The 57671-nt window shown below is 55.0% G+C and carries 47 protein-coding genes (2 of these 47 cut by a window edge); 20 read left to right on the forward strand and 27 right to left on the reverse strand.

Going from position 1 to position 57671, the window contains the following annotated elements:
• Together H6G13_RS17890 and H6G13_RS17895 are read left to right on the forward strand one after the other, a co-directional pair.
• Nucleotides 1-2558 carry the 3' portion of a non-ribosomal peptide synthetase gene (locus tag H6G13_RS17890; protein WP_190485264.1) on the forward strand. Its footprint begins 793 nt before the window's first position, so the window shows 2558 of its 3351 coding nt (coding positions 794-3351); its start codon lies off the left edge, out of view; its stop codon occupies nt 2556-2558.
• Nucleotides 2555-8542 carry a non-ribosomal peptide synthetase gene (locus H6G13_RS17895; RefSeq protein ID WP_190485266.1) on the forward strand — a complete coding sequence of 1996 codons (5988 nt, stop codon included), beginning with the start codon at nt 2555-2557 and terminating at the stop codon, nt 8540-8542. The genes H6G13_RS17890 and H6G13_RS17895 overlap by 4 nt, the downstream gene beginning before the upstream one ends.
• Here the strand turns inward: H6G13_RS17895 and H6G13_RS17900 are convergent.
• The 4 genes from H6G13_RS17900 to H6G13_RS17915 form a co-directional block, all read right to left on the reverse strand.
• The gene (locus H6G13_RS17900; RefSeq protein ID WP_190485268.1) at nt 8539-9483 is read right to left on the reverse strand and encodes a DUF6734 family protein; all 945 of its coding nucleotides are present in this window, start codon (nt 9481-9483) and stop codon (nt 8539-8541) included. The two genes, H6G13_RS17895 and H6G13_RS17900, sit on opposite strands and share 4 nt — an antisense overlap.
• On the reverse strand, nt 9480-10988 hold the full coding sequence (locus H6G13_RS28785; RefSeq protein ID WP_190485270.1) for an IPT/TIG domain-containing protein: 1509 nt from the start codon (nt 10986-10988) through the stop codon (nt 9480-9482). The genes H6G13_RS17900 and H6G13_RS28785 overlap by 4 nt, the downstream gene beginning before the upstream one ends.
• A 22-nt stretch (nt 10989-11010) precedes the next feature.
• Nucleotides 11011-11373 (reverse strand): hypothetical protein, encoded by a 363-nt coding sequence (locus H6G13_RS17910; protein WP_190485272.1) that lies wholly within the window; start codon nt 11371-11373, stop codon nt 11011-11013.
• 140 nt (nt 11374-11513) lie between these two features.
• A complete protein-coding gene (locus tag H6G13_RS17915; protein ID WP_190485274.1) occupies nt 11514-12770 on the reverse strand; it encodes a hypothetical protein in 1257 nt (418 codons plus the stop codon).
• A 992-nt stretch (nt 12771-13762) separates the two neighbouring features.
• Here H6G13_RS17915 and H6G13_RS17920 point away from each other — a divergent pair.
• From H6G13_RS17920 to H6G13_RS17930, 3 genes are all read left to right on the forward strand, one after another.
• Complete coding sequence (locus H6G13_RS17920; protein ID WP_190485276.1) at nt 13763-14437, forward strand: hypothetical protein; 675 nt, start codon at nt 13763-13765, stop codon at nt 14435-14437.
• Nucleotides 14434-15039, forward strand: coding sequence for a hypothetical protein (locus H6G13_RS17925; protein WP_190485278.1), 606 nt, complete (start codon nt 14434-14436; stop codon nt 15037-15039). The genes H6G13_RS17920 and H6G13_RS17925 overlap by 4 nt, the downstream gene beginning before the upstream one ends.
• Before the next feature lie 122 nt (nt 15040-15161).
• A complete protein-coding gene (locus tag H6G13_RS17930; RefSeq protein WP_190485280.1) occupies nt 15162-17072 on the forward strand; it encodes a GUN4 domain-containing protein in 1911 nt (636 codons plus the stop codon).
• A gap of 212 nt (nt 17073-17284) precedes the next feature.
• Here H6G13_RS17930 and H6G13_RS17935 read toward each other — a convergent pair whose 3' ends face one another.
• Nucleotides 17285-18244, reverse strand: coding sequence for an aldo/keto reductase family protein (locus tag H6G13_RS17935; protein WP_190485282.1), 960 nt, complete (start codon nt 18242-18244; stop codon nt 17285-17287).
• Nucleotides 18245-18385: 141 nt separating this feature from the next.
• A complete protein-coding gene (locus H6G13_RS17940) occupies nt 18386-18793 on the reverse strand; it encodes a DUF202 domain-containing protein (RefSeq protein WP_190485283.1) in 408 nt (135 codons plus the stop codon).
• 114 nt (nt 18794-18907) lie between these two features.
• On the opposite strand from H6G13_RS17940, the gene H6G13_RS17945 reads away from it, so the two are divergent.
• Nucleotides 18908-19306 (forward strand): DUF202 domain-containing protein, encoded by a 399-nt coding sequence (locus H6G13_RS17945; RefSeq protein ID WP_190485285.1) that lies wholly within the window; start codon nt 18908-18910, stop codon nt 19304-19306.
• A 33-nt stretch (nt 19307-19339) separates the two neighbouring features.
• Here the strand turns inward: H6G13_RS17945 and H6G13_RS17950 are convergent, their stop codons facing one another.
• Entirely contained in the window at nt 19340-19744 is a 405-nt protein-coding gene (locus H6G13_RS17950; protein ID WP_190485287.1) for a DUF202 domain-containing protein, read from the reverse strand.
• A 390-nt stretch (nt 19745-20134) separates the two neighbouring features.
• Here H6G13_RS17950 and H6G13_RS28350 point away from each other — a divergent pair, with 390 nt between their 5' ends.
• Nucleotides 20135-25528 (forward strand): ATP-binding protein, encoded by a 5394-nt coding sequence (locus H6G13_RS28350; protein ID WP_199305985.1) that lies wholly within the window; start codon nt 20135-20137, stop codon nt 25526-25528.
• A 37-nt stretch (nt 25529-25565) separates the two neighbouring features.
• On the opposite strand, the gene H6G13_RS17965 is transcribed toward H6G13_RS28350, so the two are convergent.
• Nucleotides 25566-25832 carry an EAL domain-containing protein gene (locus H6G13_RS17965; RefSeq protein WP_190485396.1) on the reverse strand — a complete coding sequence of 89 codons (267 nt, stop codon included), beginning with the start codon at nt 25830-25832 and terminating at the stop codon, nt 25566-25568.
• A gap of 535 nt (nt 25833-26367) precedes the next feature.
• Between H6G13_RS17965 and H6G13_RS17970 the strand changes: the two genes are divergently transcribed.
• Nucleotides 26368-27150 carry an RNA polymerase sigma factor SigF gene (locus tag H6G13_RS17970; RefSeq protein ID WP_190485289.1) on the forward strand — a complete coding sequence of 261 codons (783 nt, stop codon included), beginning with the start codon at nt 26368-26370 and terminating at the stop codon, nt 27148-27150.
• A gap of 27 nt (nt 27151-27177) precedes the next feature.
• Here the strand turns inward: H6G13_RS17970 and H6G13_RS17975 are convergent, their stop codons facing one another.
• The 3 genes from H6G13_RS17975 to H6G13_RS17985 all read right to left on the reverse strand — a co-directional run bounded on the left by H6G13_RS17975 (nt 27178) and on the right by H6G13_RS17985 (nt 31341).
• Nucleotides 27178-27456 (reverse strand): hypothetical protein, encoded by a 279-nt coding sequence (locus H6G13_RS17975; RefSeq protein WP_190485291.1) that lies wholly within the window; start codon nt 27454-27456, stop codon nt 27178-27180.
• A gap of 169 nt (nt 27457-27625) precedes the next feature.
• Nucleotides 27626-27904 carry a hypothetical protein gene (locus H6G13_RS17980; RefSeq protein WP_190485293.1) on the reverse strand — a complete coding sequence of 93 codons (279 nt, stop codon included), beginning with the start codon at nt 27902-27904 and terminating at the stop codon, nt 27626-27628.
• A 122-nt stretch (nt 27905-28026) separates the two neighbouring features.
• On the reverse strand, nt 28027-31341 hold the full coding sequence (locus H6G13_RS17985; RefSeq protein WP_190485295.1) for a hypothetical protein: 3315 nt from the start codon (nt 31339-31341) through the stop codon (nt 28027-28029).
• Nucleotides 31342-31797: 456 nt separating this feature from the next.
• Between H6G13_RS17985 and H6G13_RS17990 the strand changes: the two genes are divergently transcribed.
• The 3 genes from H6G13_RS17990 to H6G13_RS18000 all read left to right on the forward strand — a co-directional run bounded on the left by H6G13_RS17990 (nt 31798) and on the right by H6G13_RS18000 (nt 34332).
• Nucleotides 31798-32007, forward strand: a complete 210-nt coding sequence (locus H6G13_RS17990) for a hypothetical protein (protein ID WP_190485297.1) — start codon at nt 31798-31800, stop codon at nt 32005-32007.
• 170 nt (nt 32008-32177) lie between these two features.
• Nucleotides 32178-33227: a PDDEXK nuclease domain-containing protein gene (locus H6G13_RS17995; RefSeq protein WP_190485306.1), complete on the forward strand. Its 1050-nt coding sequence runs from the start codon at nt 32178-32180 to the stop codon at nt 33225-33227.
• 481 nt (nt 33228-33708) lie between these two features.
• Nucleotides 33709-34332 (forward strand): hypothetical protein, encoded by a 624-nt coding sequence (locus H6G13_RS18000; protein WP_190485308.1) that lies wholly within the window; start codon nt 33709-33711, stop codon nt 34330-34332.
• 105 nt (nt 34333-34437) lie between these two features.
• Here the strand turns inward: H6G13_RS18000 and H6G13_RS18005 are convergent, their stop codons facing one another.
• Nucleotides 34438-35340: a DUF2382 domain-containing protein gene (locus tag H6G13_RS18005; RefSeq protein WP_190485310.1), complete on the reverse strand. Its 903-nt coding sequence runs from the start codon at nt 35338-35340 to the stop codon at nt 34438-34440.
• A gap of 648 nt (nt 35341-35988) precedes the next feature.
• On the opposite strand from H6G13_RS18005, the gene H6G13_RS18010 reads away from it, so the two are divergent.
• From H6G13_RS18010 to arsC, 4 genes are all read left to right on the forward strand, one after another.
• Nucleotides 35989-36687: a rhomboid family intramembrane serine protease gene (locus H6G13_RS18010; protein ID WP_190485312.1), complete on the forward strand. Its 699-nt coding sequence runs from the start codon at nt 35989-35991 to the stop codon at nt 36685-36687.
• Nucleotides 36688-36902: 215 nt separating this feature from the next.
• Nucleotides 36903-37241: a metalloregulator ArsR/SmtB family transcription factor gene (locus H6G13_RS18015; protein ID WP_190485314.1), complete on the forward strand. Its 339-nt coding sequence runs from the start codon at nt 36903-36905 to the stop codon at nt 37239-37241.
• 92 nt (nt 37242-37333) lie between these two features.
• Nucleotides 37334-38488 carry an ACR3 family arsenite efflux transporter gene (gene arsB, locus H6G13_RS18020; protein WP_190485316.1) on the forward strand — a complete coding sequence of 385 codons (1155 nt, stop codon included), beginning with the start codon at nt 37334-37336 and terminating at the stop codon, nt 38486-38488.
• 84 nt (nt 38489-38572) lie between these two features.
• Nucleotides 38573-38983, forward strand: a complete 411-nt coding sequence (gene arsC / locus H6G13_RS18025; RefSeq protein WP_190485318.1) for an arsenate reductase, glutathione/glutaredoxin type — start codon at nt 38573-38575, stop codon at nt 38981-38983.
• Between the two features lie 79 nt (nt 38984-39062).
• Here arsC and H6G13_RS18030 read toward each other — a convergent pair whose 3' ends face one another.
• The 4 genes from H6G13_RS18030 to H6G13_RS18045 form a co-directional block, all read right to left on the reverse strand.
• On the reverse strand, nt 39063-39602 hold the full coding sequence (locus tag H6G13_RS18030) for a DUF1349 domain-containing protein (protein WP_190485397.1): 540 nt from the start codon (nt 39600-39602) through the stop codon (nt 39063-39065).
• A gap of 40 nt (nt 39603-39642) precedes the next feature.
• Nucleotides 39643-40314, reverse strand: a complete 672-nt coding sequence (locus tag H6G13_RS18035; RefSeq protein WP_190485320.1) for an ATP-binding cassette domain-containing protein — start codon at nt 40312-40314, stop codon at nt 39643-39645.
• A gap of 25 nt (nt 40315-40339) precedes the next feature.
• Entirely contained in the window at nt 40340-41542 is a 1203-nt protein-coding gene (gene devC / locus H6G13_RS18040; protein ID WP_190485322.1) for an ABC transporter permease DevC, read from the reverse strand.
• 87 nt (nt 41543-41629) lie between these two features.
• Nucleotides 41630-42808, reverse strand: coding sequence for an HlyD family efflux transporter periplasmic adaptor subunit (locus H6G13_RS18045; RefSeq protein WP_199305987.1), 1179 nt, complete (start codon nt 42806-42808; stop codon nt 41630-41632).
• Nucleotides 42809-43232: 424 nt separating this feature from the next.
• Between H6G13_RS18045 and H6G13_RS18050 the strand changes: the two genes are divergently transcribed.
• Entirely contained in the window at nt 43233-43877 is a 645-nt protein-coding gene (locus H6G13_RS18050) for a hypothetical protein (protein WP_190485324.1), read from the forward strand.
• A 226-nt stretch (nt 43878-44103) separates the two neighbouring features.
• Complete coding sequence (locus H6G13_RS18055) at nt 44104-44745, forward strand: hypothetical protein (RefSeq protein WP_190485326.1); 642 nt, start codon at nt 44104-44106, stop codon at nt 44743-44745.
• 38 nt (nt 44746-44783) lie between these two features.
• Here H6G13_RS18055 and rd read toward each other — a convergent pair whose 3' ends face one another.
• Nucleotides 44784-44948 (reverse strand): rubredoxin, encoded by a 165-nt coding sequence (gene rd / locus H6G13_RS18060; RefSeq protein ID WP_190485328.1) that lies wholly within the window; start codon nt 44946-44948, stop codon nt 44784-44786.
• 431 nt (nt 44949-45379) lie between these two features.
• On the opposite strand from rd, the gene H6G13_RS18065 reads away from it, so the two are divergent.
• Entirely contained in the window at nt 45380-45664 is a 285-nt protein-coding gene (locus tag H6G13_RS18065) for a hypothetical protein (RefSeq protein WP_190485330.1), read from the forward strand.
• Nucleotides 45665-45845: 181 nt separating this feature from the next.
• Here H6G13_RS18065 and H6G13_RS18070 read toward each other — a convergent pair whose 3' ends face one another.
• Nucleotides 45846-46505, reverse strand: a complete 660-nt coding sequence (locus H6G13_RS18070; protein WP_190485332.1) for a response regulator transcription factor — start codon at nt 46503-46505, stop codon at nt 45846-45848.
• A gap of 57 nt (nt 46506-46562) precedes the next feature.
• On the opposite strand from H6G13_RS18070, the gene H6G13_RS18075 reads away from it, so the two are divergent.
• Entirely contained in the window at nt 46563-47984 is a 1422-nt protein-coding gene (locus H6G13_RS18075) for a HAMP domain-containing sensor histidine kinase (protein ID WP_190485334.1), read from the forward strand.
• Between the two features lie 178 nt (nt 47985-48162).
• Here the strand turns inward: H6G13_RS18075 and H6G13_RS18080 are convergent, their stop codons facing one another.
• The 5 genes from H6G13_RS18080 to ssuD form a co-directional block, all read right to left on the reverse strand.
• On the reverse strand, nt 48163-49395 hold the full coding sequence (locus H6G13_RS18080; RefSeq protein WP_190485336.1) for an acyl-CoA dehydrogenase family protein: 1233 nt from the start codon (nt 49393-49395) through the stop codon (nt 48163-48165).
• An 18-nt stretch (nt 49396-49413) separates the two neighbouring features.
• Entirely contained in the window at nt 49414-50277 is an 864-nt protein-coding gene (locus H6G13_RS18085; RefSeq protein WP_242028398.1) for an ABC transporter ATP-binding protein, read from the reverse strand.
• Between the two features lie 39 nt (nt 50278-50316).
• Nucleotides 50317-51234, reverse strand: coding sequence for an ABC transporter permease (locus H6G13_RS18090; protein ID WP_190485338.1), 918 nt, complete (start codon nt 51232-51234; stop codon nt 50317-50319).
• Between the two features lie 8 nt (nt 51235-51242).
• Entirely contained in the window at nt 51243-52289 is a 1047-nt protein-coding gene (locus H6G13_RS18095) for an aliphatic sulfonate ABC transporter substrate-binding protein (protein WP_190485339.1), read from the reverse strand.
• A gap of 179 nt (nt 52290-52468) precedes the next feature.
• Nucleotides 52469-53605, reverse strand: coding sequence for an FMNH2-dependent alkanesulfonate monooxygenase (ssuD, locus tag H6G13_RS18100; protein ID WP_190485404.1), 1137 nt, complete (start codon nt 53603-53605; stop codon nt 52469-52471).
• A gap of 502 nt (nt 53606-54107) precedes the next feature.
• Between ssuD and H6G13_RS18105 the strand changes: the two genes are divergently transcribed.
• Complete coding sequence (locus H6G13_RS18105; RefSeq protein WP_190485341.1) at nt 54108-54746, forward strand: phosphatase PAP2 family protein; 639 nt, start codon at nt 54108-54110, stop codon at nt 54744-54746.
• 138 nt (nt 54747-54884) lie between these two features.
• On the opposite strand, the gene H6G13_RS18110 is transcribed toward H6G13_RS18105, so the two are convergent.
• The 4 genes from H6G13_RS18110 to H6G13_RS18125 all read right to left on the reverse strand — a co-directional run.
• On the reverse strand, nt 54885-55253 hold the full coding sequence (locus H6G13_RS18110) for a DUF202 domain-containing protein (RefSeq protein WP_347277502.1): 369 nt from the start codon (nt 55251-55253) through the stop codon (nt 54885-54887).
• 119 nt (nt 55254-55372) lie between these two features.
• The gene (locus H6G13_RS18115; RefSeq protein WP_190485345.1) at nt 55373-56536 is read right to left on the reverse strand and encodes a YeeE/YedE family protein; all 1164 of its coding nucleotides are present in this window, start codon (nt 56534-56536) and stop codon (nt 55373-55375) included.
• A gap of 15 nt (nt 56537-56551) precedes the next feature.
• A complete protein-coding gene (locus tag H6G13_RS18120; protein ID WP_190485347.1) occupies nt 56552-56791 on the reverse strand; it encodes a hypothetical protein in 240 nt (79 codons plus the stop codon).
• A gap of 98 nt (nt 56792-56889) precedes the next feature.
• On the reverse strand, nt 56890-57671 hold the 3' portion of the coding sequence (locus H6G13_RS18125; RefSeq protein ID WP_190485349.1) for a sulfurtransferase. It continues 169 nt past the right edge of the window; the window shows 782 of its 951 coding nt (coding positions 170-951); its start codon lies off the right edge, out of view; its stop codon occupies nt 56890-56892.

Raw genomic sequence — 57671 nt, forward strand, 5'->3', positions numbered from 1 at the left:
TCATGACCTTGTTAGCAGCGTTTCAAACCTTACTGCATCGCTATACGGGACAGAGCGACATTGCTATTGGTTCTCCCATTGCCAACCGTCACCGCAGCGAACTGGAGGGCTTGATTGGATTCCTGGTCAACAGCCTAGTGTTGCGAACCAGTTTGGCAGGAGATCCCACCTTTCGCGAACTGCTAGACCGAGTGCGCGACGTCACGCTAACGGCCTATGCTAATCAAGACTTGCCCTTTGAAAAGCTGGTAGAGGAGCTGCAGCCAGTTCGTAACCTGGGTCAAAATCCGCTATTTCAGGTGGTCTTTGCGCTGCAAAATACGCCCATAGAGCAGCTAGTATTGCCGGGATTGGTCCTCAGCCCGATGGATCTAGAGACTAAAACTGCCCGCTTTGACCTGGAACTATATGTTTGGAAATCCACCGATAACTTTAGAAATCTATGGGGTAAAGGCTGGCAGCAATCTGATGGATTGCGTGGGATAGTCGTTTACAACACTGATTTGTTTGATGCAGCCACTATTGCATCTCTGCGACATCATTTTCAAACTTTGCTAGAGGCTATTGTTGCTAATCCAGAAGCGCCCCTCTCTGCCCTGCCCTTATTGACTTCAGGTGAGCAAAAAGAGCTGCTGCGGCATTGGCATAGCACCCAATCTAGCTATCCTGAAGACTGTATTCATCACCTTTTTGAAGCGCAGGTTAGGCAAAGACCAGATGCGATCGCACTCAAATTTGGCGATCAGCAGTTCACCTATGAGGCGCTAAATCAGGGCAGCAATCAGCTAGCGCGGTATCTGCAAAGGCTAGGAATTGGCGCTGAAGCGCGGGTCGGCATTTGCCTGGAGCGAGGCATTGAAGCGATCGCAGCGATGCTAGCGATTCTTAAAGCGGGGGGAGCTTATGTGCCGCTCGATCCCAGCTATCCCCCCGAACGGCTGCACTTCATGCTGCAGGATGCCGAGATTGCAGTGGTCTTAACCCAGACGGGCTGGGCAGATTCGCTCCAGAACGAGGGCACGACCGTCATTTGTCTGGATCAGGAATGGGATGCGATCGCACAAGAACCAGACACGGATCTAGCGACTCCTGGCACAGCCGATCAGCTAGCCTACGTCATCTATACTTCTGGTTCCACCGGCACACCTAAAGGCGTCAGAGTGCCACACCGAGCAGTGAATCGCTTGGTCTGTGAGACTGACTATGTGCAGATAGAGGCTTGCGATCGCATTGCCCAAGTCGCCAACTTGGCCTTTGATGCTGCCACCTTTGAGGTGTGGGGCGCTTTGCTTAAGGGTGCCCAGCTGATTGGCATTGAGCGAGAAACCACGCTTTCGCCCGCTGATTTTGTAGCCGAACTGCAGCAGCAGCAGATTAGCATTCTGTTTCTAACCACGGCGTTATTCAACCAAACGGCCAGTCAAATTCCGGCTGCTTTTCGTTCGCTCAAATATCTCTTGTTCGGAGGCGAAGCAGTCAATGTCGATCGCGTGAGAACTGTACTGCAGCAGGGCAAACCCCAGCATCTACTCCACGTCTATGGCCCCACCGAAAACACGACCTTTTCCACCTGGTATGAGGTGCAGACCGTTCCAGAAAACGCGGCAACGATTCCCATTGGTCAGGCCATTGCTAATACCCAGGTGTATTTGCTGGATGCCAAGCTCAACCCAGTTCCAGCAGGCGTTATCGGCGAAATTTATTTAGGCGGAGCTGGCCTGGCCCAGGGGTATTTGAACCGCCCGGAGCTGACTGCAGAGCGGTTTATCGACAGTCCCTTTCAGGAAAATGGGACGTGGAGCGAAGAAGAATCTTTTCCTCCCCTACTCTACAAAACTGGCGATCGCGCCCTTTACCGCCCCAACGGCAACCTTGAATTTTTAGGACGCGCAGACCACCAAATCAAGATCCGGGGATTTCGAGTAGAGCTAGGCGAAATTGAGGCAGTTTTAACCCAGCATCCGACGGTGCAAACAGCAGTGGTAGTGGTGCGTGAGGTAGACAGCGATTCGCAGGAGCCGTCTGCTGCAATGGACCGCCAGCTAATTGCCTATGTGGTACCTAAAGCAGCGGCAATGCCAACAGAGCGGGAGTTGCGATCGTTTCTTAAGCAGACCTTACCGGCCTACATGCTGCCAGCTGCCTTTGTCGTGCTGGATGCGCTCCCCCTAACTGCAAACGGCAAGGTCAATCAGAAAGCGCTGCCGCCTCCCGATCTGGTCGCTCTCCAGGGAAGCAGCTCCACCGTTGCTCCTACCACTTCTCTAGAGCAGTCCCTGGTCGAGCTTTGGTCTCAACTTTTGGGACGAAAACAGGTGGGCATTTACGACAACTTTTTTGAGCTGGGCGGGCATTCCCTGCTGGCGACCCAACTAGTCTCGCGCATTCGAGATCGGCTGCAGGTGGAGCTGCCGCTCCGCAGCGTGTTTGAAACTCCCACGATCGCAGAACTGGCACCCGAGATTGAAGCGCTGAAACGGGCAACGCAAGCAGGTGGCCGCTCAACAAATCCGTGGCAAGCAGCGGGTTCGCAACGACGTGAGGAAGTAGAACTATGACGACTCAAAAAATCGCAGAACTGGTTTCCCAACTCCATAGCCTGGATGTGAAGCTATGGGTTGAGGGCGAACCAGAGGCTTCCTTAGACAAAATTCGTTTGCGCTGCACTGCCCCCGAAGGAACGCTAACAGCTGAATTGCGCCAGGAATTAGCCGAGCGTAAAGCTGAGCTGATCACCTATCTGCACCTGCAATCTGATAAGCCGGATCGCTCACTCGAATCGCAGCCTATTCAACCCGCTTCGGCAATGCAGAGGGCGACGTCAGGAAAGGTGTTCCCGCTGTCGTTTGCTCAGCAGCGACTGTGGTTTTTGTATCAGCTCGCGCCAAACAGCCCTTTTTACAACGTGCCTACGGCCATTCGCTTAACGGGGATATTGGATCAAACGGCACTGGAGCGATCATTTCAGGCCATTGTGCATCGCCATGAGGCCCTTCGCACCACGTTTGCTATTGTGGATGGGCAGCCAGTTCAGGTCATCGAACCCGAGGTCAAAGTCGAGCTATCGGTGGTGGATTTGCAAACGGTGGCTGCGAACCAGCGCGATGCTTCTATGGAGACGCCGCGCGATTCATCTACGGCGACGCTACGCGATTCACCCACGGTGACGCTCCGCGAACGCATCAGCCAACAGCTAGCAATTGCCGAAGCTCAGCGGCCCTTTAACCTGACCACAGATCCGCTGATGCGGGTGACGCTGCTGCAGTTTGAACCCACCGAGGCCGTGCTGCTGCTAACGCTGCATCATATCGTGGCCGATGGTTGGTCGTTGGGAGTCTTGATTCGGGAGCTGGCGAGCTGCTATAGCGCCTTCGTGACCGGACAAACGCCCGACCTGCCGCCCCTACCCATTCAATACACAGACTTTGCCTGCTGGCAGCGCCGCTGGCTTCAGGGAGAAGTTTTGGAAAAACAGCTAGCCTACTGGCGCAAGCAGCTAAAGGATTTGCCAGGGCTAGAGCTGCCTTGCGATCGCACCCGTCCCGCCGTGCAAACTTATCAGGGCGCAACCTACCCGCTGCACATTCCCCCTGCCCTCACCCAGGCACTAGAAGCCTTGAGCCAGCAGGCAGGCGTATCGCTATTTATGACGCTGCTGACTGCATTTCAAACGTTGCTTTATCGCTACACAGGACAGGAAGATATTGCGATCGGCTCTCCTATTGCCAACCGCCATCGCAGCGAACTAGAAGGGCTGATTGGCTTTTTCGTGAATAGCCTAGTGATGCGATCGGATCTTTCAGGTAATCCGACATTTCGCGCCCTGCTAGAGCGGGTTCAGAACGTTGCCCTAGAAGCCTACGAGCATCAGGACTTGCCCTTTGAGAAGCTGGTGGAGGAACTAGACCCAGAGCGGGATCTCAGCCGCAATCCGCTGTTTCAGGTGGCCTTTGCTCTGCAAAATGCCCCCATGCAGCCCTTAGAACTGCCGGGGTTAATGCTGGAACCGGCCCCTTTAGAATCGGGCAGTACCCGCTTTGATCTGGAGGTTCACCTGTGGGAGCCAGCCCACGGCCTGCGGAGCATCTGGCAGTCTGAGGAAGGCTTGAGCGGCTTTATCTCCTACAGCACAGACTTATTCGACCGCGACCGGATCAGTCGTTTGGTCGGCCATTTCCAGACCTTACTGGAAGGGATTGTCGCTAATCCCAATGCGCGGCTGTCAGACCTGCCTCTGCTTACAGCCTCAGAGCATCAGCAGATCGTCTTTGAATGGAGCCGATCCCCCCTAGCCCCTCTTGAAAAAGAGGGAAATTGGGCCGGAGTTTCTCTAGAGGAAGGGAGTTTAGAGGAGCCCTGCTTTCATCAGCTCTTTGAGGCGCAGGTGGAGGCTAGCCCGGATGCGATCGCACTCATCTCACACCCAGAATCACTCACCTACGCAGACCTCAATCAACGCGCTGATCAGCTAGCCCAAACTTTGAAGCAGAGAGGGGTCCAGCCAGATACTTTGGTAGGGCTCTGTGTCGATCGCTCTGCCGCTATGGTGATTGGCATTTTAGGCATTCTCAAAGCCGGAGGAGCCTACGTCCCCCTCGATCCCAACTACCCCAGCGATCGGCTCCACTTCATGCTCAGCGATACGCAGGTTTCCATTCTGCTGACGCAGTCGTGGCTAGTCGAGTCCCTGCCAAGCTCCCCAGCACAGATCATCTGCTTGGATCAGCTAGATTCCCTCACCCAGGAGAGCACAGAGGATCTCAGCAACACCCCTCTCGTCAAGGAGAACAAGGGGGATCAAACCCCCACACCCGACAACCTCGCCTACGTCATCTACACCTCCGGCTCCACTGGCACCCCCAAGGGAGTTCTCCTCACCCATCGTGGCCTGTGCAACACCGTCAAGGCCCAGCAGCACCTCTTTCAACCCTGCCGCCCCCGAGTTCTCCAATTCAGCTCCCTAAGCTTTGATGCCTCCGTTTTTGAGATTGCCCTGGCTCTTGGCTCTGGCGGCACGCTATACATTCCACCTCAGCCTGCCCAGCTGCCGGGGATGGCCCTGGTGCAGTTCCTAGAAGAGAATGCGATTACCCACGCCCTACTCACCCCGGCAGTATTGGCAGTTTTACCCGCTGCGGATCTGCCCGCCTTACAGGTTCTAGTCACAGGCGGAGAAGCCTGCCCCAGCCAAGTCGTCGATCGCTGGGCCGCAAATCGTCGCTTCTTCAACGCCTATGGCCCTACCGAAGCCACTATCTGGGCCACTGCCGCCGAACTCCACCCCGGCGACAACCCTCTGACAATCGGGCGACCCATTCTCAATGCTCAGATCTATATTCTGGATGCCAGCTTCAATCCTGTTCCTGTGGGCGTTCCCGGTGAACTATACATCGGTGGTGCAGGATTGGCCCAAGGCTATCTCAATCGGCCTGAGCTAACGGCGGCACGATTCATTACCAGTCCCTTCAAGGGAACAGAGCAGAGAGACTCATCCCCGGCCTTGCTCTACAGGACGGGCGATCGCACTTGTTACCGCACCGATGGCACGATCGAGTTTCTGGGTCGAGCCGATAACCAAATCAAAATCCGAGGGTTTCGAGTAGAGCTAGGCGAAATTGAAGCGACCCTACAGCGACACGCAGCCATCCAAGAAGCGGCTGTGATTGCGTCCGGCGAGTCCTCCAACGAAACGCGACTAATAGCCTACTTCAGCCTCGACCCACAGCATTTTCAGCAAACCGCCTTGCGATCGCTACAAAGCCAGCAGATTGACCACTGGCAAAACCTCTACGACCAGACCTACCAAAGCAAAGAGCAAAAGCCACAAACCAAGAGCCAAAATCCAGCATCCCCCCTACCCCCCTCATCTCCCTCATCCCCCTCATCTCCCTCATCCCCCCCTCTCCCCTCCCCAGACTTCAACATCACCGGCTGGAACAGTAGCTACACCGGAGACCCCATCCCGCCGGAGCAGATGCAGGAGTGGGTGTGCGATCGCACCCAACAAATCCTTGCCCTGAAGCCCGAGCGGGTGCTGGAAATTGGTTGTGGCACCGGGCTGCTGCTGTTTCAAATTGCGCCGCACTGCCAGCAGTATGTAGGGACAGACTTTTCGGCAGTAGCGCTGGCCGGTATTCGGCAGCGGTTAGAGGCAATCAACTTATCCCAGGTCCAGCTCCTGCACCGCATGGCGACCGATCTCGACGGCATCGACAAGGCCTCGTTTGATGTGGTGATTTTGAATTCGATTATGCAGTATTTTCCCAGCGTGGATTATTTGCTGGAGGTGCTGGAGGCAGCCCTGCAAGCTGTCGCGCCTGGGGGTGCTCTATTTTTGGGCGACGTGCGCAGCCTGCCGCTGCTGACGGCTTTTCACACCTGGATGCAGTTTTGTCAGGCTGAGGATGCGGTGGAGCGAACTCAGCTCAACCAGCGGGTGGTGCGATCGCAATTTGAGGAGCCTGAACTGGCGATTGATCCAACGTTCTTTCATGCCTTGCGTGATCGATTCCCTCAAATCCAGCGGGCGCAGATTCGCCTCTCGCGGGGTCGTAGCCACAATGAAATGACGCAGTTTCGCTATAACGTTTGGCTACAGGTAGAGCCGTGTTCGTCTGATAAAAACGCCCTCCCTGAAAGTTCTTCCGTCGACAGCACCCTGATTAAGGAAGGCAGGGAGAATCGCCATGACTGGCAACTTAAACCCATCACAGTCAAAGAGATTCAAAAGCACCTGATTGAAGCTGAACCTGATGTATTCATGCTCACAAATGTTGCCAATAGCCGGGTGATTGCGGCGGTCAAAACCGTAGACTGGCTCCATCATCAGGAAGCCCCCAAAACCGTTGGGCGCATGCGAGAGAATTTGCAGAACGCCACCGCAACAGCCATCGATCCTCAGGACTGGTGGGATTTGGAAGCGGTGCTGCCCTACCGCATAGAGATTACCTGGTCAGCTCAAGCCAACACAGGCAACTACGATGTGCTGCTGCTTCGCGACGGCATTGATGCCCCGATAGATTGGCCCAGACCTCAGCCCCCTAGCCAAGCCTGGCACCACTACACCAACGATCCTCTACAGGCTCAGTTTGCTCGCCAGCTCATGCCTGAACTGCGTCAGTACTTGGGGCACACCCTACCCGACTACATGGTGCCTAGCGCCTTTATCCCGCTAGCAACGCTGCCGCTCACGACTAGCGGCAAGCTAGACCGCCGCGCCCTCCCTGCTTTTAGTGAAGAGGTGATTCACGCATCGGGCACCCAGACGGCCCCCGCTACGCCAACAGAAGCAACCCTAGCAGAAATTTGGAAAGAGCTGCTGCGGCTCAAGCACGTCAATGCGGGCGACAACTTTTTTGAGTTAGGAGGCCATTCCCTGTTAGCAACCCAAATGACCTCGCGTATACGGGATGCGCTAGGAGTAGAGCTGCCCTTAAAGAGTGTCTTTGAGGCACCCACAATTGCTAAACTGGCCCCTATTCTAGACGCTTTGCATAACCAAGCCTTAACCCCCGAAATCCCTCCCTTAGTTCGGTTAGATCGCTCTGCCTACCGCCGCAAGCGATCGCATTTAGCACCGCAACCCGCGCAGTCGATCTTACCTAGCAGTTCCCCAACCCGGCAGACTCCACCCGCTGAGGAAGCCGCGCCCAACAGTCCGGCTATTTCTGAACCCGCGATCGCAGCGTCCCAATCGCCGCTGGTGCCCCTAACCCTGGCCAGCGCAGGAGCCAGCAAGCCGCCCTTTTTCTGCGTGCATCCTATGTTTGGGGTTGTTTTTCCTTACCTAGAGCTGGCGCATCATCTGGGCCGCGCTGCGCAGCAGTGCCCCCACTGGGGTAATCGCAGCTTCTACGGGCTGCAGCCGTTGGGGCTCGATGGCAAGGCCCCTCCGTTAACCCGCATAGAAGCGATCGCAACCTACTACGTTCAGGCAATTCGGGCAGTCCAGCCCCAGGGGCCGTATTTTCTAGGCGGGTGGTCTTTTGGCGGGCTGGTGGCCTTTGAGATGGCGCAGCAGCTCACCCAGGCCGGTCAGCAAATCGGACTGTTGGCCATTCTAGATACGCCAGCCCCCGGCAGCAAACCCTCCCTCTCCCAAATCCTCAAGTTTCTTCTGGGAACAGCTCTGTGGTCTACGCTGCCGTTTCTCATGGACTACGGTGTTTTGGCGACAAAGCGGCTGCCGTTCCAGCTCCCCTGGCTGTCTCGCTGGCAGTGGTTTGCGATCGCCCGCCTGATTCCTGAAGAGTCTCGTCTGCGCTTAGTAGATGAATCTACCATTCAATCCATGCTGCCCATTGTCTATGCCAACAGTCAGGCCACTTACCGATATGTGCCCCAGCCCTATGCCAACCAAATCACGCTATTCAAAGCGGCTGAACAGTCCGAGGCTATTGGTCAAGATGCAACCCTAGGCTGGAGCGCATTAGCAAGCGACATTCAGCTGCATCAGGTACCAGGCAATCACTTATCTCTGCTAAAGCAGCCCCATGTGCAAACTTTGGCGCAACAGCTAGGGCAATGTTTATCTAATTATTAAGGCATCAGATACCGCAAGCATTGTTCGTACTGGTCTGGATAATCTCGGGCTACTCTTTGCTCTAGGCGTCGTGCGATCGCAACATCGTGCTTGGCATTGCCGATTAAATGGGTGTAGCCCAATAGGTTTGGCTGCTCCGAGGCAAAGGCAGCTTCTGGCGAGTCAAACAAGCACTGTATGTTGACTTTTTCAAAGCTAGAGCCAGTCGCCTGCTGATGGTATGCCAGACAAGCTGCCAGAAAATACTGCTCCACTAGCAAACAGTCTCCCAGCTTGTTGTCCATTCGGGCAAAGGCTGCCTGATTGTGAGGGTGAGTTGCCATCTGGAGCGCGAGATCGGCATAGTGGCGAATAAAGTCCACCCGATTGCCGCCAAAAATGCCGCAGCAGTATGCCTGACTGTAGCGCTGGGCAACAGCCCAGTGCCACTCATCTGGAAGCCATCCACCTGTAGCTTGAACAAGCTGATCAAAAGCTTCGGGGCGGTACCACCAGCAGGTAGCATCAACGTGGCCAAACACAAAATACTCTGGGTTCTGGGCAAAGACGGGGGCGACATCGAGAGCCTGGGGCAACGCCTTCCACAAAAACACATCGCTATCTACGTGAATAAAGGGATGGCTCTGGCTGCGGTAGGCCCACAGCTTGCCCAAAATCCACCAGGCTGGGTCTTGGTCATACAGAGCATTCAGCGCGGTTGAAACCGTATCAAACTGAAGGCCGAGACCATCCACTAGCATTTTGGCTCCCTCATCATCGGTCACCAAAGTTGTTTCTGGATAATGCTTGCGGGCCGTTTCGAGAGAGAGAATCCAGGCCAGCAAGTGGTGTTTCTCGCTCAACCAAATGGTTTGCCGATGCGCCTGAAAGGGCTTTGTCCAAAAAGACCAAACTGAGCGGGTAATGGATTGCCCCTGAGCTGGGCTACTCAACGAGGTCACAGGAGCTGACCTCCAATCGCCCCGCCCGGGCCGTAGTAGCTGCTGGCTAATACGGTAAAAGAGTCTTGGCTAATGGCTTTGCCACCTGCAGTCTGCACCGAAATTTTTACTGGCCCAGGCGGGAGAGAGGGCACTCTAACGGCAAGCTGCGTTCCAGTAGAGAGACTAAGCACCGTAGCAGTTGTATTGCCAAATTGAACGATGACCGTTCCGGTGTTAAAGCCGCTGCCTGATAGCGTAATGCGGTCGCCTGCTCTGCCAGAGGTGGGCGAAAATTGGCTAGCCGGTGGGCCAAAGGCAGGGGCTGCAGGGGGCAGCGGATCAACCACAAACTCGCGAATAAATTGATTGTTCGTGGGGGCTTGATCTAGCAGCGTGTTGTCTGGATCAACGGTAAAGCTAACCCGGTAAGCTCCCGGCTGATCTAGCCTCGCCGTAAAGCTAGTGGACGGATCTGCCGACCGCTGCTGTGCAAGCAGAGGCGCATGGAAGTAAGTTCCTTCGGCCACTAAGATGTCCGTTTCTCTGATCGGCAGATCCTCGCCAGGATCGACGGGCCGGAGGCTGGTTTGGGCGCTGGTATCGGGCAGGCGCTGAACGGCTCTAAAGACCTCCCATTTCACAGGGAATTTGCCGGTTCCGAGCGTGCCCTGATTGATCAGAGCAGCTTGAAACGTAACCTCGTCCTGCACCCGGATTGAAGCAGACGGTTTGAGGGTAATATTCAACACGCAAAGCTCAACAACATCGGCCCGCCAAGGTCGGGTGTTGGTTTTTTGATCCTTCACCTTGACAGAGACAAGCCCGCTGCCCACGGCTCCTCTGGGCATCTCCACCGTGAGGCGAGTGCTGGTCCGTTCTCGAATGGTAGCTAGCCTGTCTTGAAAGTAAACTTCCACCTTGTCACTAGCCAGCCCCAGGTAGCCCCCGTCGATCATCACGATGCTGCCAGGAGAGCCACTTTCAGGCTGCACCTGAGCAATGAAGGGCAGCTGCCGCCACAGGCGCAGCCGGGATTCATCTAGCCCCGTTTTGACAGACACTTCTGTGAGCGTAGCTGGGGTTTGTGTAGTGACCTGCAAATCGTTGACCGTATGAATGCCTACGGTCTTTAGCTTTTGAATTTCTCCGGCCTGGATGTCGGGCAGGGTTTCTAACCGCTGGTCGGTGCCCGTTTCTAGATCGACTGACCTGCGCGTTTCCTGCACCTGGGTATCAAGCGCGGGGGTAAAGCCCAGCTTGAGCACGGTTGCCCCTGTTTGCCCTGGCGACACCGTGCGAAACATTAGCCGACCGTTAGGGGCGTGGCGCACGTCTACCTGCAAGTCCAGGCTGAGCTGATTGACCATCATCGACAGGCGTCGATTTTGGGCCTTGAGAATTAATGTGTCTTGGGCCTGGTCTAGCTCCGCGGTGACAAGCTGAATTAGCTCAGAGAGTTCCCACTCTTCATTTGGCAGATCCGCCAGGGTATTGGCGCTAGGGGTGTGATCGCTGTTTTGCACAGTAGCTACGGCACATTAGGATTTAGCTTGAGCTGGAGGCAGGTGAATCGGGGTTGAGGGTTAAGGTCATTCTAAAATGGCTCAATGCTACCGTTGATTTTGGCACCAGCGGCGAGGGCAATGCCGTCATCAGCCGGGAAGGGGACAAGGTTGCAGCAGGCTTCGAGGAGATCTGCCCCTGTGAGATATAAAAGTGAACGGGAATGTCAATCTCAATTTCATCCAGCATGAGCTGGGGCAGCGTGGCCCCTAGCGGCAGTTCCTTGAGGTGGGCTTGCGCTAAGAGTTCTGGCAGGGTATCGGGCGCTAGCTGCTGGGAGGCTGGGATGGTTGCGATCGCACCCGCTGCCAGTTCAACCAGCGTGCCAAAGTAAATAGAAGGCATTCAGTTTTCAGGAATAAATACTCATCGATCAGGGTGCGTCACCCGTTGCGGTGACGCACCTACTGTTCTTGCGCGGAGAATTGGTACGAGCGATTGCTGGGAATGTTGGGTTTTGCCGAGCTTCAACCCAACCTACAAAGCTAGATGATGGGTGCTAGATCTGACTCTTTTACAGTGCCGGTACCGTCGTTGAGGGGCTTATAGTCGGTCTTGAACTTCAGAATGACTTGGCCGCTCATTTGGGTCAGCGTCTCGATATTGCCTACCGAGGTTTGATCCACCGTGCTGACATTGAGCTGGTTGTAGTAGGCATTCATGCTGGCGCTGCCCCAGCCCCAATAGGCACCGCCTCGGACGGAGCCGCCAAAGCTACTGCGGTTGGTGTTGGTAGTGCGTGAGGTGTTAGTTTCGCTGGAGGAAACCTGGAAGATGAGCTTGGTGTTGATCTCCCCCTCGGTGATCACAATTCGCGCCATGCCTTCCCGCGCCATCTGCCGCAGCTGGTTCATGCCATCTCTGGCGAGACCGTGCTTAATGGCAGCTTGAATGGTCACGAGATCGGCCGCTAGATAGCTGGTGCTGCCATTGGCAGAAATGCCTCCAACCTGATCAAACTCAGAGCTATCAAACAGAAGCTGAGCCTCTTTTTCATTGATAACACCGTTCTCAACCAATCTCTCCAGGCCAAACACCTTGAGAATTTCGACTCGGTGCCCGCCTGTAATGGGGGCCAGGTAGTAGAGGCGCTTCAGGTGATAGGCGCGGCGCGGCTGGTCTTTTTTCACCGCAAAGGCTGTCTCTTTGCCGTTGGAGGCTTCTGTAAACGTAAGCTGGGCCAGCTTTTCCTGCACCGCGTCTTCAGAGACATTGTCGGAGGCAAACTCCTTGAGGCTCTTGGTGATATCGGCCACCATCTCGCTATAGGCCTTCATCTGGTCGATGGTGGCCTTGATGATGGAGTTGAACGTGCCTGTGATCAGCCCTTGGGTAAAGTCGACAAAGGCCATTCCCACTTGCTGGGAGCCTCTCACAGCAGAGTCAAGGGCAGTATTGGTGGTGTCGCCCTCAGTTGTCAGCATTCGGGCCTCGCTGACAGGAGCGACCAGCCCCATCGATGCCGCACTGAGGTCACCCTCCTGGGGTCGCAGAAAGTCGAGCAGCGTATCTTGCACAATCGTGGTGACACCCTGGCGCAGCATTTGGCGCTCGGCATCATCACTACCCACCGTCTCTACGGTTTTTTCGATAACTTCCATCAGGCGATCGACCCCACTTGCGACGGCAGCATCAACTGGCTCGACCGCAAGCGCTTCAGTCTGAGCGGGCAAAGGTTCTGAGCCTTCTAGATTGGTGTTTTCAGTCTCGGAATTGTTGTTTGGCTTGCGAGTGCGAGTCATGAAATGAGGTCCTTCTTAAGAGTGCAGAACGATGTGGATACGGTTGTTGAAAGTCGTGACAGGAACCGTAGAAAGCTCGGTTTTGCCTTGATTTCAACCTATTAAAAAACTAGACAGAGATTACAAGTAACAGCCGCCATGGCTTATTAAGCTGTTTTTTTTGCCCTTCTACTTCTTGCTTTAATATGTAGAAAAGCAAATTAACCAGCAGTAAATACACCCATTAATTTGAGCCGCAGTGTTAGCTAAGCTCAGTGCAAATTCCCCAAGTTTAGCTACGGAATTTTCCTGGCAAGACACAGAGGCCTAGGCCCAGCAAAGCACCTATAGTTCTCGTTAGGAGAATTGGTAAAGCGTTTCAACAGAATTTTGAAGCGTTAGCCTAGAAGCCGGTCCTTATTCAAATGAGTAGAGTACTGCCGAAGTTAGGCGCAAATCGAGAAGATCTGGGGTAGATGAGCGCGAGTAGCCCCAATTCAGTCTTAAATGTTTAACAAGTTGACGCATGAGAGGAAATTTTGATGCGAGCAATTGACTCAGGTTGATTCACCCAGCAGCTAGAGGTTTACGGACTCGCCGCCCGATTAAAACCAGATAAAGATCTGGTACAAAAGGGACTAGACAACGTCAATTTGCGTGATTAGCTCTGGAAACTGCCGCAAAAACCAGGCGGACAATACTTGCCCCTTTTCAAAAGCGGTTGGGGGATACCTCTAAAAATGCTATCGGCACAAACTGTATCGATTTCTGTAACCATGAAAATAGTCTGCTGTTGAAGATAGAAAATAACGATAAGTCCACAGCGTATTTTCTTAGATGTTTTGCGAAATTGCGCTTTTATCGGCTGAAGTTAAATTGGCGGCAGCGGCTCTCACCCACTACGAGAGGCAGCACTGCCCTTAGACTCATTCGTTGCAAAATCGGCCTTGCTCGCAGCCTTTAACAAAGCAGCGAGGCAGCCGATCCTCTCAACTCTGTGTAACCCCCCACCTATGAACATTTCTACTCGCCTCCTTTCCCTGAGTGGAATCTTAATCATTGCTTCTGGGCTAGTTGCCTGCGCCGACCTGCAAATGCGGCCTCAGCCGGAACCCCTTCCTCCAGAACCGGTGCCTCCAGGCGCGGTGTCACCTGGCCCAAACGGCATGCATAGCTGGTCAGCTATGCTAGGCCCGACCTCGGTCCCAGCAGGCTGGCAGGTCATCCCCTGCGATAACCCGACCTTACTCTGCGTCTATGTAGATGGCGACATTGTTGGCACCGTTGAGCTGTTTACTGAAACTGTTGCTGGCTCAAGCTTTGGGGCTAAGCTGGCAGAGGCCGGAGGCGATCAGGATGTCGCTTTAAAGGCTTGGGCAACGGACTTTTATGCCTCAATGGAGCAAGATCGGACAATGGGTGCTCCCACCCTCAAATTTTCTAGTCAGGCACCTGAGGTGGCCCCTGTTGGCAGCCTGTCCGGCATCCGCTACAGCTTCAGCACAAGCCATGACAACGGCACCCTGGCCGACTACAGCTTGGGTTACGCAGCTACCGACGGCACAACTCTGTACGTTATTGCAACTGGCTTGATTGTCGGTGACCCAACCGGATCTTTCTCCGACTATGAGGCGATGCAGCAGTTTGAGCCTCACCTGGCCGAAATTATTGCGGGGTTAAACCTATGACTCACGCAGTATCTCGACAGCTCCCATCGACTCAGTTCCTGCTGAAGTGGGTTCTCGCTAACCTGCTAGGCGGATTTTTGGTTGGGTTTCTTGAAAATAATGGGCTGCAGTTTGCCGCTACCCTGCTGCTGACAGGGATCGTCCTAGGCACGCTGCAGTGGTGGGTGGTCAGGCAGGTGGTGCAGCAAGTACGATGGTGGCCTTTGGCTAGTGCCTTGGGCTGGATCGTCGGTAGCCTGATTCTGGCATCTAGCAGTAGCCTCTACACTCCTCCTGTCAACGCACTTTGGAACCAGTTTGGGCTGTGGGAGGTCTTTTGGCTCAACCTCATCACAGGGCCAATTCCAGTTCTAGTCATGGCTCTGGCTCAGGCGCTGGTGCTTGGCCGCCGGGTTCAACTTGTTGGATGGTTGCTGGCTAATCTGGTGGCTGGTGTGGTTGAAGGCGGTGTCGGGGCGACGCTGTGTGCTGCTATCTGTCAGCCTTTACCTACGGCTCTAGTAGGTATCGTCAGTGGTTTGGCTTGGGCGGCCTATAGCGTAATTACCGGGGCTGCTCTGCTGTGGCTGCTAAAACGGCCTCAGGAGCTGAGCAATGGGTAATGCGATCGCACCTAGCCTAACCACCTATTCTCTCCTAACCTTCGCGGGTAGCCTCTGGTCAAACTAAGCGGCGGTCGCCCAAAAATTTATCTCTTCAGTCCTCTCAATCTTGATCAAGTTCTATGAAGCGTTCTTTTCTTGCATTTTTGTTGCTGGGCATGATTCTGGTGACTAGCTTGAGCTGGCTCACAGCTCCCCAGACTCAAAGGGCCGTGGCTCAAACGCAGCCTATCCCCAGCCTGTTTCAGGCTCCTGCGGCTGATATCAGCACCCTGCAAGCGCAGCTCAAGGCTCAAAACTGGCAGGCTGCCGATGCCGAAACTCGTCGCATCTTAGAAGTTTATGTGCATCCCAACGGCGACCTCTTTAGCTCACCGCTGGCCACCAACATTCCCCCGGAAGTGCTGCAAACCCTTGACCGGCTCTGGAGCGAGGCCAGCGGCGGACGCTTTGGCTTCAGTGCTCAAAAAGCGATTTGGGACCAGGCCAGAGCCCAGCACCCCAACAACACCGATACCGCTGCTAAAGCCTTTGGCGATCGTGTCGGCTGGACTCGCCCCACTCGCGATCCTGACAACTTCGTTGCCCCCGACTGGCTGACCGAGCTAGAGCTGAACTATTCTCTGCAAGCTCCGGTGGGGCATCTGCCCTGGGCTGGGATCTCCTGGGAGCGCATCAACAATATCCTGACGGCTCAAGGCTGTGGCAGCTGCAGTACCGACGCTCTATATCTGCAGGGCGAACGGTTTAACCGCCATCTGCCGGTACTCTTTAACTGGCTGACCACCGCCTTAGAAGCCCCAATACCTGCTGTCGGCTCGTGGGAGCGGCCTCGATTGGCCCATACCATTAATATTCAGGGGCTGTATCCTAACAACACCTGCCCGGTCTATACCCTGGCTCAGGCCATCAGCCCAGATAGCACTGTGCTGGCCGTCAGCAGCTACAGCTACGAGCGCTCCTGCAGCGGCGGCCCTGAAAACAGCGCCTTGGCCCTGTGGAATGCCCAGCGCGGCACCCGGATTGTCACGCTGCTGCGAGGACGAGCCATTGAAGGTTTTTCCTACTCAGGCCAGCCACAGGAACCGTCCAGCGAATCTGATCGGATCGTTGGCGATGTGGCTAATGCCATAGCCTTTACTCCCGACGGGCGGCAAGTGGCAGCGGGTCTTTCCAACGGCACTGTGCGGCTGTGGACAACGGAGAGAGGGGAAGCCGTTAGAACCTTGAGCGGGCATCGGTATGCGGTGCGTGCGATCGCAATTAGCGCCGACGGACGCACTCTAGCCAGCGCCAGTGCCGACCAAACCCTCAAGCTCTGGAATCTGCAAACGGGGCAACTCCTACGCACCATCGCACTCGATCCTAACGATGGCATTCCCCTGACCCTACTGATTAGCCCCGATGGGCAGCGGCTAGCAACGGCCACCAACCGCAATACCCTCCAGCTTTGGAATGCCCAAACCGGCCAGCTAGTGCGTACCTTTGTCGATGAGGCCGTCAATCTACCGCCCGACATGCCCATCGCCTTTAGCCCCGACGGTCAGAAGCTAGCAACTGCCGACATTGACTACAGCATTAAGCTGTGGAACGCCAACACCGGAGCCCGACTGATCACGTTGAAGGGTCACAGCCAGCGGGTGCAGCACCTCGCCTTTAGCCCCGACAGCCAGCGCCTAGTCAGCAGCCAGGACAAAACAGCTTACCTGTGGAACCTGCAGACCAACCAGTCCATTCGCACCTTCGAACTGGTGCAGTCGGTAGGGCACCCGGTGCAGCTTAACAACCTGGGCTATGTGGCCTTTAGCCCCGATGGTAAAGTCCTAGCCACCAGCACCCTGCTGCAGCCCCCAGCCCAGAGCGAGCCCATTCCGCAACAGGGTGTTACTGTATGGGATCCCGCCACCGGCCAACCCCTGGTTCAAATCCACAACGTTGCCCAGTTCCAGTTCAGTCCTAATAGTCAGGTCCTGGTTGCTCGTGGGCAGGCAGTGCAGATTTGGCAGCCGTATAGCTCGCGGGTGGGGGGATAGGGGAGATGGGGGAGACGCGGGGATAGGGGAGACGCGGGGACGCGGAGATAGGGGAGACGCGGAGATGAGGAAGGATAGGGAAGGGGGTGGGATTGAAACGGCTTTACTTCTCTGCTCTTTATACTCATTCCTTAAATAGCCGCTACCCCCATCCACTCATCCACCCATCCATAGGCGCTCTCTTCTCAAACTGGCGTTGCCTCCTCCACTCCCTAATTTCCTACGGCTTGCGGCAGTGCTGGGGCCAGTATTTGATCAATTTCCTTTAGTACGTCGTCGCTTAGGTGAATGCCAGAAGCGGCGGCGTTGTCTTCTACCTGCTCAGGGCGGCTGGCTCCGATAATGGCTGCTGATACTCGTTCATCGCGCAGCACCCAGGCCAGGGCTAGCTGGGCCATTGAGAGGTTGAGCTGCTGGGCGATGGGCTTGAGGTTTTGGACGGCGCTGAGAATACGATCGCTTCTCAAATTCTCCATGTAGCCATTCATTTGATCATTAGCGGCCCGAGAGTTTTGGGGTGGTGCTTCACCTGGCTTGTATTTGCCGGTGAGCACGCCCTGCCCCAAAGGCGACCAGACAATCTGGCCAATACCGTTGTCTGCACACAGGGGAAAGACCTCGGCCTCAGGCTTGCGCCACAGCATAGAGTACTGCGGCTGGCTGGAGACAAATCGCTCGACGCCGCTCATATCTAGAGCCGCCTGAATTTGGGCCGGGTTCCACTCGCTAAAGCCGATGTAACGGGCTTTGCCCTGCTGCACCACCTCGCTCAGAGCAGTCATGGTCTCTTCCAGCGGCGTATTTGTGTCGTAGCGATGGCACTGATAAAGATCAACATAGTCGGTGCGGAGACGCTGCAGCGAGGCGTCGATCTGCTTGCGGATCTGGGCTGCCGATAGGCCCTGATCGGTTGAAGACATGGGGAAGTAGACTTTGGTTGCGAGGACGTAGGAGTTGCGATCGCGCCCCTGCAACACTTCACCCAAGAACGATTCGGCAGCACCGCGCCCGTAGACATTGGCCGTGTCGATAAAGTTAATGCCAACGTCAAAAGCTTTGTGAACGCAGGCTGCGGCCTGCTGCTGCTCAACACCGCCCCCATAGGTTAACCAGGAGCCCAAACTGATTTCAGAAACCTTGAGTTCGCTGTTGCCAAGCTGCCGGTACTTCATACGCTAAAAGCCTTGGATTTGCCTATCCATCCTAGGAAGGCAGCCCGTTTACACCCCTCCGACTAGCGAGGGAGATTTTGGCTGGGGTGTTGGATCGCGCTGTGCTTGGCACCAATCTGCAAAGGCAGCCTTTTCAAGGGGCTAAATTCCGCCCAGCAGGGGATTGAGCAAGATGCCCAAAAAGGCCAATGTCCCCAAGATAGCTAAAACAATGGATACCAAAAACGAGGGCGAACGCCGAGAGACATACATCAGGTCATCTCGCTGAATGCGGTGGAGTTGCCGCCGGTGGTCCATTGCGGCATAGAGCATGGCAACGGTGCCTAGCGCCACAAACGACAGGCCCAAAATCCGCGACAGCCGCACCGGAGTTTGATTGACGTTCAGGCCGTCTTGCAAAATGGTGACAAGGCGATCGAGGCCAAAGCCAAAGCTGATGAGGGACAGGGATGTGCGAATCCAGGCCATCAGCGTGCGCTCTTGGGCGGCGCGGTTGCGTTCTTTAGCCAGTTCAACGGCTAGGTTTGGGGTGGGATTGGCGTTATTCATAGGGGAAGGACAGAAGAAAATTACCGAAGAGCGTCAGCGGACCTGGAGACAGCGTAACCCGGCGATTACAATCGGGTTGGATCTATGTCGATACCAGCGATTGAAATAGCAACTGTGACTCCTCCTCAACCCAAACGCCCTACCGGAGCGACCAACGAGCTAGCCAAGGAGCGTAATCGGGCAGCGGCTGAGCGTACGTTGGCCTCGTGGATTGGCAATTGTTTGGCGCTAATTGGCTTTGGCATGGTTTTTGACCAAATCTACACGGAGTTGACTGTGCCATTTCCTATGGGACTAGCCCTGAGCGCTGGAAACATCCAAGCTCTGAGCCTGCTGTTTATCGGCACGGGTCTGTTGCTTCTGGTTTTAGCGCTAGCGCAGCATCGGTTAGCTGTCCAGGGCCTCGAACGGGAAGAATACGTGCGTCTGCCTATCAACGCTATGAATCGGATAGTGGTTGCAGCAGTAGTGCTGTTTGGGCTGATCAGCCTGGTTGAAATTTTGCTGCTGTAACGACTTGAGAAGCCAGACCACTAGAGTCTCCTGTCAAAAGACCGCTGCTTTGAGCGCGATGCCGACAAACGCGCCTATGCCGATGACGAGCAGCGCCACCGCCACAGTTGCCCCCAAAGGAGGACGGGAAGCGTATTGATACTCGGGCTGCTGCAGGCGCTGCATTTCCTGACAGTGATCAAGGGCTGCCATGATCACGGTAAAGGTGCCTAGCCCGACAAAGGTCAGCCCCAAAGAATAGCCCAGCCGCACAGGATTAATCGTCTCGCTAAAGCGAGCCTGAAGCGCTACCGCGCCCTGGTCAATGCCAAAGCCAAAGCTGATCAGTATTGTGCTGGTGCGGATCCAGGCCAGCAGTGTGCGTTCTGCTGCTACGCGGTTACGCTCGCGGGCTAGCTCTGCCTGCCAGTCAATTGATTCGGGGCCGAGGGGGGTCATAGACAAACGACCTCCGCACCTGCTTTCGGCTCCACGTATGCCTTTCGATATATAGACATTGCGCTAATCTTTCTCCACAGTCATTAGATATAGAAACATTTATATCAGCCTCTGAGATGCCGTCCCCTGAGCTGCTGCTGTGCCCAAGGCCGCTGATTGCTAACCGATCTGCTAGCAACCTGCTTCGAGTACTGTGGCCAGAGATGATGCGATCGCAACCCCAGTTTGCCAATAAATGGGGCTTGCCCTTGCCCATTGTTGACGATCAGAAAAACATAGAGGTCGGCCCTAGTTCCTTGACCTTAAGCTCATGGATCCACCGCCCAGCCTCTTGAGCAATTTCAAAAAAGCGCTGCGAATTAAGCATTTCCAGGAGCAGGAGTAAAAAATATGAACGCAGTGCAGAGAGGGGCTGTTGCTGCAGCCCTTTTTGCCGGAGGGGGAGAAATGGGAACCCTGATTGGCTCCCATGATTGGTCACAGACTCCCCTAGGTCCGGTTGAGCACTGGTCTCAGAGCTTAAAAACTGCCGTTCGGATTATGCTCACCTCCCGCCAGGCCATGTTTGTCTGGTGGGGAGAAGAGCTGATCAATCTCTACAACGATGCCTACCAAGCCATTTTGGGCGGTAAGCACCCAATTGCCCTGGGCCAACCCGCTGCCGAGGTTTGGCACGAGATTTGGGATCAAGTGGGGCCTCGAGCAGAGCTGGCCATGCGCCAAAACGAGGGCACCTATGATGAAGCGCTCCTGCTGCTTATGGAGCGTAACGGCTATCCCGAAGAGACTTACTACACCTTTTCCTATAGCCCAGTCCCCAATGAGCAGGGAGATACCGGCGGCATCATCTGTGCCAATACCGACGACACTCAGCGCATTATCGGTGAGCGCCAGCTGGCCCTGCTCAAAGAACTCGCTGCCAGCACAGCCGATGCCCGCACCTTTGACGCTGCGTGCACCCTCAGCGCTCACTGTCTAGCCAGCAACCCCTACGACTTTCCCTTTGCAGCAATCTATCTAGTTGATTCACAGCAGCAGGCCACCCTGGCGGGCACCTGTGGCCTTGAGCCAGGCCATCCAGTCGCACCTCAGAGTGTCTCTTTGAGCGATGAGTCTTGGCCCTTTGCGACAGTCCTCGAAACCCACAAGCCCAGCTTAATCTCAGATCTCAGCAAGCGGTTTACCGACCTCCCCACCGGAGCCTGGGACCGTCCCCCTCAGCAGGCGGTTGTTGTGCCCATCTCCCCCACTGGACAGGCGGGCAAAGCAGGCATTTTGGTGGCGGGCCTCAACCCGTTCCGACTCTTTGATGACAACTACCAGCGGTTTCTCAATCTAGTTTCAGCCCAAATTACCGCCAGCATTGCCAATGCCCAAGCTTATGAGGAAGAGCGCCAGCGAGCCGAGGCCCTAGCAGAAATCGATCGGGCCAAAACTGTCTTCTTTAGCAACGTCAGCCACGAGTTTCGCACACCACTGACTTTAATGCTGGGGCCGTTGGAGGAAGCGTTGGCGAGCTTGGGATGGGTGGATGAGTGGGAGAGTAGAAGAGTAGATGAGCCCCCCTCTACCCATCCACCCATCCACCCCTCTACTCATCTACCCATCCACCTATCCACTCTGAAACACCAGCTCCAGCTCACCCATCGCAACAGCCTGCGCCTGCTGAAGCTGGTCAATACCCTGCTCGATTTTTCGCGCATTGAGGCCGGACGCATTGAGGCGACTTACGAGGCGACCGATTTGGCCAGCTTTACAGCAGAACTGGCCAGTGTGTTTCGCTCTACTGTCGAGCAGGCCAGTCTGCGGCTGGAGGTAGACTGTCCGTCGCTATCCGAGCCGGTGTATGTGGATCGGGAGATGTGGGAGAAGATTATACTCAACCTGCTCTCTAATGCCTTCAAATTTACGCTTGCAGGCAAGATTCGGGTAAGTTTACATTGTGTGGAAAGAAGCGCGGGGAGCCAGATAGACGCGGAGCTACGGAGACACGGGAACGCGGGGAACCGAGCCGACGTGGGGGCAGCATTTCCCGATCTCTCTGCGTCTTCCCCACCTTGTGTAGTTTTAGAAGTCAGCGACACGGGCATCGGCATTCCCACCGAAGAAATTCCCCATTTGTTTGAGCGGTTTCACCGGGTCAAAGGGGCCCAGGGCCGCAGCTTCGAGGGGTCGGGCATTGGCCTTTCGCTGATTCAGGAGTTGGTGAAGCTGCACGGGGGCAGTCTGCAGGTCGAGAGTGTATTAGGTCAAGGCAGCACATTCACGGTATCGATCCCCATGGGGACTGCTCACTTGCCTCAGGAGCGGGTAAGCCAGGTGCGATCGCAAACCGTCATCGGCTCAGGGGCCATTCCCTATGTAGAAGAAGCTCTGCGCTGGCTGCCCGAATCTGCTCCAGATCCGTTAGAAGAGCAAGCCACCAATCTCCTTCCCACTTCGGCCTCCTGCCTCCCGACTCCTGCCTCTCATCGCCTCTCTGCCCGCATTCTCCTGGCTGACGACAATGCCGACATGCGAGACTACGTGGGGCGTTTGCTGAAGCAGCAGTATGAGGTAGCGGCAGTTGCTGATGGCAAGGCCGCTCTAGCCACAATTGAGCAGCAGCGCCCCGACCTAGTGCTGCTCGATGTGATGATGCCAGAGGTAGACGGGTTTGGCGTCCTGCGACAGCTGCGAACCAACCCTAACACTTGCGACATCCCGATTATTCTGCTGTCGGCTCGGGCCGGAGAAGAGTCGCGCATGGAGGGCCTAGAAGCAGGCGCAGACGACTACCTGGTGAAGCCCTTTTCAGCCCGAGAACTGCTGGCGCGGGTTGAGGCCAGCCTCAAGCTAGCGCAGCTGCGGCGAGAAGCCACCCAGCGAGAACAAACCCTTAGACTAGCTGCAGAAACTGCGCAGCAAAGCGTAGAAAGCGTTTTATCAAGCATCAACGACGGATTTTTCATCCTCGACCGCAGCTGGCGCTTTACCTACTGCAACAGCCGCAACGCTGAGATTATTGGCCTTGCCCAAGAACAGGTGCTGGGCCAAGATGTTTGGGAGCTGTTTCCTGACGTGGTGGGCACTGAGGTCTATCGGCAATTCCAGCAGACAATGACTACCCAAACAGCAGTGCAGTTTGAGTATTTTTACCCCACCTGGGAGCGCTGGTTTGAATACCGGCTCTACCCCTCTCCGGAGATGCTGACCGTCTTTGTCGCTGATGTGACCGAGCGTAAACGTGCAGAAACTGCTCTGCAAGCCGCCGAAGAACGGCTGCGGGTGGCACTGCAAAATGCGCCTATCGCCGTCTTCAACCAAGATCAAAACCTGCGCTACACCTGGATTTACAATCCTTCCCTTGGCTACCAAGCAGACGAAGTGCTTGGCAAACAGGACGCTGATCTGGTCTCTGCCGAGCAAGCAGCCGAGCTAACGCAGATCAAGCGCCAGGTCTTAAGGACAGGCGTCGGTACACGAGCAAACGTGCAGATCGCCCAAAATGGTCGAGATTCTTTCTTCGATTTGACAGTAGAACCCCTATGGGGAGCTGACAACACCGTAGTTGGCGTGACCTGCGCCGCCATCGATATCTCAGAACTCAAGCAGACTGAGCTGGCCCTGCGCGAAAGCGAAGCCTTTAACCGGCAGGTGCTCGATAGCAGCAACGACTGTATCAAGGTTTTAGACCTGAAAGGGTACCTTCTATATATGGCCCCAGGGGGGCAGGCGCAGCTCAGTATTGCCGACATCAAGCCGTTCGTCAATTGTTCATGGATCGAGTTTTGGCAAGGGGTAGATCGGCAGGCGGCACTGATTGCGATGGATGCTGCCAGAGCAGGGGGCGTGGGCACCTTTCAAGGCCACCGCCCTAGCGAAACCGGCGAGCCAAAATGGTGGGACAACAAGATAACAGCAATTCACGGAGCCACCGGACAGGTCGAACAGTTTTTGTGCATCTCTCGAGACATTACCGAGCGCAGGCTAGCCGAACTAGAGCGAGAGCAAACGCTGGCCCGTGAGCGCCATTATGGCAACCAGCTACAGGGACTGACCACCGCCGCTCTAGCGATTAACTCTGCCCTGTCTGTGGAGGATGTCCTGCAGCTGATCACCGATCAGGCAGCAGCTATTGTAGGGTCTCACCAGTCCGTGACTAGCATGACTGTAGATCAAAATTGGGCCCAGGCTATTACCGCTGTTTACCTGTCCGATAAGTACGCACAGTGGCGAGACTACAATGAGAAATCTGATGGCTCCGGCATCTATGCCTGTGTCTGCCACCTCAACCGCCCCATGCGAATGACCCAGGCCGAACTCGAAGCCCATCCCCGCTGGCGCAGCTTTGGTAAAGAGGGCCAAAATCACCCGCCCATGCGAGGTTGGCTGGCCGCTCCCCTGGTAGCCCGCGATGGCCACAACATGGGATTGATCCAGCTTTCAGACAAACATGAGGGCGAATTTACCGCAGCAGACGAAGCAATTTTGGTGCAGTTGGCCCAAATGGCCTCGGTCGCCGTTGAGAATGCCCGGCTGTACGAAGCCGAGCAGCAGGCCCGCTCAGCCGCCGAAGCAGCCCGAGAAGAGGCGCAGGCCGCTAATAGGGTGAAAGATGAGTTTTTGGCAGTGCTTTCCCACGAACTCAGGTCGCCCCTCAACCCCATCCTCGGCTGGTCAAAACTCCTGCAGTCTAACCGACTTAGCCCGATTCAAACAGCCCAAGCCATCACCGTCATTGAGCGCAATGCCAGACTCCAGTCTGAACTGATTGAGGACCTGCTCGATGTCTCTCGCATTCTGCAGGGCAAACTCAGGCTCACAATCAGCCCAGTCAGCCTAAGCTCGACCATCAGTGCTGCCATTGAAACAGTGCGGCTAGCAGCCGAGGCGAAGGGCATTGAAGTGAGGAGGCAGGAGGCAGAAGGCGGGAGTTCTCCGGTGCTTCACGCTCTCCGTCCGTTTTCCTCCCCCGTCACAGTTGCAGGCGACGCTACTCGCCTGCAGCAGGTGTTCTGGAATCTACTTTCTAATGCCGTCAAGTTCACCCCCGCAGGGGGTCGGGTTGAGGTGCGCCTAGAGTCTGTTGACCACCATGCTCAAGTCACGGTCAGCGACACTGGAGAGGGCATCTCTCCAGCTGCTTTACCTAGGATATTTGACTATTTTCGACAGGCCGACAGCACAACGACGCGTAAGTTTGGCGGCTTAGGGCTGGGACTAGCCATTGTGCGGCATCTGGTCGAGCTACATGGGGGCACCATTTGGGCCGAGAGCCCAGGTGAGGGCCAAGGCGCGACTTTTACGCTGAGATTGCCGCTGTTTCGAGGCGGGAGTGCAGAAGCAGGGGAGGCATGCGATCGCAACTCCCCCTCTACTTCCCCTATCGCGCCCCTAGCTGGCAGGCAACTTCTAGTCGTTGACGACGAAATCGATAGCCGCGAGTTTGTGGTCTTTTTGCTAGAGCAGGCCGGGGCCGAGGTTCGCTCAGCCGCAAATGCAGGCGAAGCCCTAGCAGCCCTGAGGCAGACCCCCCCGGATGTGCTAGTCAGCGACATCGGTATGCCCGATTTAGATGGGTACATGCTGATCCGCCAGGTCAGAGCCCTGCAGCCAGAGCAGGGCGGGCAAACCCCAGCAGTGGCCCTAACTGCTTACGCTGGAGAATTTGACCAGCAGCAGGCGATCCGGGCTGGATTTCAGCTGCACGTTTCTAAACCCGTGGAGCCGGATGCATTGGTGAAGGCTGTTTGTAGCTTGATCAAGGGAGGGGACGCGGGGCGGGGAGATGGGGGAGCGTGAACTTTTCGATTAACTCAGCTTTATTGAGCAGCCCATCTTACGAGGCTTTGATGGGCACGCTTTGCTTTGCCCATCTGCGGGGCTCACCTTCCTGCTTTCCTCGCGTCTTCCCCTTTCTGCGTTTCTCGCTTAATTCCCTCTGCCCTAGCCACTGCTCCACAGCCTGAGCTGCCATCGGTGGCGCAAACAAAAATCCCTGGCCAAACTCGCAGCCCAGTTCTCGCAGCCCCTCTAGATCGACGGAGGTTCCGATGCCTTCGGCAACGACATCCATACCTAGGCTGTGGGCCAGGGTTACGATCATCTGCACGGTTTCGCTGAAGCTACTAGGCACTTAATCACTACAGGAGCCTGGTCAGCTTCCCTTAGAGCACGGAAAACAAGGGTTTTGGAGCCACTGTACAGTTGTTTCAGCGAGCGATAGCCAACAATGCTGGGCAGGAGATCCACAACCTATTTACCGAAATATAGAGCTCTGAGTCTAAAGCCTCTGGTGCCAATATACCTACTGATAGGATCAATCGCTGGAAGCAATTTGTAGAGTTTGGTCAAGCTGATGAGAACAGTCGCTAAAAATAAATTGTAGAGTTTTGGTCAAGTTGGGGAAAAGACCGTACTGCTGGGCCAGCGTTCGTTTCCTTAGCTGAAACCAGGGCATAGCAAAGGTTTTCAGCTAAAGCTAGGTGGGTATGGCTAGATACGTCCGTAGACCGACTCCGTAGATCTGCTGAGACCCTCTAAGTAGCTTCCACAGATTCCCGTAGAACAACGGTTTAGTCAACTTGCCTCTCGTCTGACAATGGGCATATCGCCTAAACCACTAGCCCCCGGAACCCAAGATGCCTGCCCTAACTTCTTCCCAAACCAAGCCCATTGAACTGCTCGTTGCTTACCACCAAAATCCTTCAATTGCCCTGCGTAATCAGCTAGTGCGGATGAATGTAGGTCTCGTACGCAAGGTCGTCCATCGGCTCAGCCAACAGTGCACCGAATCGTTTGAAGACCTAGAGCAAGTCGGCTACCTTGGCCTAATCAACGCAATTGAGCGTTTCGACCCTAAGCAGGGCAACGCTTTTAGTTCCTTTGCCGTACCCTATATCCGGGGCGAGATTCTGCACTATTTGCGCGATCGCAGCGGCACCGTCAAAATTCCTCGGCGCTGGCAAGACCTGCAGCGGGCCGCCAAGCGGGTACGCGATACCCTCACCCAAGAACTGGGCCGCCTGCCTAAAGATGACGAAATTGCTTTGGAGTTGGGCGTTACCATTGCCGAGTGGCAGCAGGTGAAGCTGGCCAACAGCAACCGCTCACTGCTCAGCCTTGATGCTGCTGTTAGCAGTGGTGGAGAAGAGACCGGTACGACCCTGGGCGACCTCTTACCCAACCCTCAGGCTCAAAAACTCATGAGCTGGGAAGAAGACCGGGCACAGCTACAGCAGGCCCTGAATCAGCTTGAAGAAAAGACTCGCACGATTGTGGAGCAGGTTTACCTGAACGACGTGCCGCGCAAACAGGTAGCCGAGCAAATGGGCATTAGCTCTATGACAGTAGCCCGCCGTCTGCAGCGAGGCGTAGAGCAGCTAACCGTATTTCTCAATCAGCCCATCACCTCTAAGGGTTAGACCTAATAGGCTCAAAGCCGTAACCAATTATTCGAAGCTGGTGAGATTCCAGTACTCGTCTTCACTCACTAAGCCCGCTGTCAGCCAGTCATTCGCCAGATTAATCAAAGCTGCAATAGCAATCTCGCGATCAACAAACTGGCAGGCAGCGGCATGAGCGGATTGCCAGTCAGGATAAACCTCGGCATCATTCATGAAATCGGGCAGGTCAGGCGCGTAGCACTCAAAGGAAAATACCTGCTCATCGGCAACGATCTTAATCTGCCAACCGTGATGAGCGATGCGAGGAGAAGTGGTGGTTAACATAGCCGAGGTTCCTACAGAGATTTTTGAAATCAAAAGAGCAGGTAAGGTGTCCGGCTCTCTTGATTTGATTATTCCCAGGAAGTTCCCCGTAATAACACTGAGAATCTGCTGACAGATTTTTCAGGTTTGCAAATAGAGATTGCTTTGTAACTATCGGGTCAACGGGACGCTAGCGCACCTCAAAGTCTCGGGGCCGCTTTTCACCAGCAGCACGAGGCTGTCGGGGCGTAATCTTTTTACGAGGCCGCACATCTGATACGTCGATTTGCTCGGGCTCTCGGGCTTCTAGGAAGAAGACGCGGCGACCATCGGTAATGCGGTAGAGCGTAGAGCACTGGCAAAGCCAGCCCTGAGCCTCTAGCTGGGCAGCCCGCTGATCCCTGGCCTCACGAGCCTGGGTAGGTTCTTCCCAATCCGTCTCTACAAAGGTTTCTTGAATCAGGGGCATGGAAGTTGACGAGCCTCACAAAAATGGCGTTTGTTCAGTTTAAGCGTTTGGGTTAATTTCGGGGCAATTTCGACCCAGAGCGAAGATCAGATCTGAGGTCGCGCTCCTTCACATACCAGCAGTCAGGAAAACAGCTCCCGGATCAGTGCATTCCGCCGCTCCTGGATATTTACAGTGGAACTAGCTGTGTCTTTATAGCGCAGCAGAACTGCTGTAGCTCGATTTAAGTAGCTATCGAGGTGGCCATTGTACCGCTTTTGCCAGGCCAGTAGAGTTTTGAGGGTGGCGTTTTGGCTGGGGTAATAGGGGTTTTGCAAGCGACTTAAGATATTTTCGATATCTGCGGCTAGGGGTGCTTGCTCGGCGGGCGATACACAGGAGAGGCGCAGCACCATGCAGGCAGCTGCAAAGATTTTGCCCAGATCGGCGATCTCGGTGACTCGGCGGGGGTAGAGGTCGCGAATAGATTCGACTTCGGGCGGTGAGTAAACCTGGGCCTGGCTGTCTCTAGTCAGCGGGCGGGTAATGCGGTAGATGCGCTCTCCGTCTTGTTTGCTCTTGTGAATTTCGCCGCCTTCTTCGGCAATCGCCCAGGCCATGTTGAGCAGGCGCATGGCGTGCCACAGCTTTGCATCCCAGTCGAGCGGTTCTGTCGCTGCTGTCTCAACGGCCTCAAATTCCTCAGCCTCATCGCTACAGAGCATATATAGACCCCGCGCAAAAAACAGATAGCAGGCGTTGGTGCCAAACAGGTAAATGTTGCGGGTGGGGTGGTTGGGCGATAGCTTGGGCAGCTGGTCGGGTGCGATCGCAAGCAGCCCCATATCCAGCACCAAAAAGTTGCGGGTAGACTGCAGTGCCTGCTGGTACTGCTCACCTCGGGCCTCGTAAATGGCAGGAATTTTTTCGATCCAGTAAGGGCCGAACCGATCCAAGTCTTCTTTGGGCAGCCCGCTCTTTTCTTTGATTTGGTAGTAGCACTGCCGCCCAGTTTCGGCATAGCTAATCAGAGCATGATCGCGTAGCTGTCGGGCCCAGTTCAAGCATTTCTCAGGAGAAAGCCTCCCTTCTCGGCCCATCAGCCCATCTAGATTGAGGTTTTCGGGGCTGGTGTAGGCCGCCATTAGATGAAACCAGCACTGCATCGCGGCATAGCAGGCATAGATTTCGCTGTTACCGTCGGCGGCAGCGTAGAGTCGAGCTTTTTCGGCCAGATAGAGCCGCCCCCAGTGAACCGAGGCTTCTGTGCGCTGCTGTCCGGCAAAGCGTTCTGTGGGCAGAGCGCCCCGACTGGGCGGCACCAGCCGGGGGAAAAACAGCAGTAGCTTGGCCCGCAAAAAAGCAATGCGGCCCAGCAAATCGTAGTGGGGGTGAAACGTGCCTTGAGACACTTCGTTAATCACTACGTATTTACGCAACCGAATGCTGATGTGCTGTTGCGCCTGGTCGAGCGCCTGCCAGGCCCGCTGCACTAATTCTGCCCGGTTTAGGTCGGGTTGGCAGCGGGGAGGGAGATAGCGGAGTTTGCGATCTTGTGTGTCGTATAGGTAATAGTAGTTGGCCAGACAGATCAGGTAGCGAACAATCAGCTCACCCGAAAACACTTCAAACGAGGGCTCGGCCTGGGTGAGCTCCAAGCCCTGATCGACAAACTCATCGAGCACCTGCAGTCGCTGCAGGTAACGGTGGGCAGTTCGGTAGATGCCCTCAGAGAGCAGCGCCTCGACAATGGAAAGACAGGCATCAAAGTAGACGTAGGGATCGCTCTTTTTTAGCGGTGTGTTTCCGGAGCTGGGGGGCAAGATCTGCCGCCCAATCATGCCAATCATCGCTAGGGAAGAAAAAGGATAGCCCCGAAAATAAGACCAAGCCTGCTGCAGCGCCATCAGGCGTTCGGTGCGGTGGCACAGGTGCTCTACATACTTGCTCGGTAATACGCCCGCATTGCGAATTGCCTGCAGCCGGGCCTGCAGCGCTGCCTGGGCCTGAGCCAAGAGAAAATCAAAGCCGCAATAGTCGCCATGGCCAATCGGGTCGGAAAAGGCAAAGGCTTCGTAGGAGCCAAGCTGGGTGCGATCGCACGCCTGCAGCGTCTCCGCTACCGTCTTTTTATGACACAGCTTTACCAGGCTATGGGCCCACACTGGCGACGCCACATTGTCGCGAATAATAGCCTGAGTTGAGGTAACGTCGTGGGCTATTGAAAAGTACTCGCGCAGGCAGGGAATATCCTGCAGCAACGCCCGATTGATCACTTTAATCACGTGGGAGAGCGCCCCACCAATGCCGGTGCTGCTGAGGGAAAAATCAATGCGGCGGCGATTTTGGCTAGTCAGTCCCTGAAAGATCTCGCTAACTGCAGGCTGGTAACCCTCCGGCACCTTGACATAAAACTCCGCCGTCACCAGCGTTGCCTCCTGAGAGGCCAGTTCATAGTCCCCTGGCCCCGGCAAATCAGGCCCGCCGGGCTGATCAAGCAGCCGCAGAGCCGGGTGCAGCAGAGGCGGGTATGGCCCGGCCTGTTTGAGTACGTCTAACTCCCGATCAGCAAAGGGCAGCGGCCCAGAGGCAGTGAGGGTAATCCGCTTTAGATAGATGGGAAACTGATCGGTCAAGCGCTCGTTGGCTACCACGCTCTGGGCCAGCTTTGCCACAAAGGCAGGCTGCAAATACTGGCGAACGTAGGAATCGACAATCGTACTGTCCATCACCGAGTTTTGCTGATTGCCGCTGCGGGCCAGCAGGCGGCGAATTTCCCGCTTGGCCTTGAGAGTCAAGTTCTCCACGGTCTTGCTGCGGCTGGGAAAACGGCTTTCGTCCTGCCCCTTAGTGGTGCGATTAGGGAGATAATCCAACGCCTGTTCCACTGTTCGCGTGATCAGCTCATCCGCTGCCAGCAGAGTATTGAGGGTAGGTTCGGCCTTAGTAAAGTCCAGCCCAATCGCTGCTTTGTAAACCCGCAAAAGCATCTCATAGTTTTCTAGGCCCCCCACCGTTTGCAGAATTAGCAGGGCTCGCTGGAGTAAAGTGAGCCCGTCTCCAGCCGGAAGATTTAGCTGCTGCCGTTCGGTTGGGGTGAGGTCGATCAGCTTGTAGAGGACGGTCAGCACATCCTCTGCGGTCAATACTCGGGTGTAGGGTTCTTCCCAGCCCTGGTAGTCATCTGCCAAATGACGGCGCAGATCAACTAGCCTTTCAACGATAGCTCCAGTCGTGGTGCGGCCCAAACTACCCAGTTTTTTTTCTTTTTCTTCCCAAGGAATTTCTTCCTGAAGCAGCAGGCTAATCGTCTTACGCAGCTCCTTATTGCCTAAGCGCAAGCCAATACCCTGAGCGTTAGGAGACTCATGAACTTTTTGCTTGATAGCTAAGCAGGCAGCCAAAAAATAGTAGAGCCGGCTGATGCGTTGAGAGTCGGCGTGATTGTCTGAGGGCATCGACTGCACACTAGAAGTTTTTGTTTCTGGAAGATTTCCCCTATCAGATTGAATCCCTCTTGAGCTGAAATTCCCACGTTCAACCCACTTATGTAGTATCACAAGTCACAAAACGCTTGTTTTAGCTGCTATTCGTCTCTTTGGATACTAAATTCCTGGGTTGTTTTGCCCCATAGTGGAGCCAAGGTGGTGCGAGGAGATGACCACAGTGCTTCTAGGCAGAATACGACAGGCCTATAACGATAAAGCCAGGGAACCCTGCAGTGGTCGCCGCGAGTTCCCTGGACCGCATCACCGGAAGCGATGTTCCAATGACTCTCAGCAGCTTATCCCACCAGAGAGGGATTTTCTTTAAGGAGAAACGTCTCTTTATAGCTTGCTAACATACCTAAGAGCCATTGTGAACAGCACCTTTCGGTTCCCGTATCCACATCTGGAACCTCAAGGAGAACGAACATGGTTATGAATTCGCTCGAACCGCATCACCCTCACCATCCCCACCATCTGGAGTGCCCCGACTGCGGACGGCACACGGTAGTTACTCAAGGGGAAAGCCGCTATGTCTGCCTCAACTGCAGTTGGCGGCGCGACATCGACGATCAGTGGGGCGCTGGCTTCATTCCGATCACCGCTTTAGCAGGGCTGCTGCTTTTGCTGCTTTTATAAAGGGCATGAGGTATGAAGTCAAGTAGGGCGGGCAATGCCCGCTCTATGCGCGCGAGCTATTTCTAGCAGGGCTAGTTAAGCTCAGCCCAACCGCTCTAGAGCGGCTGCAACAACGGCCCTCGCGCTTCTCAAAACAAGCCATAATCAAGGCTGTCATTCAAGCCTTGAGCATGCCTCGCCAGCCCTCTCTTCTGCCAGATGAAAATTACAGCGCCTTTTTAAGCGATCTGAAAGGACGGATTCGAGCCGCTCAGGTAAAGGCGGCTCTGGCAGTCAACACAGAGCTAATCCAGCTTTACTGGCAGATTGGCTCTGAGATTTTACGCAAACAGGAGCAGGAGGGCTGGGGCGCAAAAATCATCGATCGGTTGGCCGGCGATCTAAAACGGGAGTTTCCTGATATCAAAGGCTTTTCCCGCTCAAACCTGAAGTACATGCGGGCTTTTGCAGAGGCTTACCCAGAGGGGCAAATTGGCCAGCAGGTTGCTGGCCAAATTCCCTGGTTCCACAACTGCATGATTTTGGACAAGGTTAAAGACCCTCAAGCCAGGCTCTGGTATATCCAAAAAACCATCGAAAACGGCTGGAGCCGAAACACTTTGGTGATGCAGATCGAGAGCAGCCTTTACCAACGTCAAGGTGGGGCAGTGACTAACTTCGATCGCACGCTTCCTACCCCTCAGTCTGATCTGGCCCAGCAGCTGATCAAAGACCCGTATAACTTCGACTTTTTATCGCTGGGCGCAGACGCTCAGGAGCGCGACTTAGAAAAAGCCCTAGTTGAGCGCATTAAAGATTTCCTGCTGGAGTTGGGCGTGGGGTTTGCTTTTGTGGGCAGCCAGTATCGCCTAGAGGTCGAGGGCGACGAATACTGGATTGACCTGCTGTTTTACCACCTCAAGCTGCGCTGCTACATCGTAATTGACCTGAAGGTGACTGAGTTTAAGCCGGAATACACCGGCAAAATGAATTTTTATGTGTCGGCAGTCGATGATCTGCTGCGCCACCGCGATGACCAACCCACAATTGGGATTGTTTTGTGCCGCTCGAAGAAGAAGACCGTGGCTGAATATGCCCTCCGCAACGTCAGCACCCCAATAGCGGTTTCAACACATCAGTTGCCGGAGCAGCTAAAGGCAAACCTGCCGAGCATTGAACAGCTTGAAAGGGAGGTCAATGCCGCCATAGCTGATTTAGCAAGCGACTCGGAGGTGGGGTAGGGTTGGGTGCGATCGCACTTCCAACCAGATAAAGTGTAGTTCTCTATTTCAAGCTGTTAGCTGTTAGCTGCTTGTTATTAATTGTTCATATTTTTAATAACTAATGACTTACAACGGTAATCAGTTGTCAATAAAAACTTAAAGGTTTGTCAGTAAAGTTGTCATTTGTTACACATATCGGCTGGTAAAAGCTCTCTGTTCCTTTAGAAACAAGCTCAGCCATCTAGATAAATAAATCGTTAATCGTTAATAAGTCTATATCATTTGGTGGCATCCGCTCCCGAAAAAAGCTAGGCTATAAGCACGCCAAGGCAAAAAACCAATCATGATCATAGCCGGTGGAGCATCCATGATAGGAAAATTACCTTGTTTTCTATTTGACTAGTCAGGAACAGCGGCAACACTGCAAAGGCTTTATACATAATTCAAAGAGTAATCCAGCTCACGGTTTTTAACCGATGTGTAATTTTACACACCAACCTTGATCACTGGTAAAGAAGGAAGGTCCTTGGCAAACAGTCAACACCCTAGAACTATTGAAGAGTTTGAGCAGCGGCTAAGATCAAGATCAGAGGGCAAGAAGCTTGCATCTCATTATGCAATGGGGATCGCTAAGTCAAAATTCACCTATCGGGAAAAGCAGCGGTTAATTAATCGGCTTTTGATAGACGGCGTGATTGACGAGACTTTTCTTGATCAGGTGTTACTCTGCGAAGACATTTGTGCTCGGCTCGATCGATGCCGTGAAAGGCGAGAGCACAACCTGTTTGAGTATATTAAAGCCCTAGAAGCGCCTGGGAAAGCCGTGCTAGAACCCATCAGAGACAAAGATTGTCTTATGGAAAGCAGACTGTGTGAAAAGCACGGGGCAGTGGTTACTCAAGTGCTCTCTGCTGATCCATTTACGGCTGACAAAGACTTGACCATTTTGTTTTCCTATGAGGGGGTTTCTGCTGACAGCAAAAGCTGGCGAGAGCTAAAGCTACACTTCATTCTGACCAACAAGGATGGCGACATTGTTGAAGCCCTTGTTAAAGAGGTGAGGTCTCTCATAGAGTTGATTAAAACAATTCACTCTATAGATAGCATTGAGGAAACAGGCTAAGTCCATAAGATACAACAGTTCCCCCCGATCGCGACGGATCGGGGGGAATTGCTTCAAAGGAGCGCTTTAACCCCTAAAGACTAATAGACAAACCTATGTTTGAATCTACTTGTCTAAGGGATTGTTTACAGAGGGCTTACCCTTTGTCTTGACATCGAGCTCTTCCCGACGCACTGTCTCATTAGACTTGACGACGTCTTGATCGACTTCCTTACGAACCTGAACGCTTTCGCGAACAAAGGTTTCCTTATGAATGTCAGGTGTCTCTTCGTACACCTCAACACGCTCGACTTCGCCTGACTTAAAAGTAGCAGCGTTGGGATCAACTGCTTGCTGATTGCCTGGAGTCCGCTCGATAACTACCCGCTCTTTTTCGAGGGGAATAGCAACCTGAGCTGTCTCTGTCTCGACTCGCTTGCCAATAGCAACTTCGCCTGTCTTCTGGCGTTGCTTATTGGTGACCAGTCGCTCTTCATAGAGCTTCAGGCTCTGGTGATTGGTATCGCTCATGTTGTACAGAGCGGGCTCTTGATCGTAGCTATAGGACTTGCGATCAAAAGCCTTGCCAGGAGTAGCCGCTGCTGCCGCTGCAGTTGCTGCGGTTCCTGTGGCTGCTGTAGTCGCTGTCGTCGAGGTACCTGCCGTAGGCCGATAAATGCCTCGTACCTGCTCCTCGTAGTCGTCATCAATCTTTTGCAGACTGTCGTCTACATCAGGCAGATGCTCTACCTGCTCTTTGGTCAGGCTTCTTGCGTTTACTCGCTTACCTGTGTAGTCAATTTGAGCCAGTCCAATAGGCATCAAGACTTTCTTACCAAAAACCCAAAAACCCGTATCTACAATCAGATAACGGATACGGCCTTGCATTTCGTCAACGAGAATATCGCTGACTGTGCCGACTTTGTCTTCGCCTTGAGCGTAGACATCAAAATTTTTGATGTCGCCCTGATCATCATTTAGAATATCGCTGTGATCAGCGTAAAAATCTTTCAGTTTAACTAGCGCCATGCTGTTTTCCTTTTAACTTCGAACGTTACATCCATTATTAGAGAATATGCGCTCTGGCGTATCTTGCTAGGGAAGTAATCATGGAATAGATTTCTGTCAGCCATCCCACCCAATTGACAGAGCAGTCCCTAGAACGAGGCTTATCCCCACGAGGGCATCTTCACGTTTAGTTCAACGCTTTTCAAGTCATAAATTCAAGTTTTGCAATTGCTCAGTTCCTTCCCCTATTCACTTACCTAAATTGCGCCTGAAAAGCTTGCAATAGCTTGATCAAAGCCCAATAACAAGCTCAGCCATAATCAGAGTTTAATTGTTATTTAGATTACGTTCTCCGCAAATAAAAGGGTACCTATTGAGGCAGTTCTTTTGATCGATTTGACAATCCTTTATGGCACCCATTGACTATTTTATTTTGACTGTAATAGCTTCTTTTTTAGTCGAACCGTTGATGCTTGACGTGGCAAAAATACACAAAACTCTTCCCCCTGCCTAAGGTTATATGTCTCAAGAAATAGTCCTCCCGACCCTTAAATCAGCAAGGCTAGCGCTTCACCCACTGCCAATCTGTCATCTGCACCCTCTTTGTGGGCATTTTGGAACGGGACAAGCTAATCTGGCAATATTGCTAGCGCCCCTCTATGTCTGTCTATGAGCGATCCCGAACTCCAGGCCAGGCTTAAACGATTGGCCGCCGAGGTTGAGCAAGAAACCTTTGCCCATCGATCCACCAAAGCCCCTCTAGAGCAGCCGCCTAAGGGCCAGGCCACCGCTTCTGCTCAAAACAGAGGAATGCTCGCTCGCTGGAAAAACAATGCCCTGTTGCCGGTGCAGATTTTAGCGATTTCCTGGGCTCAGGAGATTGTAGACCAGGTGTTTTTTCAGGGGCGGTGGAACCTGCCGGTACATCCTCGTGCACTTGAGGGCATTCCAGGAATTTTTCTATCGGCGTTTTCCCACGGTGGGTTTGGTCACCTGATCGGCAACAGTGTTGGCTTTCTCCTATTTAGCTGGTTGATTTTGGCCAAGAGCAGGCGCGACTTTTGGATTACTTTTTGCATTGGCTGGCTAGGCGGCGGCTTTGTGACCTGGCTGCTGGGCCCGCAGAGCGCCCACGGCCTGAGCGGAGTGATCTATACCCTATTCGGCTATCTCCTAGTGATCGGCTGGTTAGAGAAGCGCATTGTTCCGCTACTCATTTCAGTCTTCGTTTTGGTTAACTACAGTGCCTTCATCTGGGGCATCTTCCCCACTCACCCTATGGTGGCTTGGTGGGGGCACCTCTTTGGGTTTGTCTTGGGTATCTTTGCAGCTTATGGAGTTTACCGAGAGCCTGCTCCTAAAGCTTAAGCAGTTGCCTTTGCCTGTCTGCAGAAAAGTCCCCACCTTTTAGGTAGGGACTGGGTTCACGTGCAATTTGCGTCGGGACGCAAACGTTAAATTATTCTCACCAAGCAAAGTTAATAGAGTATTAACGGCTTCTTGATACTGAGGCGCTGCCAAGCAGGGACAGACCCGAGAGGGTTTGCTACACTGCAACGGCACGCTTTCTTCAATTAAAGTTGATGATAAAAACAGTTCAAAACTCACCAACAAAAGTTGTTTTGGGTTTCAAGGCCCTGTCTGACCCAATCCGAATTGGAGTTTTGGAGCTTTTGCGGGAGCAGGAGCTGTGTGTCTGCGACCTGTGTGAGCAGCTAGATGTAGCTCAATCTAAACTCTCTTTTCATCTCAAGATTCTTAAAGAAGCGGGGCTGATTAGAGGGCGACAAGAAAGCCGCTGGGTCTATTACAGCTTGAATCTGCCTGAGTTTGTCGTGTTAGAGCAGTACCTAGCAGAGTTTCGTCGCTTCAGCCCAATTTTGCCTGCCCGCGCCTGCTCAGACGGCAGTAACTCAAGATAAATTGAGGTAGCGATTTCTGACTCGGGATGCCTGACTCTTGACAAATCAATTTTTTTTGAAATGATGTAAGGGTCAGAATCGCAACCCGGCCAATGAGTATCAATCAAACTGAGATCAATCCAAAAGCTTTTCAGGCTGGCGGACAGCTCAACTTCTTCGAGCGCTATCTGACGCTCTGGGTGTTTCTCTGCATTATTGTGGGAATTTTGCTGGGGCGCTTATTTCCTGGCATAGCCGTCGCGCTAGATGCGATGAGCCTTTATCAGGTGTCGATCCCGATCGCCATCTGCCTCTTTTTTATGATGTATCCGATCATGGTCAAGATTGACTTTGGTCAAGCCAAGCGGGCCGCTCAGGCTCCTCGACCCGTCGTGCTGACGCTGGTTGTGAACTGGGTGATTAAGCCGTTTACGATGGTGGCCTTTGCTCAGTTTTTCCTGGGCTGGCTGTTTAGGCCGCTGATTGAGGGTACGGAGTTGATTCGGGGAGCGCAGGTAGGCCTAGCTGATTCTTACATTGCTGGCACAATTTTGCTGGGCATCGCGCCCTGTACGGCAATGGTGTTGATGTGGGGCTATCTGTCTTTTAGCAATCAGGGACACACCCTGGTAATGGTGGCGATTAACTCGTTGGCGATGCTGTTTCTCTATGCACCTCTAGGGCGCTGGCTGCTGGCAGCTAACAACCTGGCAGTGCCTTGGGAAACAATTGTGCTGTCGGTGCTGGTCTATGTGGGTCTGCCGCTGCTGGCTGGGGCGGTGTCGCGCAGCTGGATTTTGCAGAACAAGGGCCGGGCCTGGTTTGAGGACGTGTTTTTGAAGTATCTCAGCCCGGTAGCGGTGGTGGCGCTGCTGCTGACCCTGGTGCTGCTGTTCGCCTTTAAGGGTGATCTGATTGTGGAGAACCCGCTGCACATTCTGCTGATCGCGGTGCCCCTGTTTATCCAGACCAACTTTATTTTTTTGATTTCTTACCTCGCTGCTCAAAAACTGGGCATGGTCTACGAAGATGCTGCCCCAGCAGCGCTGATTGGGGCTAGCAACCACTTTGAGGTTGCGATCGCAACCGCTGTTACCCTCTTTGGCCTTAACTCTGGCGCTGCCCTAGCCACAGTTGTCGGCGTGCTGATCGAAGTCCCTGTCATGCTGATGCTGGTCGAGGTTTGCAAGCGCACTGCTTTTTGGTTTCCCCGCGAGCCGGAGAAGGCGACGCTGCGGGATCCGCGCTGTACGAAGCCGTTGGGGTAGAAGGTAAAGGGTGAAGGTTGAAGGGGTAGGAGGGGGGCCAGGAGTTAGGAATAGACAGCCTACGTAATCAAGGAGAACTCCACTATGAAGCGTGTCATGTTTGTGTGCCGGAAGAATTCGGCTCGTTCTCAGATGGCGGAGGGGTTTGCAAAGACCTTGGGCGCTGGAAAGATTGCTGTCACCAGTTCGGGGCTGGAGGCTAGCCAGGTGCGGTCAGAAGCGATCGCAACGATGAGAGAGGTCGGCATCGATATTAGTGATCAGACTTCGAATGCGCTGAGTGAGTTTAGCCCTGAGGACTTTGATGCAGTGATCTCGCTCTGTGGCTGTGGGGTTAACCTGCCGCCGGAGTGGGTAGTGCGGGAGGTGTTTGAGGACTGGCAGCTAGACGACCCGGCAGAACAGCCCGAGATTTTTCCCCGCGTGCGCGATGAGGTCAAGGAGCGGGTTGAGGTGCTGATTGCTAAGCTAAGCCCAGAACCCGCTGCCATCTAAAGATTTTCCGATGTAGGAAAGCTGCTGATGGGTTGGCAGACAGCCCACTCAGCTCAACTTTAGACCAGGGCGAGAACTGTTAAATCAGGGTCAGGCGGTAGTCTTCGAAAGTTGCCTCAAAGCCGTTGCCCTCTGGAGAGGCGCACATGATACCCACCTGAAGCTCGCTGGGATGCGCTAGATAGGCCAGCCTAAATGGGGTGTAGCCAGACACGGCATTATTCCAGTAGGCAAGGTGGATTGCCTCTTTACGACGCTCTACCCGAAGCTGGAGAAAGGCGGGGGGATCGGTTAGGGGCGTCATAGACCAGTCTGAGTAATCGTGGGTGACGACGGCACTCAGGTTTTGCACGCCCTCTACATATTCAATGCCGGTTTTGATCCAGTGCTTCTCATCGGCGCGGATCATTAGACCGGTCTGGTCGTAGAGGTCTTGATACTGGCCCCGAATTTTGACTTCGGCGATAAAGTCTGAGGCGGTGGTTTCAAAGAAGAAATGGCCGCTGTCGCGAATAAAGCCGTAGTGGGTGATGCGCCAAAAGTCTGTTTTAGGCGCGGTGGTCACGTTGATTTGATTACCGGCTTGGGACCATTGGGCCGGTTCATTGAACCATTGCATAGCGGTAGATTTTCCTGTCATATTCCTTGCTATAGGGTGATTATGAGCTTAGCCGCCCGTCTTCAATATGCAGAGTGCGGTCGGCAATGTCGAGAATGCGGGTGTCGTGGGTGACGAGCAGAACAGTGCAGTGCTGCTGATGGGCGAGCTGCTGAATCAGATTGACCACGTCGCGCCCTGAATGGCTGTCGAGAGAGGCTGTGGGTTCGTCGGCCAGCACAATTTTAGGAGCCGTGACTAGGGCACGTGCGATCGCAACTCGCTGCTTTTGGCCGCCTGAGAGCTGGTCGGGGTACTTGTGACTATGATCGCCTAGGCCAACAGTGGTGAGAATAGCTTGCGATCGCTGCCGTCGTTCGTGCCGAGATACGCCATGCAGCTTCAGCGCCATGCCCACGTTTTCCGCCGCCGTCAGACAGTCCAACAGGTTGTGAGACTGAAAGATAAAGCCAATCTGGTTACGCAGCCGCACGAGTTGACGCTTTCGTGCGCCTCTAAGTTCTTGGCCTAGGATCTGCAGGCTGCCCTCTTGCACTGAGCGCAAAGCGCCCATAAGAGTGAGCAGCGTTGTCTTGCCGCTGCCCGATGGCCCGGTCAGCAGCACAATCTCGCTGGGGTGAAGCGCCAGGCTAATGTCGGTCAGCACTGGGCGGCGGAGGGTGCCTTTGCCGAAGGTGTGGTGCAGGTTTTGGATGGTGACGGTGGGGGGCATGGGGGAGTGGGGGAGTGGGGGAGTGTTAGAAGACGTCGGCGGGGTCGGCGGAGCGGAGGCGGCGCATTGCGATCGCGCCTGAGACGTTGCACATGAGCAGGGTGAGCAGGAAGACTTGCAGGGCGACGGTGCTGCGCATGACTAGGGGGATGCGGGTGAGGATGGTCAGGATTTGGTAGAGGCCGAGGGAGGTGAGGTAACCGGGGATAAAGCCGAGGATGGCCAGGAAAATGGCTTCTAGGAGGACGACTCGCAGCAGGGCGCTGTCGCTATAGCCCATGGCTTTGAGGGTGGCGTATTCGGGTAGGTGGTCGCTGATGTCGGTGTAGAGCACCTGATAGACAATCACGATGCCGACGACAAAGCCGACGATGCCGCCGAAGCGAAAGATAATGCCGATGGGGTCGCTGGCTGTGAACTGGCGTTCTTTGCCAATGAGTTCATCTAGGGTGAGGATACTGATGCTGTCGGGCAGGTGGGCTTGCAGCTGAGTCTGTACGGTTGCGGGGTCGCTGCCCGGTTCTAGGGTGAGCACGCCTAGGGTGACCTGCTGCAGGGTAGTGGGGCCAAACCATTGGGTGTAGTTCCAGTCGCTCATTACGACGGTGCCTTTTTCGACGACGGTGCTGCCCAGGCTAAACAGGCCGACAACTTGAACTTGGCGGTTCGCCATCAGGGTCTGCACCTCTCCCGAAGTGGCCAAAAGCTGAGGAACATCGCCCAGAGAAGGCTGCGAGAGACGGTCAAAGAGCACATTGCTGGCCCCGCTGAGGCGATTGAGCTGACTGTCTACTTCAGGCAGGTTGAGCACAGGCTGAGTCGGGTTAAAGGCAATTACGCGCACTTGATTACCAAAGAGATCGCTTGGGCTTTCACCCTCAGGGGCCTGCTCAAGCTGGGCTGGGTTAGTCCAGTTGACTGTGTTCATGTAGAGGGGGGCTGCGATCGCAACTCCGTCCACTGCATTTGCCTGAATCAGGTGCGCCCGAGGGAAGGGAACCGGCAACCGTAGACTAGGACTAAACGAAGACACTAAAAACAAATCTCCCCGCAGGTTTTCGTGCAGGGTAGTGGCCCCTTCAGAGATCAGTGACTCTAGCCCCATCATGGTGAACATGAGAATGTTGGCAAAGCTGACTCCAGTAATGGCAACCGCAAGGCGCACTTTTTGATGGGAGAGCTGCGCCCAGGAGAGGGGCTTGTCGAAGGGGAGTTTGGGAAGGGGCATGGGTGGATGGGTGGATGGGTGGGGGGAAGGCAAGACGCCTGAGGAGACGCGTGACGAGATTTTGAGCTTGGTCACGCTGTAGAGCGGCTATGGGCGGGCGCTGGTGACTTGGGTATTGGCGTCGATGGCGACCCGTACCTGCATACCAGTCAGGGCGGCAACCTGCTGGCTAGCGGCTGGATCGAGGCGAATTTTGACGGTGACAACGCGAGCATTGACGTCTTGGGTAGGGTCGGTTGAGGTTTCACCAAAGCTGGCGGTGCCGATTTGCAGACCCACCTGATCGACGGTGCCTTTGAGGTCGGAGTCGATGCCGCCATATTCGCTGGTGACAGTGACGCTCTGGCCCAAGCGCACTTTACGGATGTCGGTTTCGTAGATTTCGGCGATCACCATCATCTGGCTAGTCTGGGCCAGTTCGACAATGCCTTGCTGGGTGTTGACCTGTTCCCCGATCTGGGTATTGATTTTAAGGATTTGTCCAGCAACAGGAGCCCGCACCAGCACGTCATCAAGGTCGGCTTGCCGCTGGGCTACCTGGGTCTGAGACTGCTGGAGCTGGGCTTGTGCGATCGCAATATCCTCTGGACGCACCTGCCGCAGTTCGACTAGCCGAGCCTGTTCTTCAACGAGTTGCGCTCTTAGGGTGGTTTCGGTTTCATTAAGTTCGGCCTGCCTTTGGGTTAGGTCAGCTTGAGCCGTGTCGTAGTCACGCTGGGCGATATCTAGCTCGGAGCGGCTGATTGCGCCGACGGCTTCTAGCTGCCGGTAGCGCTGGTACTCTAGCTGAGAAGTTTGTAGGGTGGCTTGCGATCGCGCCACAGCTGCCCGCCGCTGCTCCGCTTGGGTCAGAAGCTGCGCCTCCAGACGGTCAATCCTGGCCTGTTGCGCCTCTAGGCTAGAAAGCTGGCTGCCTTTTTGGGTTTTGGTCAGCTCTGCCTGCCGCTGCTCTACCAAGGCACGAGCCGCCTGAAGTTCGGCTCGGCGGCGATCAGCCCCTTGCAGCACCGCAATTACTTGGCCTGCCTCGACTTGGTCACCTTCTGCAACGCGGATCTCATTAACTCGGCTATCCGCTGCATTAGGCACCGACACCCGAATCACTTCACCCTGCGGCTCAATCCGCCCTAAGGCAACCACCGAATTAGCCTCAACAACGACCGGGGCAGCCACTTCTTCGGTTTGGGAAAAGGGCAGCGCACATCCGGCAGACAGTGTGAGGATAGCAGCCGTTGCTGCGGCGCGTAGTGTTATCTGCTGAATCATGGGTCTTTGGGGAAGCTCGACCTTACGAAGGTATGCCAGTCGCACCTGCGTTCCCCACCTGCAGTTGGCTGCCATCTGGGGGAACTTGCCCTCACCCAACTGGGTGAGCCTGCTCGTAGGATGTAGCGCTTTAGGCGATTTCGCTACTTTGAATGGGTCCCCCGGCAGCTTGCCCCGAGCCATGCGAGGTTCTGATGTCAAAGCCTTACACTCCCCAACTTATCGCGGGCAACTGCCTGGGTTTCTTGGCAGTTTGGATAGTGGCTCTGCTAGGGCTAATCGAGATTCGCCAGCAGTCAGTCTTGGCGGCAAAACCAACCTGTAACTGTCCTTTACATGCTTATCTCTGGAAAAAGGTAGCTCTGCAGTGAAGCTGAAGTGTTAGAAAACCCCCAACCTTCAACTAAAATCTTTGACGAAATCTATGGCCCCCCTACAACAGCCCATATTTGTCGGTAAAGTTCTTGGCCTTGCTCTAAGCCTTGTGTGCGCCCCCGCCCTGTTAATAGGTCGGCCTGTCCATAGCCCTGGAGGGTCAGCATTACAGCAGCTATCAGCCAATGCCCTTGCCCAAACCAGCCAGCGCTACCAAAGCAGCCCTACAGCCCAACAAGACTTTGACGAAGACGCTGGGCTAGAGCAGCCAGAAAACATTAGAACTGCCCTTTTTCAAGCCGTCTACATCAATCGGGCAGGCAACTTATTGGGCACGTTTGTCAATGTGCCTGGAGGAAAGATTAAGGTTTACGCCAGCGGCCAAATTGAGATCGAAGCACGAGACTACACAACCGAAGTAACCTATTACAACAATGGTCGCCTACGGACGGTTGGCAATTCTCGGTTGACCTATTTCAACGATGGCCGCATTCGCAGCATTGGTAGGATCAGCTTTAGCTACTATGGCAACGGGCGGCTTAGAACTTTAGGCGGCTTGCGGTTTGATTATTTCAATAACGGTCGGCTGCGAGACATCGATAATGTGTTTTTTGAATACAGCAGCGATGGCGTGATCAAGCGCATCAGCACCAGCCAAACTAACAGCGGCATTCGCGTTATCGTCGTGGATTAGGTGCACAGCTACGCGAAGCCGCACCCCTGACGCTATGCATTCTGCTTGTGTCTAATCCTTTTTTGTAGGTTGGTGTCAAGCTTGCGTTACCCAACAAACCCTCGAACTAAAATGGGAGTGTTCAGACTTTTGTGTAAATTCCGATTTTTGAAACGAGAGAGCAAGGGTTTGAGCCCAGCTATCCCCAACTTTCTGAACACTCCCACTAAAATCTTTGACAAAACCTATGGTCCCCCTACAACAGCCCATATTTGTCGGTAAAGTTCTTGGCCTTGCTCTAAGCCTTCTGTGTGCCCCTGCCCTGCTAGCAGATGGATCTCATAGCCGTGTAGGGTCAGCCTTACAGCAGCTATCGACCAATGCTCTTGCCCAGACCAGCCAGCGCGACCAGAACAGCCCTCCAGCCCGACAAGACTTTGACGAAGACGCTGGGCTAGAGCAGCCAGAAGACATTAGAACTGCCCTTTTTCAGGCCGTCTACGTCAATCGGGCGGGCGATGTGCTGGGCACGTTTGTTAATGTGCCTGGAGCGAAGATTAAGGTGTATGCCAGCGGCCAAATTGAGTTCGAAGCACGAGACTACACAACCGAAGTGACCTATTACGACAATGGTCGTCCACGGGTGATTGGCAATTCTCGGTTGACCTATTACAACGATGGCAGCATTCGCAGCATTGGTGGAATCAACTTTAGCTACTACAACAATAGTCGGCTCAGAAACCTGGGCAGCTTGCGGTTCGTTTATTTCAATAGCGGTCGGCTGCAAAACATTGATAATGTGTCTTTTGAATACGACAGTGATGGCGTGCTTAAGCGCATCAGCGCCAGCCAAACCAGCAGCGGCATTCGCGTTATCGTCGTGGACTAAGTGCGTGGGAACAACGCACTTTTAACCGTGAAAGTGGGTTAATCCTCTTCTAGTTCAAAGTCTGCTTTGGTTGCACCGCAGGTGGGGCATACCCAATCTTCTGGGATCTCCTCAAAGGGAGTGCCGGGCACAATGCCGCTATCTGGGTCGCCTTCTGCTGGGTTGTATACATAACTGCAGATGGTGCATACGTAGCGCTGCATAAGTTTAAGCTCTATACAAGTTAATGCAGCTCATCTTAGGTTCGAGTACTATGGCTGACATCGACCGTAGGTAAGGCCAGTTCTATTGAGATATCTAAGCACAGGCAAAGCCTTTTGCCGGCAATTGCTATTCCACAAGAAATTGAGGCTTTGCAAGAAATTGAAGCAATGTATTAATTCTTACTTGTCTTTGAGGATCAGATGATCTACTATCAATCCTCATAGCTGTGTCTCGCAGCTTGTTTTTCCCCGAAAACCTGGTCTGACGCTACCGGAAGGTGATTGGACCCACCTACCGATAGCTGACCCGACAGCAGTTACCGCCTGCTGCACGGGCTGCCTTATTTTAGGCTGCCCTGCTGCTCGCTTATGTCTGGCCCGACCCGTTTTTCGGGGATTCCTAACCCAAAAGTTAAAGGAATCCCCTTGAAATGCTGCAAATTCAATACTTTCTGTCGTCTCCTCTAGGGGAGGCGGCACTGCCGCCTGCGCCTGTTAATCCACCTGTGCAGCCGGGGCGCAAGCGCTTACGCCTGTACCTAGTCGGCTCTGAAGCGGATGCTCAACATGCGGTCGATACCCTGCACGTGCTGGGCTTTGCCGAGCGCTTTGAGTGGACTCAAGTGATCGACCTGCCTTCAAATGGGTTTGCGGTCTACCCTTATCCAGGGGATGTGCTGCGGTATTTGAGACGCGATATGACAGGTCAGCGCTGACGCGATCGCAAAGTCTAGCGTTAGCACCCGTGCGGCTGGCTCACCCAGTTGGGTGAGCCAGTTGGGCCCCTGCTTACCCCTAACTGTAGGAAGCTCAAACCCAGCAAACCCGCGATGCTAGAGAACGTAACTCAAGTCCCCCGGAGATAGCCCCATATCTGCCATACCCCCCAAACCCCAGCTATACCAGCCCCCGCCGCACTGCCACTACTGCTGCCTGCACGCGATCGCTCACCACTAGCTTGTTCATGATGCCTTTGACGTAGGTCTTGACGGTATTGGGGCTGAGGTAGAGCTTTTGGCCTATTTCGGTATTGCTAAAGCCTTCCACAATCAGCTCCAAGACTTCTAGCTCTCGATCTGACAACAGCCCATCTCCACCCCCAGCGGCCTTAGGCCGAGCAGGAGCCAGATTTTGCATCACCTTTTGAGCAATTTGAGGATCGAGGTAGGCTGCTCCAGTCGCCGCTACGCGAATGGCGTTGGCCAAGGCATCGACATCGGTGCCTTTGATACAGTAGGCATCGGCCCCGCTGGAAAAGGCGGCAATGATCTCGGTTTCGTCGGTATGAGAGGTAAGCATCACAACTCGTACAGTGGGAGCAGCTGCTTTGATGGCCTGGGTTGCTGCAATGCCGTCCATTACGGGCATCCCCACGTCCATCAGCACCACGTCGGGCTGAAGAGCAGTCGCCTGCTCAAGGCCCTGTTGACCGTCTACCGCTTCTCCCAGCAGCAGCAAATCTGGCTGACTTGCGATCGCAGCCGTCAGCCCCAGCCGCATCATCGGGTCATCGTCTACAATCAGCAGCTTGAGGGAAGCAGGAGAGCGGGTCGTCATGCTGGCTAAGCGTTGAAACAAAGCTCATTTTAGAGGTAATCGAAAGGACACGATGCCATGCCCTTCTCCGCTTTGCAAAAGCGTCTACGGCTGATCCAAATCCGGCCTCAGTCGACTTTGCCGCTATCTAAGGAGTATCTCACCTGGCAGCAGCAATTCATCCAGGATCGCCTGCGGCTGGTGATCTGGATTTCGACTGTGTTTTTAGGGATTTTGGCAGTGCTCCACCTGGGTCTAATCCTGCCAGCCCTCAACCGCGTTGGACAGGAAGATCCCACCTTAAGAAACGATCGCATTCTCTTCACGCTCTGTGTGCTGGCAGCTCAAGAGCTGGGGCTGCTGCTAAATTTGCTGCTGCTGCGCTATCCTGCTTCCACTCGGTATGTGCGGCTGGCCTTTTTGGGCTATGCAGGTGCGGTGCTGCTGGTGCCCCAACTGCAGCACATGCTGATTGGCGAAACCTTTCTAGACCTAGGCGGGTGGGTGATTTTCTTCATGCTGCAGGCAGTGCTGATTCCGGTGCGGTGGCAGTGGCACCTGATCTCTCAGCTCAGCCTGCTCAGCCTGACGTTGCTCTCGTTCTTTGTCTTTAACTTTGATACGCCAGGTACAGAAGAGGGCATGCAGCTAACCGTCTACATCTTCTTTGTGGTGTTGGTCTGCTGCATTTTCTTTGTAGCGAACCTTGGTGTTTATCTCTACGAACGGCTCTTAATTCGAGAATTTGAACTGCGGCAACAGCTTCAGCTATTTCTCCATGCGGTGTCCCATGATTTGCGTAACCCGGTTACTGGCACGCTGATGCTGCTGAAAAATCTGCACCGCAATGGTCAAGGAGAAGTCTCTCTGAGCCCGCCTATGATTAGCCAGATGATCGATAGCCAAGAACGTCAGCTGCGGCTGATCAACTCGCTGCTAGAGGCCCATGTTCAGGAGGTGCAGGGTATTGTGCTGCAGACCCAACCGCTGCCTCTAGCGCCCTTTGTGCAGACTATCATTGGTGATTTGCAGCCCCAGATCGATCAGGAACAGAGCCACATTGTCGAGCGAGTTTCCCCCGACCTGCCGCCCCTGATGGGCGATCCGCTGCAGCTACGGCGAGTCTACGAAAACATGATCTCCAACGCTCTGCAGTACAACCGCTCCGGCGTTTGCATTACGCTTGATGCTCAGCTCAGGGGCCGCTGGCTACACTGCACCGTGAGCGACAACGGCCAGGGCATCGGCCCCCTTGAGAGTGATGGGATATCCTCGGAGCGCAGCATTTTTGATCGCTACAGCCGGGGGATCAGCCGTAGGCAGCCGCTCCATCTGGGGCTAGGACTGCACATTTGCCAGCAAATCATTGAGGCTCATGGCGGCAAAATTGGCGTTGATAGCCAGCTCGGCCAGGGCACTACGTTTTGGTTCACGCTGCCGATTTATGCACCTCAGTCAGATCTAACAGCCCAGCCGCAGCTTCCCAAGCTCCAGTGCTGAGCCACTAGCCACCAAACAGAGCAAGGCCGATCAGCGTAACGAAGCTGGCTAGGGAGGATAGGGTCAATATCAGCAGGTTGTGGTTTTCCATTGCAGATACAGCGATTTTTGGATCGGTAAGCTACAGGTTTGGGTGGGAGGGTGAATGGGTGGGGAAGGCTGATATGGGCAACTTGGCTCAAGCGTAAAACCCGGGTGTTGGGTATTGCTGGTTTAGCGCCCAGTTGCCCACTTCGCGCAGCTTGTAGTCCACTGGGTCGTGCAGGGTGAAGGTGCGTAGGTTGCGCCAGTAGCGGTCAAACCCGTGCTGACGACTGGTGGCGCGGGCTCCCATCAGGTCAAACATTTGGTTGGTAATGGCTAGACCGGCCTGCGTTGCTGCGATTTTGGCGGTTGCGATCGCAACCGCACACTCCCCTCGCTGCTGTTCGGTTAAGTCCCAGCCTCGGTCCCAAGCTGTCTGCATCTGGTCAGCGGCTCGATCGACCAGCGCTTCTGCCCCGCTGAGGCCCACCCACAGTTCACCAAAGCGGTGCAGCCGGTAGGGATCTTCAGTAGCCGCCTCGATGCCAGAGGTGGGCCAAGGCCGGGTTTGGGTCTGGGCATAGTCACGGGCTGCAGCCAGCGCGCCTTGAGCAATGCCGACGTAGATATTGGCCAGATTGAACTGGGCTAGGCAGGCCCGAAAGGTCTGAAACGGGTGCCCCGGCTGGCGCGGCGTGAGAATTTCTTCGGGGTAAACCGTTACCGAGTCGAAGGTGACGCTGCCGCTGTCGGTCTGGCGCTGGCCGATGTTGTCCCAGTCGTCATGACAGGTCAGGCCCGCCCGACTGGTGGGAATGACCACTACCGTAAACGCCTCTTCCCCCGGCACAACGGCAGTGGTGGGCAGGTAGTCTGAGTTTTTTGCCCCAGAGCAAAAGCTCTTGGTGCCATTGAGCCGGTAGCCGCTGTCATCCCGGGTCAGCACCAGCCGTCGATCGAGAGGATTGAGCGCGTTGCACCAAAACCAGTTATGGCGGGCAGTTTCGCTGTAGTAGTAGCGCTCTTGAGCCTCGCTGCCGTAGAGCTGGGGAATGATCACCCCCAGAGGGTGGTAGGAAAAGACGTGGGCCAGCGAAGCATCGACCTTAGCAATTTCTCGCACTACCTGAGCCACCGTGATCCAGCTTGCCCCAGCTCCGCCATACTCAGCCGGAATCGCTAGCCGCAGCAGCCCGCTGGCCCGGATGCGATCGCGTTCTGCTTGGGGGGTGCCGCCCTGCCGATCGCGCTCGGCTGCTGTCGCAGCAAATTCAGCCGCCAGTTCTCGGGCAATAGTGACTGGGTTTTCGGGCAGGGAAATCTCGGGGCAGGGCGCGGCCTGGCCCTTTAGATCAGGGGATCTAGGAATAGAAGGGGTCACAGTCATGTTCTCTAAAACCTCAGCCTATCGCTTCACTAGGGCCGGAGCTGCACCCGCCAGATCTAAGCCCAGCAGCAGCCGCTCCTTCATCTCCTGAAACTGAATACTGCTGCGCTGACGGGGTCGAGGCAAATCAACTCGCAGCATTCTAAAGATTCGCCCCGGATTGGGGTGCAGCATGATGATGCGATCGCTCAGCACCAACGCCTCTTCAACATCGTGGGTGACCAGCAGCAGCGTGGGGCGATCGTAGCCCCAGATCTCCAGCAGGTGATCCTGCAAGCGGGCGCGGGTAAAGGCATCAAGGGCGCTAAAAGGCTCGTCTAGCAATAAGATGTCGGGTTGAGTGACGAGGGAACGTGCGATCGCAACCCGCTGAGCCATACCGCCCGACAGCTGACGCGGCAGTGCCCCGGCAAAAGACGTCAGCTGCACCTTGTCTAGCACCGCCTGAGAACGGCGTCGCCGCTCTGGTAGCGGCAGATCGTGCAGGCCAAACTCGATATTTTCCTGCACCGTTAGCCAGGGCATCAGTCGAGGTTCTTGAAACACCAGCCCGACCCTGGAATGCGGTGCAGTAATCAGTTCATCTTCAATCAGCACCCCGCCCAAGCTAGGAAACTCCAGCCCAGCCACAATGCGCAGCAGCGTGCTCTTGCCACAGCCGCTAGTGCCCACCAGGGTAACAATCTCCCCCGGCTTAATCTTGAGCGTAATCGCTTCGAGCGCAGTAAAGCCGTTGTCAAACTGTTTTGAGACGTTTTCGATGTAGAGCATGGGTGGAGGAGTAGGGAGTGGAGGAGTAGGGAGTGGAAGGGTGGATGAGTAAGCCGTGTAGGATGGGCAAAGCGAAGCGTGCCCATCAAAGCCCATAGCCGTAGAGCGCATAGCGCCAAAGGTGCAGTGCCTACACACAGCCATGCCCCCTCACCCTGAAATGTAGGTGTCTTGCCAGCGAAGCAGGCGCTTACCCAGGGCGGCCAGCAGCGAGTCGGTCAGCTTACCCAATATGGCAAACAGCAGCAGGCTAGCCAGGATAATGGCGGGTCGGCCTGTGGTCTGCCCGTCTATTAACAAAAAGCCCAGACCCTGACTGGCTCCCATCAGCTCGGCTGCCACCACAAACATCCAGCCGAGGCTTAAGCCATTACGCAGGCCCACTATATACGAAGGCAACGTCGCCGGGAAAAACACCCGACGAATCAGCTGAATCTGGCTTAGACGGTAGATCTTGCCCACTTCCACCAGCTTGCGATCGACATTTTGAATGCCGCTCATCAGGTTGAGGTAGACCGGGAAAAACACCCCCACAGCAATCAGCGCTACCTTCGAGGTTTCAAAAATTCCTAGCCAGAGAATAAACAGGGGCACCCAGGCCAATGAAGGAATGTTGCGTAACGCCTGCAGCAGCGGGTCAAAGTAGCGGTAGGCCGTGGGGGAGTAGCCGGTTAATGCCCCCAGGAGCGTGGCCGCTAGAGTGCCCACGCCAAAGCCTACCCCCACCCGAAAGAGCGTAACGCCAATGTGGCGCACCAGCTCACCGCTAGTTGCTAGCCCCCAAATCGTGGCCGTTACTGTCGTGGGGGCGGGCAGCAGGTTGGGCGGAAACACCCCCAGCCGGGACAGCAGCTCCCACACAATCAGCAGCCCTAGTGGCAAGATCCAACCCTGGTAGCGGCCCTGCAGCTGCCAAGAGCGACGATGGGCAGGCGCTCTGGGGCTAGTCTTTGACCCTTGCCCCCAACCCGTCAGCCAACTGCGAGAATTTGGCGCTTTGGCTGGGGAACGACCGTTTTGCACCTGTGACAACTGGGCGAAATGAGAGGATTTTGTGTAAAAGCCCATAGGGCCTCCTAGCGACGAGCAACTTTCTCGATGTACTGCGGATCAATCAGATCGCTAACCACCTGCTCAACATCGGTCGAGGCCGGAATTACCCCGCTTTTCTTCAGCACGTCCCCAGCAGCCGAAATGGTGTCTATCTGCACCGGGCCAATCACTGAGTTGGACAGGTCTGTGCGCTCTAGCTGCTTGGCGGCAACTGCAGGCGTCAGCTTGGCCTCTTTTTCTAAAATGGCGGCCAGCTCAGCAGGATTAGCTACAGCCCACTGTCTTGCCTGCTCGTAAGCGGCCAATACCCGCTCAACATAGGCCGGATACTGGGTGGCAAAGTCTTCTCGTACGTTGAGCACGCCATAGGTATTAAAGTCAGGGTTGCGGTAAAACAGGGTAGAACCCTGCTCCAGTTCGGTTGCGGCCATGTGCGGGTCAAGCCCAGCCCAAGCCGCCACATCGCCTCGCTCTAGCGCCGCCCTGCCGTCGGGGTGCTGCAGCTGCACGATCTCAAGGTCTTGCTCAGATAGGCCAACTTGGTCGAGCGATCGCAATAGGAATATATAAGGATCGGTGCCTCGGGTAGCGGCTACTCGCTGGCCCTTGAGGTCTTCAACCCGGCTGATGCCGGAATTGGGGCGCGTTACTAGGGCAGTCCACTCTGGCTTGGAGTAGACGTAGACAGATTTGATTGGGTTGCCGTTGGCCTTAGCCAGCAGCGCCGCCGCGCCAGCAGTAGAGCCAAAGTCAATGCTGCGGCTGTTGAGCAGTTCTAGGGCTTTGTTGCTGCCCTGGCTTTGGGTCCACTCAACTCGGATGCCGTCTTTGCCCAGGTCTTCTTCTAGCCAGCCTTTATCTTTTAGCACCAGGCTGACCGGGTTGTAATAGGCAAAATCTATCCGCACCGCCTCGGGGTTAGCGGCTGTAGTTGAGCTTTGGGCGCAGCTATTGAGCACTGAAAAGCAAAAGATGGCAGTGAGGGCGATCAGCCATGTCGGCAGGCGAAGCGGGTTCAATCGTCTCAGCCAGCGGTTGCCAAAGTTAGCGTTGGAAATACTACGAACCATAGGTTTGAACTTGCAAAAGTTAAGGATGTATACGAGTCGTGGCCCCTTAAGCGTCTAGAAACCGGGTTTCTACTCTGCTGTCAGTCGTGGCCCCTTAAGCGTCTAGAAACCGGGTTTCTACTCTGCTGCCAGTCGTGGTCTCTGAAGCCCAGAAGAAACCCGGTTTCTGGCTTCTCACGTTAGCTGGCGCTGGCAGGAATCTTTTCGTTGGCAATGATTTCGCCTAGGGGGCTGATGTAGCGGCTGGGTGCGGCTTTGGGCAGGTTTTTCAGAGGCAGCTTGGGAAACACCAGTTCGGCAAAGCGGTAGGCTTCTTCTAAGTGGGGGTAGCCAGAGAAGATAAAAGTATCGATGCCTAGGTCGGCATATTCCTGAATGCGAGCCGCAACCTGATCGGGGTCGCCCACTAGTGCGGTTCCCGCCCCGCCTCGCACTAGGCCAACCCCAGCCCAGAGGTTAGGACTGACCTCTAGGTTGTCTCGGCCTCCGTGGTGCAAGGCCACCATGCGCCGCTGTCCCTCAGAGTCGGCGGTTGCTAGAGCAGCTTGGGCCGCAGCGATAGTCTCATCATCGAGGTGGTGGATCAGTCGATTGGCGGCTTCCCAGGCTTCGGCTTCGCTCTCGCGCACAATCACGTGCAGGCGAATGCCAAAGCGCAAAGTGCGGCCATGTTGGGCGGCTAGGCTGCGAACCTCGGCAATCTTTTCGGCGACCAGGGCCGGGGGCTCGCCCCAAGTGAGGTAGAGATCGACGTGTTTGGCGGCGACTTCTTTTGCGATCGCACTCGACCCCCCAAAGTACAGCGGCGGATACGGAGCCTGCACAGGCGGAAAGAGCAGTTTCGCCCCCTTAACCGAGAGGTGCTTGCCCTCAAAGTCCACGACCTCGCCCTGCATCACCCCGCGCCAGACGTGCAGAAACTCATCGGTCAACTCGTAGCGGGCTGTTTTGTCTAAATGCAGCCCATCTCCGGCCAGCTCTGATGGATCACCCCCCGTCACAACATTGACCAGCAGCCGCCCCTGCGACAGCCGATCAAAGGTCGCAGCCATGCGAGCCGCCATTCCCGACGATGAGATGCCGGGGCGCACCGCCACCAGAAACTTCATTTTCTGAGTGACCGCAATCAGCGAAGCGGCCGTAATCCAGGCATCTTCGCAGGATTTGCCGGTAGGCAGCAATGCCCCTGCATAACCCAGGTGATCGATGGCAACGGCCAGCTGCCGCAGATAGTCGGGGGTAATGGCGCGCCCCCCGACTGCCGTGCCCAGGTAACGACCATCGCCGTGGGTGGGGATAAACCAGAGCACATCCATAGCAAACTCCTTCATAGCGTCCGCGCTTTGGACAACGTTCGAAAAATCTGAGAAGAGAAAAGGCACAGGGAGGGATTAGGAGCCTGAACGCGCATATCAGAGAGGTGGCGTAACCATTTCCCATGCGAGTGAGTGAGCTCCCTGTGCCAAAGCTGTTCATTGCTGACTTCCTGTGAACTCCTTTAGCCGCCAGGTTCAAACCAGACAGCCCTTTAGGAATCTCCGCAAATTCGGTAGGAATACCGTTATTTGATTGGCAATGAGTATGTCACAATCTCATTTCGCTTTCAAGTAAATTGAAATACAATTTTGATTCGGCTCAATGCAACACCACGGCAGGGGTCATCCTCCCCCTGATTAGGAATGCGGGAAAACGACCCATTCTGGCAATTAGAGCGCAGTTAGCCTTAAAAAATCCTGCTGAGCTAGCCCAAGCAGATCCCAACCCGTGTTAGACCGTAGGAGCGCCTGACAGGATGAGTTAAAAGCTGTTTAACCCAAAATGAAACGAATCTGGTTGGGCCTGGTGTGCCCTCTGTTGGTCTTTACGTTTCTGGCGGTGCTGGTTGCTGCCAACCCCGATGCCCTGACGTGGGACATTTCTCTAATGCGAATCCTTCACCCCTACGCCAATCCCAGGCTGGATCGGGTGGCTGCGATCGCAACCGATTTCGGCACAGAATGGGGCGTTATTCCCGCCACGCTCTTGCTAATCGCTCTAGCTCTGTGGCGGCAGCGCTGGCGCATTGCTACCTACCTGGGCCTGACGCTAGTCGGCAGCAGCCTGCTCAACCGCACCCTCAAAGAGATTTGGCACCGCGCCCGCCCCGCTCTGTGGGAAGCGCTCAAACCCCACCTTGACTTCAGCTTCCCCAGCGGCCACGCCATGTCTAGCATGACCTTTGTGGCAGCCCTAATCTTGATCAACTGGCACCAGCCGCTCAGACCCTGGCTGATCGCCTACGGCGGCCTATTCGTTGCCGTCATCGGCTGGACTCGCCTATATTTGGGCGTGCATTTTCCGAGCGACATCCTGGCAGGCTGGATGCTCTCAATTGCCTTCACTGTAGGCGTAGGGCTGGTTGTGTTTGGAGATAGGCCAATACCGGATTCTGTAGAGCCAGTAGCGAACGATGAATGACCGATGACGGGCGTGATTCAGCATTGGTTAGACTAAACACACTTGCTTGTTGCGATCGCATTCGCCTATGTCCGACCCTGCCACCGAGACCCTGCAACCACTGCTAGAACCGGCACAGTCAGACGAGGTGATTTTTCCTCAAAACATTAGCCCACCCTTTACCGTACTGGGCATCGAAACCAGCACATAAAGCACGCCCGTTCCCATTAGAGTAACCACCAGACTAAAGAGCAAAATCCAGCGGCTGCTGGGTTCGTAGGTGTCGCGCTCAATAGCCCGCTGCACCGAAAAGTAATGCCAGGTTGAGAGCAGCACAGTCAGCAAACCAATGCAGGCCAGCATTAAACCCAGTGCCCAGCCATAGCCAGTACCGGGAACATCGGGCGAGATTAGGTAGCGCAGCCGAGCAATCAGCACGCCAAAACCAATCAGGGCAATGGCAGTACGCATCCAGGCCAAATAGGTGCGTTCGTTGGCCAAATGGTCGCGGATGCGCGAGCTGGACATCGTTTTAGCCGGGGACGGAGCGCTAGCTTGAGCAGCCGGTTCCTTTAGAGAGGCTTCAAACGGGGCATCGGAATTGGTCATTTCAGGGAGTGGGCGAGTGGGCGAGTGGCAGAGAAGATCTAGTTCGACAGGCCAAAACTTGAGCGTAGCCTGACACCGAGGCCAGTGCCCAGCAGCGCAAAGGCAATCCACAGCCAGCCGTGCAGACTGGTGGAGGCTATGCCGCTAAAGTAGGCTCCCACGTTGCAGCCAAAGGCTAGCCAGGCTCCATAGCCCATCAGCAGGCCGCCGATCAGCGCGGCTATAACCGCCAGCTTCGACGGGGGTTGGCGCAGTGCAAGCCGTCCAGCTAGGGCTGCCGCCAGAGACGCTCCCAGCACAATACCGAAATTCATTACCGAAGTTACGTCTGCAAATACGCTTGCCTGCAGCATTTGAGCGATCGCATCTTGACTCCAGAACTCACTGCTCTGCGGGTTCCAACCTAGAAGTTGAGCGATCTTGGCGCTCCACAAGGTAAAGCCCCAGGTCACGCCCCAGGGCCGACCGGCCAATACCAGGGTCAGGGTGTTGAGCAGGGCTAGTGCGATCGCACCCCACACCAGCGACCACGGGCCATAGAGAAAAGACCGCCAAGACAGCGGCTGCCACAGGGGCGTCTTCTCTGCCGCCAAGCGCTGCCAGTACCAGAGTCCGGCCGCCAAAGCTCCCAAAATAACGAGTTGTAGGGCCACTCCAGGCCAGCCCCACTGCACCAGAGAAATCGGTTCAGTTTTGGGTAGGCCCTGCCACAGGCCGTTGCTCAGCGTTCCCAAAAAGGAGCCTGTGCCAAAGGTCAGCAGGGTTAGCAGCATCATCGAGCTGCCGCCGCCAATGGTATAGAGGGTGCCGCAGGCACAGCCGCTGCCAAGCTGCATCCCCACCCCAAAGAGAAAAGCCCCGACCGCACCCTGCACCGCCACCGGAGCCACGGCCCCGCGCCCCACCTGATGCAGCAGTAGCGGCGCAAACAGAACCGTCGCCAGAGCCAGCATTAGCACCTGAGACAGCACGCCCCGCACATCGCGATTTACCAACAACCGGCGGTAAGACGAAGCAAAGCCAAAGCTGGCATGGTAGAGCGTCAGCCCCAGAAGCGTACCGATGAGAAACAGGGCGCTCTGCTTCCAGCCAAAGGGCAGCAGGCCCACCGTCAGCCCAGTCAGCAGAGCCAGCAGAATGAAGATCAAGGTGGTTTGCGATCGCGGCTTCAGCTGCTCTGGAAAATTAACGGACGAAGTCATCGCGGGTACCGACAGTTACGACACGAGAGAAAATGAAACGGCTCGCCCTCTACCCCTGCGCGGCTTGGGCTGACCGCCATCATCGTTAGGAGCAGGGGTAGGCGAAGGAGTAGGGGTGGGTATGCAGGCGGTTTCCGTATCAAGCCGTGAGGCTGTAGTTAAATTGCTGCTAGGGGTGCTTCTAGGGGCAGCCCCCACCGGCCCTGTGAAGCTAATAGTGACTACGGCAATCAGCAAAATCAGGCATTTCAACATCAAAGCAGCTCCATCAATGAGGGTAAATAATGAGGCAGAAAAGCTGCCTACATCGCTATGAGCAACCGCAGGCAGCCCGAATCGTCCACAGGAAGACTTTAGAGATCAGGGTCAACCCCAGTCTCCACCGGCAAATCGAGCTGGGCCGAATACTCCGTCCAAGATCCTTCATAGACCCGCACGTTGGGGTAGCCCAGCAGGTGCTTCAGCACCCCGTACTGCAGCGAGGCTTCCCGTCCGGTGCTGCAGGTCACAACAATGTCGTCATTTTTGCTAATGCCGCGTCGATCCAGCAGCGCCTGAATTTCGCTTAAGGGCTTTAGCTGGTGGGGGTTGTCATCACCAACGGTAAAGCTGGGCCAGGGAATATTTTTTGCACCGGGAATATGTCCGTTGCGAATGAATACGTCCTGCTCACCCGAAAAGAGGGCAGACGGACGCGGATCAATGAACTTAACCGACTGATCCCTGACGTACTGGCGCACCTGGTCCAGCGTGACCCGCACCGAAGGATCATCCTTCACCGTAAAGTTACCTGCTGCATATTGGGGAAACTCGCGGGTGACGGGTAGCCCTGCCCCTTGATAGCCCTTAAATCCGCCATCGAGAACGGCTAAGTCTTTGTGGCCGCTGCGCTCCAGCAGATAGGCCACCATTGAGGCACCCAAGACATTGGGGCCATCAGAGTAAACCACCACCTTGCTGGTATCGCTCACGCCTGACTGAGCAAACAGCGAGCCGAGCTTCTCTAGCTCCCAATACTGCACCGGCAGGCGACCGTTGGGCCCACGAAATGTGCCATCGGCAATGTGAACAGCGTTGGGCACGTGCCCTTGAATGTAGTCCAGTGGATTGATCCGTACATCTAAGATGCGAAGGT

It is taken from the genome of Pseudanabaena sp. FACHB-2040, from assembly GCF_014696715.1.
In the GTDB taxonomy this organism is placed as follows: Bacteria; Cyanobacteriota; Cyanobacteriia; order Phormidesmidales; family Phormidesmidaceae; genus JACVSF01.

Coding starts and splice junctions, on each gene's coding strand:
- H6G13_RS17895 (WP_190485266.1), top strand. CDS start 2,555: ATGACGACTCAAAAAATCGCAGAACTGGTTTCCCAACTCCATAGCCTG.
- H6G13_RS17910 (WP_190485272.1), bottom strand. CDS start 11,373: ATGCCTTCTATTTACTTTGGCACGCTGGTTGAACTGGCAGCGGGTGCG.
- H6G13_RS17915 (WP_190485274.1), bottom strand. CDS start 12,770: ATGACTCGCACTCGCAAGCCAAACAACAATTCCGAGACTGAAAACACC.
- H6G13_RS17920 (WP_190485276.1), top strand. CDS start 13,763: ATGAACATTTCTACTCGCCTCCTTTCCCTGAGTGGAATCTTAATCATT.
- H6G13_RS17925 (WP_190485278.1), top strand. CDS start 14,434: ATGACTCACGCAGTATCTCGACAGCTCCCATCGACTCAGTTCCTGCTG.
- H6G13_RS17930 (WP_190485280.1), top strand. CDS start 15,162: ATGAAGCGTTCTTTTCTTGCATTTTTGTTGCTGGGCATGATTCTGGTG.
- H6G13_RS17935 (WP_190485282.1), bottom strand. CDS start 18,244: ATGAAGTACCGGCAGCTTGGCAACAGCGAACTCAAGGTTTCTGAAATC.
- H6G13_RS17940 (WP_190485283.1), bottom strand. CDS start 18,793: ATGAATAACGCCAATCCCACCCCAAACCTAGCCGTTGAACTGGCTAAA.
- H6G13_RS17950 (WP_190485287.1), bottom strand. CDS start 19,744: ATGACCCCCCTCGGCCCCGAATCAATTGACTGGCAGGCAGAGCTAGCC.
- H6G13_RS28350 (WP_199305985.1), top strand. CDS start 20,135: ATGAACGCAGTGCAGAGAGGGGCTGTTGCTGCAGCCCTTTTTGCCGGA.
- H6G13_RS17965 (WP_190485396.1), bottom strand. CDS start 25,832: ATGATCGTAACCCTGGCCCACAGCCTAGGTATGGATGTCGTTGCCGAA.
- H6G13_RS17970 (WP_190485289.1), top strand. CDS start 26,368: ATGCCTGCCCTAACTTCTTCCCAAACCAAGCCCATTGAACTGCTCGTT.
- H6G13_RS17975 (WP_190485291.1), bottom strand. CDS start 27,456: ATGTTAACCACCACTTCTCCTCGCATCGCTCATCACGGTTGGCAGATT.
- H6G13_RS17980 (WP_190485293.1), bottom strand. CDS start 27,904: ATGCCCCTGATTCAAGAAACCTTTGTAGAGACGGATTGGGAAGAACCT.
- H6G13_RS17985 (WP_190485295.1), bottom strand. CDS start 31,341: ATGCCCTCAGACAATCACGCCGACTCTCAACGCATCAGCCGGCTCTAC.
- H6G13_RS17990 (WP_190485297.1), top strand. CDS start 31,798: ATGGTTATGAATTCGCTCGAACCGCATCACCCTCACCATCCCCACCAT.
- H6G13_RS17995 (WP_190485306.1), top strand. CDS start 32,178: ATGCCTCGCCAGCCCTCTCTTCTGCCAGATGAAAATTACAGCGCCTTT.
- H6G13_RS18005 (WP_190485310.1), bottom strand. CDS start 35,340: ATGGCGCTAGTTAAACTGAAAGATTTTTACGCTGATCACAGCGATATT.
- H6G13_RS18010 (WP_190485312.1), top strand. CDS start 35,989: ATGAGCGATCCCGAACTCCAGGCCAGGCTTAAACGATTGGCCGCCGAG.
- H6G13_RS18015 (WP_190485314.1), top strand. CDS start 36,903: ATGATAAAAACAGTTCAAAACTCACCAACAAAAGTTGTTTTGGGTTTC.
- arsB (WP_190485316.1), top strand. CDS start 37,334: ATGAGTATCAATCAAACTGAGATCAATCCAAAAGCTTTTCAGGCTGGC.
- arsC (WP_190485318.1), top strand. CDS start 38,573: ATGAAGCGTGTCATGTTTGTGTGCCGGAAGAATTCGGCTCGTTCTCAG.
- H6G13_RS18030 (WP_190485397.1), bottom strand. CDS start 39,602: ATGCAATGGTTCAATGAACCGGCCCAATGGTCCCAAGCCGGTAATCAA.
- H6G13_RS18035 (WP_190485320.1), bottom strand. CDS start 40,314: ATGCCCCCCACCGTCACCATCCAAAACCTGCACCACACCTTCGGCAAA.
- devC (WP_190485322.1), bottom strand. CDS start 41,542: ATGCCCCTTCCCAAACTCCCCTTCGACAAGCCCCTCTCCTGGGCGCAG.
- H6G13_RS18045 (WP_199305987.1), bottom strand. CDS start 42,808: ATGATTCAGCAGATAACACTACGCGCCGCAGCAACGGCTGCTATCCTC.
- H6G13_RS18050 (WP_190485324.1), top strand. CDS start 43,233: ATGGCCCCCCTACAACAGCCCATATTTGTCGGTAAAGTTCTTGGCCTT.
- H6G13_RS18055 (WP_190485326.1), top strand. CDS start 44,104: ATGGTCCCCCTACAACAGCCCATATTTGTCGGTAAAGTTCTTGGCCTT.
- rd (WP_190485328.1), bottom strand. CDS start 44,948: ATGCAGCGCTACGTATGCACCATCTGCAGTTATGTATACAACCCAGCA.
- H6G13_RS18065 (WP_190485330.1), top strand. CDS start 45,380: ATGCTGCAAATTCAATACTTTCTGTCGTCTCCTCTAGGGGAGGCGGCA.
- H6G13_RS18070 (WP_190485332.1), bottom strand. CDS start 46,505: ATGACGACCCGCTCTCCTGCTTCCCTCAAGCTGCTGATTGTAGACGAT.
- H6G13_RS18075 (WP_190485334.1), top strand. CDS start 46,563: ATGCCCTTCTCCGCTTTGCAAAAGCGTCTACGGCTGATCCAAATCCGG.
- H6G13_RS18080 (WP_190485336.1), bottom strand. CDS start 49,395: ATGACTGTGACCCCTTCTATTCCTAGATCCCCTGATCTAAAGGGCCAG.
- H6G13_RS18085 (WP_242028398.1), bottom strand. CDS start 50,277: ATGCGCTCTACGGCTATGGGCTTTGATGGGCACGCTTCGCTTTGCCCA.
- H6G13_RS18090 (WP_190485338.1), bottom strand. CDS start 51,234: ATGGGCTTTTACACAAAATCCTCTCATTTCGCCCAGTTGTCACAGGTG.
- H6G13_RS18095 (WP_190485339.1), bottom strand. CDS start 52,289: ATGGTTCGTAGTATTTCCAACGCTAACTTTGGCAACCGCTGGCTGAGA.
- ssuD (WP_190485404.1), bottom strand. CDS start 53,605: ATGGATGTGCTCTGGTTTATCCCCACCCACGGCGATGGTCGTTACCTG.
- H6G13_RS18105 (WP_190485341.1), top strand. CDS start 54,108: ATGAAACGAATCTGGTTGGGCCTGGTGTGCCCTCTGTTGGTCTTTACG.
- H6G13_RS18110 (WP_347277502.1), bottom strand. CDS start 55,253: ATGTCCAGCTCGCGCATCCGCGACCATTTGGCCAACGAACGCACCTAT.
- H6G13_RS18115 (WP_190485345.1), bottom strand. CDS start 56,536: ATGACTTCGTCCGTTAATTTTCCAGAGCAGCTGAAGCCGCGATCGCAA.
- H6G13_RS18120 (WP_190485347.1), bottom strand. CDS start 56,791: ATGTTGAAATGCCTGATTTTGCTGATTGCCGTAGTCACTATTAGCTTC.